This is a genomic window from Hoeflea sp. TYP-13 (assembly GCF_040932035.1).
Taxonomy (GTDB): Bacteria; Pseudomonadota; Alphaproteobacteria; order Rhizobiales; family Rhizobiaceae; genus Hoeflea_A.
In genome coordinates this window covers 1,376,199-1,433,869 of record NZ_JBFRBB010000002.1, presented here as the reverse complement: position 1 = coordinate 1,433,869, position 57,671 = coordinate 1,376,199, and the positions used below count along the sequence as shown (strand labels likewise).

The window sequence follows — 57,671 nt, the reverse complement described above, 5'->3', positions numbered from 1 at the left end:
TTGGGCGGTCAGGCGGATATTACGGTGATAAGCCGGCTCCCGAAGGATCGACATGACGCGCCAAATCAGCAATTCGGGATTCGGCATAAACCGCTATGCCGTTGGAGCGCAGCAAAGCGGTAACGACCCCAATGCCGGATCTGGTCGATCCGTCAAAATTTCCCGTGTGGATGAAATACGACCCGCATGAAGGGCTGCCGTCCGTCAGCAGCGCGAAGCGACATCCGGTCCTTTGTGCAATGTCCAGCGCCAGTCGCGCGCCTTCGATAAAGCTTGTGGTTACGTCCGTGCCGATATCTTCAAGAATCCGCGCATTTCCGTTGAGAACATCGGTTCCGTCAAGCCCGCTTTCGATTTCTGCTGGCGGTCTGGGTGTCGGCAGCCCTGCGGCTACTTCCGGGCAAAAGGGCACGAGCCGGTCCTGTGCCTGCCATTTTTCGATCAACGCGCTTTCCAGCAACTTGCCGCTGCCATTGTAACGGACCGGACGCCCCAAAAGGCAGGCGCTGATCAGAATCCTGAATGAATTTTCTGGCACTGGACCTACCCGTGCTTGAGCGCCGCAACTGCCCAGGCGGCAAAGTCCTCCATAGCGCAGCGTGCGCCGGGCAGGGCCGTTTCGTTCAGCGTTTCGTGCCGCATATCATCGTAGATGCGACCGGTCACGTCCTCAAAGCCGCAAGCGCGCATGTGGCTGGCCATCCAGGTCACCGCACGGCCCTTGTTGGTTGCAGGATCCTGCCCGCCGCCGACGAGGTGGATCGGTGTGGTTTTACGCAATCGCACCAGCTCAGTTTTACTGCTGCCGCGAAAGGCCATCGCGAAAATATCCTGCCACAGGGCAACGGAGGCGTCCCAGCCGCACAGCGGATCGGCAACGTAGGCCGCGACCTGATCGCGGTCGTGTGAAAGCCAGTCGAAACCGGTATCGGCGTTTTTGATGGACTTGCCCCAGGCTTCGAATGTGAGCTTTGGCAAAATACGGCTTGGAACGTCTGATCCGAGAATCATCCGCTCTCCGGCAAGAACACCCTGCGCCAGCCGGCCTTCAAGCCCCATGTTGAAATTCGCGTTCCAGACAGCCAGTGCCGACTGCCGGTCCGGATGAGACAGGGCAAAATTCATCGCGATGAGACCGCCCATGGAGTGACCGAAGGTGATCACGGGAACGTCCGGATAACGCTCCCGTGCATATGTGTTGACGGCCAACGTGTCTGCAATGACCTTCTCGAAGGCTTGGCCAGCGGGTGCTTTTGCAAAGATGCCCACCGGCGCGTCCGATGCCTTTGTTTCTCCGTGGCCGCGGTGGTCATGGACAAAGACGGCAAACCCGGCTTCGGAAAGGTAGTCGGCGAAGGGGCCGTAGCGGGATGCCCGTTCAGCCAACCCGTGATTGATCTGCACGATTGCCCGCGCCATGCCTTTGGGAGTCTTATGCAGAAGATTGAGTGCCGCGCCGGTTGGAGAATCCAGCGCCGTTTGTTCATCGAATCCGCTCATGAGCAGACCATGCCCGCCGCAAACGGAAAGTGCAATCCCGGTTCAGCCCTGCAGCGCTTCCTCGATGGCTTCGATCTGTAAGCCGAGATCAAAGGGGAATGATGACAGGACCTCGACGTCCTCGTTTTCGGAAAACCCTTCCGGATCCTCTTCGCGCAGTTTCTCAATCGCCTTGTCACGTTCGCGCAGGCTCCATTCGATCTGCGGGCGGAACAGTTTCAAGGCAGCGACCAGCCACTTTGTGGTCAGCGCGTAGTCTTCATTGTCGAGATCAAAGCAGTCCAGCAGCCGGATGACTTCCTCTGCCGGGTATTGCCACTCCATTGCCACCCAGCGATTGACCGTGAATATTCGCATCGGCGTGCCGGCATTGTTGAAGGAAATCGCGACGAGGTGGCATAGTCCACCATTCTCGAAATCCGGCTTGGGCGGTAGGGCAATGGGTTCGACCCCTTCCTGGACGTGCTCGCTATAGACGAAGAGATGGAAATGGCCGTGCTCGTTCCATGGCCGAGATTCGGGATCTTCCGAATGGGCATGGTAAAACCACAGCGCACCCTTTTCGCGATCATGCACATCGCCGGGGGGATAGTGCTGCCACTGGGTGAATGAGTCGGGAGCCGTAGAATTGAGCACGTCGATGAGGACATGCTTTTGTTGCGCGGCCGCTTCTTCCAGAACGCCGATCATATCGTCTGCGGCTCGCTGCATGGAAAGAAGATCCTCACGCGGCAGTGCCTTGAAGTCGATTTTCGGATCGTCACGTACCGGAATGTTCATAAGCGGTTCCCGATGGGTGTTTGCACTGTTGAGCGAACACTAGCAGATCGGCGCTCGGTCCAAAACGCATCATATGGAGGAAAATCGCCGGGAACCGACGGCTCCCGGCGATCGGAAAGCTGATCAGTTGGTTTTCTTCGCGCCGCAGGCACCACATGCGCCACAAGCACCGCAGGCACCGCATACTTTCTTCTTGGCGCCGCAGGCACCACATGCGCCGCAGGCACTACAGGCACTTACCTTAGTCGACCCACATGCGCTGCAGGACGCTACGGCAGGCGTTGTTGCTGCAACCGCTGCTGCGAGACCGCCGCTGACAACCATCATAGTAAGTGCTCTTTTGGATTTGCTGTTCATGGAATTCTCCCTTGGAAGTTCGCCGAAACCTTTTCGGTCCGCCGCAACCTAAACGAAGGATCCGTAAAGTGGGGTCACGATGGGATGGCACGAAATCACGCTTTTGCGAGCCGTGCGTGATGGCGTTATGGCCTCTCAACTTGCTGCACGGAATGCGGGTGCACCTGACCAAACGGACATAATTGGGAATATTTCACTTTGAAATCCGCGCATTTGGCGCAAGCAGGAAAAGCTCCCTGAGGCGGTACTTCGTTATGCATCAAACATTTGGATTGCTCTCAACGAGCTGTTTGCCTAAAAGCGGTGCAATCCCTTTTTGTCCCTGTCCACGAGGAAGATTGCGCGCAATGGCACGCCAGTTCATTTATCACATGGCCGGTCTCAACAAGACCTATGGATCCAAGAAGGTCCTTGAGAATATCCACCTTTCGTTCTACCCGGATGCCAAGATCGGCATACTCGGGCCGAACGGCGCCGGTAAGTCTACCGTTCTGCGCATCATGGCCGGTCTCGACAAGGATTTCACCGGCGAAGCCTGGGTCGCGGAAGGTGCTACTGTCGGCTACCTTCCACAGGAGCCGGAGCTCGACGAAACGAAGACCGTTGCCGAAAACGTCATGGAAGGCGTTGCCGAAAAGAAGGCGATCGTCGACCGTTACAACGAGTTGATGATGAATTACTCCGACGAGACGGCGGATGAAGGCGCAGCGCTCCAGGACATTATCGACTCGCAAAACCTTTGGGATCTCGACGCCCAGGTCGAAATGGCAATGGATGCACTGCGCTGCCCGCCCGGCGAAAGCGCCGTTACCAATCTGTCCGGTGGTGAAAAGCGCCGCGTGGCGCTCTGCAAGCTGCTCCTTTCGCAGCCGGACCTGCTTTTGCTTGACGAGCCGACCAACCACCTCGATGCCGAGACGATTGCGTGGCTGGAAAAACACTTGCGGGAATATCCGGGTGCCGTGTTGATGATTACCCACGACCGCTACTTCCTCGACAACGTCACCGGCTGGATCCTCGAGCTCGACCGGGGCCGCGGCATTCCCTACGAAGGCAATTATACCGCCTACCTTGAAGCAAAGGCCAAGCGAATGGCGCAGGAAGGGCGCGAGGAGGCGAACCGCCGGAAGGCGATGTCGCGCGAACACGACTGGATCGCGTCCAGTCCGAAAGCCCGTCAGGCCAAATCGAAAGCCCGTATCCGCGCCTATGACGAACTGGTGAGTGCGGCGGCTGATCGCCGCCCCGGCGATGCACAGATTGTCATTCCGGTCGGCGAGCGGCTGGGACAGGTTGTCATTGAAGCCGACAAGCTCTCCAAGGGCTATGGCGACAAGCTGCTGATCGAGGATCTCGAATTCAAGCTTCCTCCCGGCGGTATTGTCGGCGTGATCGGCGCGAACGGTGCCGGCAAGACAACGCTTTTTCGCATGATCACCGGTCAGGAACAGCCCGATGACGGCGCCATCAATATCGGCGAAACCGTCAATCTCAGCTATGTCGACCAGAGCCGCGATGCGCTTGACGGCAACAAGACTGTCTGGGAAGAAATCTCAGGCGGAAACGACATCATCAAGCTCGGAAAATTCGAAGTGAATTCGAGAGCTTACTGCTCGAACTTCAACTTCAAGGGCGGCGATCAGCAGCAGAAGGTGGGAACACTTTCGGGCGGTCAGCGCAACCGTGTTCATCTTGCCAAGATGCTGAAGTCGGGCGGCAATGTCATTCTCCTTGACGAGCCGACCAACGACCTCGATACCGAGACCCTTGCGGCGCTTGAAGACGCGTTGGAGAACTTCGCAGGCTGTGCCGTCATCATCAGCCATGACCGTATGTTCCTGGACCGGCTTGCAACCCATATCCTGGCCTTTGAAGGCGACAGCCACGTCGAGTGGTTTGAAGGCAATTTCGAGGATTATGAAAAGGACAAGGTCCGCCGCCTTGGACCGGACAGCATCAATCCGAAGCGGGTGACCTACAAGCGGCTGACCCGGTGACCGGCACGGAAACGGTGGCAAAATGACGACAATCCTCATTACCGGCGTCGGGCGCGGCCTTGGCCACGAGATTGCGCGTCAGGCGCTTGGCAAAGGCTGGAATGTCATCGGCTCGGTGCGGCAGGAGGCTGACGCCAATCTGCTGAAAGACCTTGCCGGCGACCGTTTCAAGGCTGTCATGTTCGACGTGCGCGATGGCGCGGCGATCAATGCAGCGGCTTCGTCGATCGACGAACCGATCGATATCCTGCTCAACTGCTCGGGTATTATCGGACCGAAGCGCCAATCTGCACTCGACATGGATTTCGGCGGTTTCGCCGACACGCTTGCCATCAACACGGTCGGGCCGTTGCGGGTTACACAGGCCTTTCTGCCGCATCTCAAGCGCAGCGGGCATGCGCGCATTGTTACGCTTTCCAGTTTCATGGGTTCGATGTCCTATGCCAAATCCGACCGCATTGCATACCGCGCTTCAAAGGCAGCGGTGAACAAGGTCATGCAGGGACTGGCTACCGACCTTGAGCCGCTGGGCATTGCGGTTGCGACGGCGCATCCTGGCTGGGTGCGCACCGATATGGGCGGCGAGCATGCCGATATCAGCCCGCAGGAGAGCGCCGGTGGTGTTCTTGAACTATGCGAAAAGCTCGACCTTGCCTCGACTGGCCACTTCTGGAACTGGGACGGCGAGCACCTGGCCTGGTGATGGGTGTTGAAAGCAGGCGGGGCTGGCTATACCTCTTGTCGTGACAGAATCATGACCCGGCGATGGGAGGGACGGCATTGGAAATCACGGACAAGCAAAAGGCAATCGGCAAGGTCGGCGGCGTCTTTGCAGCGACGGGTGACACGTTCTTAACCGAAACGGTGGATGCGCTAACGCTCACCTATGAGGGCATCAAGGGCGACCGCCACAGCGGTATTACCCGTCAATCCGGCGCCCGCGAACCGTGGTATACGCGCGGTACCGAAATGCGCAATGAACGGCAGCTTACACTTTTATGCCCGCAGGAACTCAGCGCCGCAGCCGGGGAGATGGGTATTGCGGAAATCAGACCTGAATGGATCGGCGCAAACCTGATAATAGAAGGCATCCCGAATCTCTCGATGCTGCCGCCAAGCACATTGCTGTTTTTCGAGGGCGGCGTGACTCTCAAGGTCGATTTTCAGAACAAACCCTGCAAAATCGCCGGCGCTGCGATTGCCGATCACTATCCGGACCGGGACCGGACGCAGCTTTCCCTCGGCTTTGTCCCGGCGGCAAAACAGCGAAGGGGCGTTCTGGCCTGGGTCGAAATACCGGGAAGCATTCGTGCCGGTGAAGCGGTGCGCGCCCAAATTCCTGAGCAATGGGTTTATAAAGTCTGAACGCAGCCCGGCAGCCGTTTGCATCCAGGGGATTGCGGATAAATGGTCGCATTTGCGACCATTCTTTTTTATGTGCGACATTTTTATTTAATATTGCGCCAGACGACAAAATCATATAAAGATATGTTTATGTGATTTCGCGTGTGGTCCTGGCTTCTGCCTGCCGACAGCGGGACAATTGAGGAAGCCATGCTGGACACTAAAAAGCTGAGCCTGGACAAAACCGTGGACGTGCTCAAGGCGGCGGGCGAGCCGACCAGGCTGCGGCTGCTGGCGCTGCTGTTCGGCGGCGACCTGACCGTTACGGATCTGACGGAAATTCTGGGTCAATCCCAGCCGCGCATTTCCCGGCACCTGAAACTCCTGACTGAAGCGGGTCTCATCGAGCGGTTCCAGGAAGGCGCCTGGGCCTATTTCCGCCTCAGCGGTGACGGACGCTCATTTGTGCTTGCCCGGCACATCGTCGATTCCGTCTCGTCTTCCGATCCTCTGCTTGCCCGTGACAGCGAGCGCCTTCGTGCTGTCAAGCAGGCACGTGCTGCCCGTGCGCAGGCCTATTTCAGCCGCAATGCCGCGGGCTGGGACGAATTGCGTTCGCTGCACATTTCCGATGAACAGGTCGAAAAGGCACTGGTCGAAATGGTGGGTGATACGCCGTTCGATTCAATGCTGGATCTTGGAACGGGGACCGGCCGGATTCTGCAGCTCTTTGCACCGCTCTATCGGCGCGGCATCGGCGTTGACGCCAGCCGTGACATGCTTGCCGTCGCGCGGACCAATATCGACGAGGCCGGCATCAGCCATGCGTCGGTGCGCCATGCCGACATATTGAACCTGCAGCTTGAGCGCGGTGCCTTCGATCTGATTTCCATCCATCAGGTGCTGCATTTCCTTCAGCATCCCGAGGAAGCCATATCCGAAGCTGCCCGCATGCTGAGCCCGGGCGGGCGGATCGTCATTGTCGATTTCGCACCCCATGATTTTGAATATCTTCGCGATGAGCACGCCCATTTGCGTCTTGGTTTTCCGGCGGACATCGTCTCCGGCTGGCTGAGCGATGCCGGGCTTGCAGTTGAAAAGGTCGTTGAGCTGACGCCCGAAGAGAAGACTGACAAAGGACTGACGGTCACGATTTGGCTGGCGCGCGACCCGCGTCTGGTCATTGCCGACAGCGCCGATAGTGAATCACCGGTAAAAGGAGTTGCCTGACCATGTCCGTATTACGCCGTTCCGGTCCATCCCCCCTGGGTGACGCAATGAATGTGTCGTTTGAGTTCTTCCCACCCAGAAGCGGCGACATGGAGAGCCAGCTGTGGGAAAGCGTCATGCGTCTTGCGCCGTTTTCCCCGGATTTCGTCTCGGTGACATATGGTGCCGGCGGCAGCACCCGCAAGCCGACGCTTGCGACCATCAAGCGACTGCTTGAGGAAACCGATCTTTCGCCGGCGGCGCATCTGACCTGCGTCAATGCCAGCAAGGATGAGGTGGACGCCGTCGCGCGGGAATTCTGGCAGGCCGGCGTTCGTCATTTCGTTGCGCTGCGTGGCGATTCGGCTGAAGGGGTGGGCTCTTCTTACAAGGCCCATCCGGACGGCTACCGCAATGCCGCCGAGCTTGTCGCCGGACTGAAGGCCTTTGCAGATTTCGAGATCACGGTTTCGGCCTATCCGGAAAAACACCCTGAAAGCCCGGACTTCATGACCGATATCGACATGCTCAAGCGCAAGGTCGACAATGGCGCCACACGCGCGATCACCCAGTTCTTCTTCGACAACGACACCTATGAGCGTTATGTCGAGCGGGTGCGGCGCGCCGGTATCTACATTCCGATTGTTCCGGGCATATTGCCGGTCCACAATTTTGCTCAGGTTGCCAAATTTGCAAGCCTGTGCGGTGCGTCCATTCCGGATTGGCTGGCAACGCGGTTCGAGGGGCTTGAAAAGGATCCGCAAACGCGGTCCCTGGTTGCGGCAGCCGTTGCGGCTGATCAGGTGATGGATCTCGTGGAGCGTGGCGTGCAGGATTTCCACTTCTATACGATGAACCGGGCCCAGCTCGTATTTGCGATCTGCCACCTGTTGGGGCTGCGCGCCCCGAAGGGCAACGGGTCGGTTACATCAATAGCTGCAGCTTAACGATATTTTGAAGTTCGTTCATTTTTATTGAACAGTCTGTCGGGTGTCCGCAGCCTTTAGAAGGCCCGTGTTGCACCTATCTTCCGGTGAACCGCCCGCTTGTCGTCGCACGGCACATGACGGCAAGGCGGGCGCTTCATTTTTTACCGGAGACAGGCAGACCATGACCAACATACTGACCATTCATTCATCGGCCCGGCGCAGCGGTTCGTACAGCAGGCAACTGACCGACGAACTCATTGAGCGGCTGAAACGGGGGAACGCGGATGTTACCGTTACGACCCGTGATGTTGCCGAAGGGCTTTCTTTCCCGACCGAAAACTGGCTGACGGACCGCGTCGTGCCGAAGGGAGAGCGGACGCATGAACAGGACGCGGCGCTTGCTCTGACGGATGAGCTTGTCGAGGAACTGCGTGCTGCCGATATTGTGGTTGTCGGAGCGCCCACATACAATTTTGGAATTCCCGCCGCGCTGAAGGCCTGGATCGATCACGTCGCGCAACCGGGGCGCACATTCAATTACACGGAAAACGGACCTGTCGGCCTGCTGGGTGACACGAAGGTCTATGTGGTCAACGCATCGGGTGGTGTTCCCGTCGGCAGCCCCGCCGATTTCGTCACCCCCTATCTCAAGCATGTTTTCGGATTTCTCGGCATCACGGATATCGAGTTCATCGCCGCCGATCAGCTGATGATGTCGGAAGACGACAGTCTGCAACGCGCGCGCAGCACCATTGAGCAGGTGGCAGCTTAATTGAATTGTCTTTTGCAAATGAAAACGGGGATGGTGAGAACCATCCCCGTTTGATTGTTTCAAGCCATTCCGATTATTCCGGCGGCTTCTCGGCTATGCCTATAGGAACAGCATAAGCGCGACAAAAAGAAACGCTGCACCGATCACCAGGACATTGAGCGAACGCACGAGTCCCATAGCTGACCTCCCACGGTTAACTGCTAAATGCTATGCCGGAGCGGATGGAATTGAAAAGAAAAATAGTTGCTGCGCTGCCGAAAATCACAATGAATTTTGCGTATTTTCCTCACTTTAGCGCATGAATTTCATTGACTTAACGTGGTACCAAAAAAATGTGAATCATGGGACAGATTTACCCCTATTGCTGCGGTTGCGAAGGGATTATTCGTGGCATCTTTGTGGCAGCATGCCTAAATTTGAGGGGATTTTCGATGTATGCGAACGCATATATTTAGTGCTCACGATTCGTGTAACCATTTAATTTTGCTTTATTTTTCAGGACATCCACCAATTTGCCCATAATTATCAAAAGACTGCGGCTGATAGTGGCAGACCGGCCTGAGATTTCCCGATCCTTTGTTCATTGCAAAATGCGGTGCGTAACCAATTAAGGGCGATTGGTACCACTAGCCTTGTCGGCTAATCGTTGGCCGCCCTGTCGCTGCTGATGATGCCGAAATACGGGATTTGTGCCAGGGACGGCGATAGCGCAGCGGGCATCAATATTGCGGGGCGATGTCGATCAGCGAAACGGACCCTTCAGGGGCAGGACCGTTACGGAATTTCCACTGCTTTGCTTGGCGCCTCTTGCGCAGACAATCTGTAGCAGTGACGGATCGCTTCGATTTGGGTTATCATGGGCCATCCTGCGCAACCGGTATGAAGTTCAAACAGCGTGATGGACATGAAACCCGAAAGATTCCCGAAACTCATACGGTTTGTGATGCTCAACAGTCTTATCGGCATGGTGATCGGCTGGATTGTCGCCTCTGCCGTGGTGTATTTCGACATCAACGGCTTCGGTAGTCTCGTTATGGAGTCGCGCCATGTCGTGACCGCGCTGTTCATCATGTTCTTTTCCTTCGGCATCACCTTTGGTTTCGGCTATCTGACAACGGCCGTTCTGCTTCTGCCAACCAACAAGGACGACTTCGACAAGGTCTGATTCCGCTCTCGTGCCGCGGCTTGTCGGTCACCCGGAGCCGTGCAAGAATCGATTGAGGAATCGAACGGGAGAAGGCTTCTGGAAGAAACGGTACACAAGGTAGTCTCGGAGGCCGTTCCCCATGGCGCAGCGCTGAGCAGCATTGCATTTGTCGCTGCTATCGCTGTCATCATGGGACTGGGCCTCATTCGATTGCGGCAGCCGCCGCTGGTCGGCTTCATTCTTGCGGGTGTTGCATTGGGACCTACGGGATTTGGCGTTATCGCCAATTCCGACAACGTCAACCTGTTGGCGGAAATGGGTGTTCTCATCCTCCTCTTCTTCATTGGCATGGAGTTGTCGCTCAAGGCCTTCGTGCTGACGCTCAGACAGGCGGTGCTTGTTGCCGGCGGGCAGATTTTCTTTGCGCTTGTGGTAGCCGTGCTGATTGGCCTTGCTCTTGGCATCGGTATTGCGGAATCGATCATTCTCGGTTTCATCATTGCCATGTCCAGCACCGTGGTAGCGATGAAGATGCTTGATGATATGGGCGTGCTTCGCGGCGAGGAGGGGCGTATTGCCGTCGGCGTGCTGATTGCGCAGGACATAGCCGTTGTGCCGATGCTGATCTTCGTCAGCAGTTTTGGCAGCCGGGAAATCGACATTTGGGAAGTGGCGTTCAAGGTCATCATCGCTGTCGGGTTTCTCGGCGGTTTGCTGTGGTGGCTGGGCAGAAGGGTCAAGCTGCGCATTCCCTTTGCCGAGCAGATTGAGAACAATGTGGAGATACTGGCCCTCGGTTCGCTGGCGCTTTGCTTCTCTGCAGCCGCTGCATCGGGCCTTGCCGGCCTGTCGCCCGTCTATGGGGCGTTCATCGCCGGCATTCTTATCGGCAATTCAACCCTGCGCAGCCGCGTCATTCCGGTTATCGAGCCGATCCAGAGCGTGTTGCTCGTCGTGTTCTTTCTCTCCATCGGCCTACTGATGGATCTGACCTTCATCTGGAACAACCTGTTGCTGGTGATCGCGGCGTCGCTTGCGGTGATTGCCGCCAAATCCATTCTCAATATAGCCCTTCTCAGGCTCACAGGTTCGGACGAACAGACGGCGTTGATTGCCGGACTGTCGATGGCGCAGATCGGGGAGTTTTCCTTTGTGCTGGCGGCCGCCGGCCTCAGTGCGGCGGCGCTCAGCGGCGATGCCTACCGCCTGGCCATAGCTGTCACGGCGATTTCGCTCCTGATCTCACCGGTCTGGGCCAATATGGCACGCCGTGTCGAGCGGGTTGCGACTGCAGGGTTGACCTCCTACCGCGAGGCGCTGATCGAAGCCTATGCAACGGAAATCGGTGAAGTGCAGCGTGGCCGGCAGGCTGTCGACCGCGCCGTGTTTCATGCCCGGCTGCGTTACCGGGCCGCCAGGCTCGCGCTTTATCAGCGCCGCACAGAAAAGGCGGCGAAACAAGGTGATGAAACCAGCGGTGAATCGGTTACATCAACGGACGATTCCGAACAGCCTGCGCAATAGGGATCATTGCAGCCTTGCGAGCAGCTTGGGTGTCGGCCACGCGTCGGCCGGCATTCCGAGGCGCATCTGTTCCTTTTGAACCGCAGCGCGCGTACCTGCACCGAGAATGCCGTCGATCTTGCCGACATCGTATCCCTTGTTCGAAAGGATCGTCTGCAATGTCTTCATTTGACCGTCCGACAGGCCGGGATCCGGATTACCCTGATTGTAGCGGCTGGCGCCAGCGAGGCGCGTGGCAAAATAGGCAGCACTGGTCGTGTAAATGAACGATTTGTTCCATTCCAGATAGATTGAGAAATTGGGGTAGGCGAGAAACGCCGGACCCTTGCGCCCCTGAGGCAGCAACAGCGCTGCTGCCGTGGAACCTGACGGCAGCGAACCCTCGCGCGCCTTTACACCCTGAGCTACCCACTGCGATACGGACTCGGCCTTGCCGAGACCCGAACCCTGCCAGGCGAGATTTGAAGGTACAGTCACCTCCTGCAGCCAGGGCTGACCGGACTGCCAGCCGAGGTGGCGAATAAAGTTGGCTCCTGTCAGTATCGCATCCGGCGCGCTTGTTTTCAGCCGCACATGGCCGTCGCCGTCTGCATCGACGCCGAAACGGATGATGTCGAGCGGCAGCATCTGCACCTGTCCGATCTCGCCGGCCCAGGCACCGGTGGTGCGGGCGGGATCGAGATCACCGTTTTGGACCATCTGTATGGCGGCGATCAGTTGCGGACGAAACAGCTCCGGCCTTCTGCAGTCGTGAGACAGCGTAACCAGCGCGTTGATTGTATTGAAATCGCCCTGGACCGCGCCGAAATCGGTTTCCAGCCCCCAAAAGGCGGCAATGACCGGGGCGGGCACGCCGTATTCGCTCTCGGCGCGGGCAAAGACATTGGCGTATTTGGCCATGTTCTTTTTGCCGTGCTGCATGCGGTGGCCACTTACCATCCGCTTCGAGAATTCAAGAAATGTCTGTTTGAAAACGCCTTGCGCACGGTCGCGGCGCAGAACTTTCTTGTTGATCGCGGCATTTGCCAGAGCCCTGTCCGCGGCGCGTTTGGAAATACCCTTCGAAACCGCCTCCTGCTTAACGCCTGCAAGAAACTGGCTGAGGCTGCCTCCACACTGGGCTGCAAGAGTAGGAGAAGCAAAGGCGATGGATGTTGCGCCAAGCAGGATCATGGCTGCGCGTGCGATCGGTCGTTTCATGGATGTTTCCCAACTGCGGCTGTCTGTTAACGTTCCACTTATCTAGTTTCAAAAGCTTAATGATGGTCTTACTGTGTCGCGCTTGCGAGCCAGATGTCCCATTGTTCCTTATTGCCGACAAAGACATTGATATCGGTATCGCCTGTAATACCCGGAACACGTCCTGTGCCGGTGTACTGCCAAAAATGCCAGGCGCGACGGTCGTAGACATTGTCGGGATGATCGGCGACGGAGCGGACCCAGAATTGATACTCCGTAAAATATCCTTCGAGATTTTGACTGTGAAAATCGACCGTCGTGTAAATCATTGGCCGCTTGCCGTAATGCGCTTCGACACGCTTTAGAAAATCGCGCATTTCCCCGCGCACGATTTCCGGGTCGGGCCGCTTTTTACAGGTCTTCGACTGGTGGTTCCATTCAATGTCGAGGACCGGCGGCAATGCGGAACGGTCGTTCGGCGTGTTGGCGATGAACCACTCCGCCTGTTCCTTTGCCGTGCGGCAGAAATAGAAGAAATGATAGGCGCCGCGCGGGACACCGGCGCGTTTTGCCCCATACCAGTATTCTTCAAATCTCTCGTCGCGGTGATCGCCACCCTCGGTGGATTTGATGTAGGCAAAGGCAATGTCGGCCCGCTCCAGCCTTCGCCAGTCGATATCGCCCTGCCATTTGGAAACGTCGATGCCGTGAATCTCGTGTGTGGCCGGGTGCTGGCTTCCAAAATATTGCGGATCGCTGTCGCCATATCGGGAAGGGGACGCCTCCGGCTCCAGGCCAAGATCGGATGTCGTGCACGACATCAGGACAAATAACAGCGGGATCAGCGCAAAGCCGAAACGGGGCATATCGAACCGGTCCGAATCAATTCACGTTCATTGCCAACGACTTTTAAAGGACAAAATTGGTCGGGTCACGCCATTTGAATATCGGTATCGCAGGCGTTACCACGACCATGAAGCTCAACGGCAGCCCGGAAGAATGCCTATCGCCTTCCGAATCCGCCTGCCGTCGGTGTTGTCAAAATAACCGCTTCACCGGCTTCGAGCACGGTCTGGTCGCAGCCTTTCAGCTCATCCATCGCTCCGTCGAGGCGTCTTATGACCGTCTTGCCGACCTGGCCGTGACCGCCACCGTCAATTCCCTCAGGCGGGCGATTTCGATGCGACGACAGGATGGCGCACTCCATTTTTTCAAGGAACCGGATGGTGCGGATCGTCCCGTCACCGGCCGAATAGCGCCCTTTGCCGCCGGAACCTTCGCGGATGTGGAAATCTTCAAGCAGCACGGGGAAACGCATCTCCAATATCTCGGGATCGGTGAGGCGGGAATTGGTCATGTGAACGTGTACACCAGAGGTTCCGTCAAAGCCGTGGCCGTCATTTGTGTGACCGGCGGGCGAACCGGAACAGATCGTCTCGTAATACTGATACTGATCATTGCCGAATGTCAGGTTGTTCATCGTGCCCTGGCTGTTGGCCATGGCGCCCAGTGCTCCGAAGATCGCATTGGTGACATGCTGCGAGGTTTCGACATTGCCTGCAACAACGGCCGCGGGGTAGCTCGGACTGAGCATGCAGTCGTCCGGCAGGATAATGTTGATCGGGCGAAGACAGCCGGCATTCATCGGAATGGCGCCTTCCACCATGACCCGGAAGCAATAAAGAACAGCGGCGCGGGTGACGGGTTCGGGCGCGTTGAAATTGTTCTTCATCACCGGCGATGTGCCGGTAAAATCAACTGTCGCGGTGCGCTTATCGCGATCGACCGTGATCTTGACCTTGATGTGCTGGCCGGTGTCGGTGGCGTATTCGTAGGCGCTGTCCGACAGGGCGTCGATGACCCGGCGCACGCTTTCGGCCGCGTTGTCCTGGACGTGGCCCATATAGGCCTCGACGACCTCGAGGCCGAAATTGGCGACCATCTTGCGCAACTCGGCAACGCCCTTTTCATTGGCGGCGATCTGGGCTTTCAGGTCGGCGACATTCTGATGGACATTGCGGACCGGGTAGGGATGGTCGGTAAGCACCTTGACCAGTTCGGCTTCTCGGAATTTTCCCTTTTCGACAATCAGGAAATTGTCGATCAGCACGCCTTCCTCGTCGACGGTTGTCGCGAGCGGCGTCATCGAACCGGGTGCGGTGCCTCCGACATCGGCGTGGTGACCGCGCGATGCCGAATAAAAGAGGATCGTTGAGCCCGTGTCGTCGAAGACCGGCGTGACGACGGTGATATCCGGCAGGTGCGTTCCGCCATTATAGGGCGCGTTGAGCGCAAAGACGTCGCCCGGATGGATATTACCTTCGTTGAGCTTGATGATCGTTTCCACAGAGCGGTCCATGGAGCCCAGATGCACCGGCATGTGCGGGGCGTTGGCGACAAGCGCACCGTTGCGGTCGAAGACGGCGCAGGAAAAGTCCAGGCGTTCCTTGATATTGACCGAGTGGGCGGTGTTCTGGAGGGTTATGCCCATCTGTTCGGCGATCGACATGAACAGGTTGTTGAAGACTTCCAGCATGACCGGATCGGCATTTTTTGTGCCGATCGCATCCTGGCGTGCCATTTCCTCGTGCCGCGTCATGACGACATGACCCTTGGCGTTGATCTCGGCCTGCCAGCCTGTTTCGACGACAATCGTCTGGTTCGCTTCAATGATCAGCGCGGGACCGGCGAGTGACTGTCCCGGCGAAAGCGCTTCGCGTGTGTAGACGGGCGCCTCACGCCACTTTCCGTCGGAAAAGAGCCTGCAGGTGCCGTCCGCCGAGGGCGAGCCGCCGCTCAAGGGAATATCGTGCTCGACCGCTGCATTGCTGCGATTGTCCTTCGCCTCCACGGCGACGGCTTCCACGATGATTTTCTTGTTGTCGTAGATGAAACCGAACTGCGCCTTGTGCGCGGCTTCAAAGGCAACACGGGCCTCGCTCTGCGAGCGATCGGAAAAGACGACGGAAAGCGGCGTGTCCGTTCCGTCATAGCGAAGATGCAGGAGCGGGCGCCATTCCACCGCCTCTTCCGGAACGCCCTGCGTGTGCAGCTCGTCGCACGCATCGGCAGCCAGCCTTTCGATCAGGCGGCCGATTTCATCCAGCGTCTCATCGGCAAGCGGTTTGACCAGTGCCTGCTGGCGTGAGGCAAACAGGCCGGCAAGGCCGATGCCATAGGCCGAAAGGAGCCCCGAGAACGGATGAATAAGAATGGCCTCCATGCCGAGCGCGTCGGCAACGAGACAGGCGTGCTGACCGCCTGCGCCCCCGAAACAGTTAAGCAGGTACCGGGTAACGTCGTATCCGCGCTGGACCGAGATTTTCTTGATGGCGTTGGCCATGTTCTCGACAGCAACCTTCACAAAGCCTTCAGCCACTTCTTCGGGTGACCGGCCGTCACCGATCTCTTCGGCAAGGTCGGCGAATTTATTGCGCACGATTTCGGTGTCGAGCGGCTGATCCTGTTTCGATCCGAAGATCGCCGGGAAGAAATCCGGCTGCAATTTGCCGAGCATGACATTGGCGTCGGTGACGGCGAGCGGTCCGCCGCGGCGGTAGCAGGCGGGGCCAGGATCGGCGCCCGCGGAGTCCGGCCCGGCGCTGAAACGTCCTGCCTCGTAATGCAGGATGGAGCCGCCGCCTGCGGCAACGGTATGGATCTGCATCATCGGTGCACGAATGCGCACGCCGGCGACCTCGGTGTCGAATGCGCGCTCATATTCGCCGTTGAAGTGGGCGACATCCGTGGAGGTGCCGCCCATGTCGAAGCCGATGACATTTTCGAAGCCGGCAAGATCTGCCGTTTCCACCATGCCGACAACGCCGCCTGCAGGGCCCGAAAGGATGGCGTCCTTGCCCTGAAACAGGTTTGCCGCCGTCAAACCGCCGGAGGACATCATGAATTTGAGGGAAGGTGACTGGCCGTTCTGCGCGTCGGCGCCGACACCGAGATCCTTTGCAACCTCATCCACGTAGCGCCTAAGGATCGGCGAAAGGTAGGCGTCGACGACCGTCGTGTCACCGCGGCCGACGAGCTTGGCGAGCGGCGAAGTGCGGTGGCTGACCGAAATCTGTGAAAACCCGACCTCCCGGGCAATGTCAGCAACGACTGCTTCGTGGTCCAGATAGTTCCACGAATGCATGAAGACGATGGCGACGGCGTCGATGCCGGCAGCCTTTGCATCGCGCAGTTCATCGCGGATTGTTCCAGGTTCCGGGATCGCTTCAACTGTGCCGTCGGCGCGCACACGCTCGTCAACCTCGATCACCTTCTCGTAGAGCTGCTCGGGAAGGATGATCTCCTTGGCGAATATGTCGGGCCGGGCCTGATAAGCGATTTTCAGCGCATCGCGAAAACCGCGGGTGATCACCAGCAGGGTTCGGTCGCCCTCACGCTCCAGCAAGGCGTTTGTGGCAACAGTGGTGCCCATCTTCACTTCGCCGATAAATTCGTTGGGGATGGGAGCTCCGGGTCCAACACCCATCAGTTCGCGAATGCCCTGAATGGCGGCGTCACGATAGGCTTCCGGATTTTCGGAAAGCAGTTTTTTCTGGATCAGTTCGCCATCGGGCGAACGGCCGATGACATCGGTGAATGTGCCGCCGCGATCAATCCAGAAATCCCACTTGTCCGCCATATCGTTCATCCTTTCGTTGCCGAACAGATGCACACTCGCCTGCGCCCTGTCCATAGCGAAATTGCGTCAGTCGTTCAGGAGATGCGTGCCTTTCTGCCGAACCACACGACCGCAGCCACCGCAATGGCGAAGGCGAGCGTCATCGTCGAAATGCGTTCGGAGAGAAGCAGGGCGGAAAGCGCAAGGGTCACGAAGGTCTGCAGAAGCTGAATTTGTCCTACGCGGGCGATGCCGCCGATTGCAAGGCCGGCATTCCAGAACAGAAAGCCACCGAACATTGAAAAAAGTCCGAGATACAAAAGTGCCCACAGGGAAGGGATGTCCGGGTCCATGATGCCCGTTTGCCAGTTCCACGCCGTGCCCGCGATCGATATCGGAAGCGTCAGGATCAATGCCCAGGATATTGTTGCGCCGCCTGACATGATGCGTGAAAGCCGGGCGGAGAGCACATAGCCGAGCGAGGCGGAAAGCCCCGCCGCCAGCAGCCAGAAATCGCCAAGCGTCAGGCTGAAATGCGATCGCAGGAGTGAAAAGGCAACAACGAGAGCCGCCCCCAGAACACCAAGACCCCAAAAGACGAGCCCCGGCCGTTCACCGCCGATGAGCGCGGCAAAAACAGCGGTCATCAAAGGCAGCAACCCTAAAATGACGCCACCGTGGCTGGCCGGTACGGTTTCCATCGCCAGGGTTGCAAAGCCGGGAAATCCGAATACCAGTAACAAGCCGGCCAGAAACGCTTCGGGGATATTTTTGCGCGGCAGTTTATATCCGGTAACGGCGAGATAGGTGGCAGCGGCTGCGGATGCGATGAGTGCCCGCGAAAATGTCAAAAACCACGGTGAGAACCCGTCAAGACCGATGTGGGTCATCGGTAGCGTCGCGCCGAACAGGACGACACCGACAAATCCCAGAACCATGCCGAGGCCCTGCCGGTTCTGATCAATCGCATGTTCCACGGTCATCCCCGAAATTGTTGAACCAGCGGTGTAATCGGCAACGCGGCGCGCGTCTAATCAATTGGATTGATCGATGTATTTGTCGCAGTTGTGCAACCTTGCGGCGGCTCCAAATGCCGTGACATAGATAGTGTCATGTTCGATGTCCTATCAAACCGGACCTACGCAAGGCTTTTTTCGGCACAGGTCGTTGCTCTGCTCGGCACAGGGCTTTTGACCGTGGCGCTGGGGCTTGCCGCCTATGAGATCGCCGGGGCGGCGGCGAGTGTCGTGCTTGGTGTGGCGCTGACGATCAAGATGATCGCCTATGTGGGATTTTCGCCGATTGCCAGCGCGCTGATCAGTGGGCTTGACCGCAAGAAAGTGCTGATCTCCGCCGATCTTGTCCGGGCGGGCGCGGCGCTCTTCCTGCCATTCATAGACGCTGCCTGGCAGATCTATGTGCTCGTTTTCGTACTGCAGGCGGCATCCGCAACCTTCACACCGGCATTTCAGGCGACGATACCGGAAATCCTCCCCAAAGAGGAAGATTACACAAAGGCGCTTTCGCTTTCGCGCCTGGCCTACGATCTGGAAAATATCATCAGTCCGGTTGCCGCCGGCCTGTTGCTGATTGTCATCTCATACAATTGGCTTTTTGCCGGGACTGCGCTCGGCTTTCTGGCATCGACGCTTTTGGTGCTGATGACATCCTTTCCGGTGATTGCTGCCGCCAAGAGCCGCAGTTTTGCCGACCGGCTGACACGCGGCAGCCGCATCTTTGCCGCCACACCGCGTTTGCGCGGGCTGTTTTTCCTCAACCTTGCGGCGGCCTCAATCGGTGCCGTCGTTATCGTCAACACGGTTGTCATCGTGCGATTTCTCTATGGCGGGTCGGAGAGTGACGTTGCGGTCGCACTCGCCGCGTTCGGCTGCGGATCGATGATTTCGGCGCTGTCGCTGCCGCGGTTGCTGGACCGGGTAACGGACCGTCTGGTCATGATTGCCGGCGCTTTGTTGGGCGCGGGAACTTTCATGGCCCTCGGCACCTATGCAGCCTTCGGCCAGGTCCCGCCCTGGCAGGTGCTGCTGTCCGTATGGCTGTTTGTCGGACTGTGCTACTCGGCAATACTGACGCCGTCCGGGCGGCTGTTGCGCCGCTCGGCCCATGCCGAGGACCGGCCGGCACTGTTTGCCGCGCAGTTTGCCCTCTCGCACGCCTGCTGGCTGGTGACCTATCCGCTGTCGGGGTTCCTGTTCGAAGCCTTCGGAATGGGTGTGACAATGCTGATACTGAGTGCTCTTGCCGGATTTGCGATCGTGGCGGGACTTTTATTCTGGCCGGGGGGCGAGCCTGAAATCATCGAACACAGCCACGAAGACCTGCCCGCTGACCACCCGCATCTGCGGGAAACGGGCGTGCGCACCGGTGCGCACCGCCACCGGCATGCGTTTGTCATTGACGACGAACACCGGGTCTGGCCGACCCACGGATAATTTAGGTTGCCTTGTTTTCAGAACCGATGGCCGCCTCGTAGAGGTGCCAGGTTGCATGCCCGAGAATGGGAAGCACGATGATCAAACCAAGAAATGCCGGGATCATGCCTATGATTGCCAGCGCCACCACGATAATGCCCCAGGAAACCATGGGAACCAGACTTTTAAAAACGGTCTTGAAGCTGACGATCATGGCGGAGATGAAATCGAGCTCGCGGTCGAGAAGCAGCGGCATGGCGATGACGGTTGCCGAAAACAGGAAAAAGGACAGAATCGCACCCGAAATCGTGCCGACGCCCACGAAAAGCATGCCCTCATGCGTGGAGGTGATAACGTCAATAAAGCGCGGTATCGTCGAAATGCTCTTGAAGCCCAAAAACAGCGCCAGAAGCAATCTTACCTGGTAGATCCACATCCAGAAGATGAAAAGAACGACAAACGCCATCCAGCTGAGCTGTCTTTCGCGCTGTTTGAACATCACCAGCAGAACTTCGCTCCAGACAAGCGGTTTGCCGGCTGCAAGGCGGCGGCTGACTTCATATAGGCCGACCGCCACAAACGGGCCAATGAGCGGAAAACCGATCGCGACCGGTATGATCATCCACGGCATGTTGAGATACATCAGGGACGCGAGGATAAACCATCCGCCGGCGGCGAAGATGCCCCCGAAGAACAATCCGAACAGCGGCGCGCGCAGGAAATCCGATATTCCCGCCTTGAGGGCGCTGCGTATCGTTTCGAACGATACCGCATGGACCTCCGGCATTTTCGGCGGCTGGTAGGTTACGGTCTGGTCGTTGTTTTCCACTGTCATCCTCCCGTGCGCGACGATCATATTATATTTTTGATATATAAACATGTCGAAGCCCGCAGGCTCCAGCGGTTTTACGGCTCCAACTGTGGAACAACGCGTGATTTTTTGCAATTGCCGGTCAAGTCGTTGCAATCACCAGACATGCGGGACGAGGCGGTAGCGCACCTTTTCCATATAGGCCGCATAACCTTCGAGGTTCTGGCGCAGATGCGCCTCTTCCCGGACACAGCGCCAGGCGAAGACCAGAGTTATTGTGAACGCCAACATCACGCTGATCCATGAGCCGAGCAGCAGCGCCCCGGCAAGAAAAAATAGGCTGAGGGTCGCATAAAACGGATGGCGGACAAGCCCATATGCACCTGTGGTCACCACGGTGTGGCCGCGCTCGGACTGGACCTGAACCGTAGGCGCGAGATAGGAGTTCTGGCGCATGACGGTAAAGTTCGCCCACAGCGTTATAACCATGCCAACACCGCCGACAAGTCGGAGCCAGAACGGCATGGCTGACCATCCGTAGCGTATGGCGTCAAATCCCGGAACGACAAGCCACAGGCCGATGAGCACGATCAGCAGGGCAAGCAGCATCCTGTCCCAAATGGGCTGGTTTTCCTGGGGCAGGATTTTCATCCGCTCCTCGATCAGTTGGGGGTCGTGATTTGCCAGGCTGACGGACATGGGAGTGACAGTGACGGCAAAAAGGCCAATGAAAACCCAGCCGGCTGTCCAGGAAACAGTTCCCGCCGTCGTGAATAAAATAACCGCCATGACAATATATTCGCCCACAAGAACGGCCCAGATCCTTACCTTCATACCGCCGGGATTTTTATGCCATATGGCGTTGTCAATCATTAAGGATCTCCGGTTGTTCCCCGCATCTCAAGCCCGGCTGGCAAGCACATCGCGTACTGCAATGAGAGGTTGGGCGCGCGGGGTCGGTCCTTGAGATATGGACGCATATTAGCGACAGGTGAGGGACGCGCCAATCATGGTTTTGGCGACCGTTTCGCAGACCGGCAGGCTTACGGTGAATTGTCGAACAGTTGACACGAATATAACAGTGTTATTTACTGTACCTATGGCTCTGGCAGAAAAACAAAGACCGAAGACGTCGGAAGCGCGGCGGCGCCGAATTCTCGAGGCGGCGCGAACCGTCTTCCAGGCAAAGGGCGGGCTTGGCGCCGGCATGCGACCGATTGCGGCGGAAGCCGGCTGCACGACCGGAGCGATCTACGCCGCCTTTTCCAGCAAGGAAGACATCTATGCGGCATTGCTTGAGGAAAGCCTGCGGGAACTGGCGCTGATGGTCGCGGGCGCAGCCGGACGCGAGGCCGCACCGGACAAGGCGCTGCATGCTGCGATTATGGCGTTTTTTGAATATTATCAATCACATATATTTGAGTACAGCCTCGGTCTTTATCTTTTCGAAAAGGACGGGCGAAAGGGGCTTGGAACAGAACGCGACGCCGCGCTGAACGCCCTGCTGGCACAATCGCTGAACGTGCTCACGGTGTGTTTTGAACGTCTTGGCGCGAGGTCGGGAAATGGCCCGCGGAGTTCTGCCGCTCTGGCCAATGCATTGTTTGCGACGCTTATCGGCGTGATGGCCATGGTTGTGTCTGGCCGGGACCGATCCCTTCAGGTCAATGCCCGTGACATGCTCGAGACAACCGTTGACATCTATCTGGCTTCACTGGGTAATAACACTGTTACAGAATAGCATGCGAGCCAGGATAATGTCCTTGATGAAAGCAAACAGGAACGGAGGATAAGATGGCAGTCGAAATTGACAGGAACGGCCCCGTTTGGACGATCATTCACAATCGGCCGGAGGCACGAAATGCCGTCGATCCGGAAGCGGCCGATGCACTGGTCGCCGCCTTCGAGGAATTTGACAAAAGCGATGCCAGGGTGGGCGTGTTCTGGGGCGCGGGCGGCGCCTTTTGTGCCGGCTGGGATCTGAAATATGCCTCGACTTTGACCGAGCCGGAAAAGTTTGAAAGGGAAATCGTCAAGGGGCTCGGGTTTCCTGTTGGCTCAGCGCCCGCGCCACGCGGACCCCTGGGGCCGTCGCGCATGGAACTTTCCAAACCCGTAATCGGCGCAATTGAAGGGCCGGCCGTCGCCGGCGGCATGGAACTGGCGCTGTGGTGCGACGTTCGGGTCATGGCCGAGACGGCTTACCTCGGCGTCTACTGCCGGCGCTGGGGCATTACGCTTCTTGACGGCGGCACGGTACGCCTGCCGCGGCTTGTCGGCCAGGGAAAGGCGCTGGAAATCACCATGACCGGCCGCAAGGTACCGGCGGACGAATGCTACCGGATCGGTCTTTGTGAAAAGGTCGTTGCGCCCGGCGGTGCACGCGATGCGGCAGAGGAAATGGCGCACGAGATTGCCCGTTTTCCACAGGAGGCGGTTCTGGCAGACCGCCGCTCGATCATTGAAACAAGGGGCCTGCCCGTCCGTGAAGCGCTCAAGGTGGAATGGGCAAACGGTGTGGATGCGGTCCGCAAGGAAGGGGCTGCAGGTGCGGGAAATTTCCGCGATGGTGCCGGCCGGCACGGTGATTTTTCAAGAATTTGAAACAAACAGGCGTCCAGCAGGCGACAGACATGCAGGGAGTTAAGTCATGAACCGCGAAGAAGAGATCGGTCTGCTCGATGAGTTGCTGGGTCTGCGCAAACGCAATTCAGCCTATCTGGACGAGGCGGTCACCTATTCGCCAATGAGCCGGTATCTCGATGCGGACCGGTTTGCGCAGGAACGCGAGTATGTATTTCGGCGGCATCCCAGCCTGATTGCCCACGTCAGCGAGCTGCCGGAGGACGGCTCGTTCCTGCGTCGCGATGTGGCCGGAACATCGGTTCTGCTGACCCGTGACAGGGACGGTGAATTTCACGCTTTCCACAATATCTGCCGCCACCGCGGGGCCCAGCTTGTCGATGCCCATGGCGGCTGCAGACATCGCTTCACCTGCCCTTATCATGCCTGGACCTGGGACAATACCGGCCGGCTGATCGCGGTTCCGCATCAGGAGCAGGGATTTCCAGATCTCGACAAGGAAAGCTACGGGCTGAAGCCCATTGCCTGTGCCGTCCGGTTCGGATTCGTCTGGATCCAGCTATCGGCGCAGGACGATATCGAGATCGGCGCGCATCTGGCGCCACTGGCCGACGACCTCGAGTGGCTGAAGCTGGACGGGCATCAGGTCTTCACCACCAGGGAACAGGTTTGGCACTGCAACTGGAAGGTCGTCATCGAGGGCGGGCTTGAGGCCTACCACTTCCGGGTGGCCCATGCGAAGACCATCGCCGGCATGTTTCTTGATAATCTGTCCAGCTATCAGCTGTTCGGCCCGCATATCCGTTCCGTTCTGGCGCGCAGCACGATTGACGAACTGGTCGAGCAGCCGCGCAAGGATTGGAAGATCAGGGACTACACGAATATCGTCTACAACGTGTTTCCCGGCAGTGTTTTCCTGGTGCAGGGGGACCATGTGGTTCTCGTTCATTTCGAGCCGCAGGCGATCGACCGCACGCTGATCCGATGCGTCACGCTGATTCCCAAGCCGGACGAACCCCTGACGGACAAAGCGAAAGGATACTGGCAGGCCAATCACGACCTTACGGTCGCCACACTCGATGAAGATTTCGCGCTTGGCGAAAGCATCCAGAAGGGGCTCGATCAGGGCGTCAACGAGGCAATGACATATGGACGCTTCGAAGGGGCGCTCAACCGGATAAATGCCGAAATCGAGCGGGTCCTGTCGCAGACTTGAGGTGAAATAGCTGTTACGGGCCGCTCTAGTCATGGTCCTTCAGAAAAACAAGCAGGTGAACGCGGGCCTTACGGTCGACCTCGTTGTGCTGTGGATAGACGAAACCATCCAGTATCTTGATCCCGATGGAGCCGGGGGAGGCGGCGGGCGAGGGTGCTGAACATTTGCGCACCAGCTTTTTGAGTATTTCCGCAACTTCCGCCGCGCGAAGATTGGGAAGGTCCTCATTGCCGTAAACCGTCTGCCCGCCGGAGGGCACTCCCAACATGTGCTTGGTCGCATCTGCGCGAAATGTCAGTGCGAAATCGTCATTTTTTGCATTTGGGTCGACATTCTCGTGCAATCGGATCGCTGCACGTGAATTATCCAGATCCCGTTGCCAACGCCGCCGTTCACCGTCGGCATAGCCGCGCACAAGAACGAGCGCATCTGCAGCGAGCAGTTTGATGCGCATCTGTACATATGTCCATTCCACTAGGCTGGCGACAAGCTGGCTGTCCACCTCAAAGCCGTCGATTGCAGGCATGTTTTTGATGGCTTCTTCAAGGGGAACGCCCTGAACGATGGCGCGCGTGGCGGCCCCGCATATCGTGTCGGCAAGGCTGGTGCGCAACTCCTCGGAGATTCTGCCCTGGTAATCCCCCTTGATGACGAATTCTTCGGATTCGAAGTCAAACAAACCGGCTCCGCGCGGCATGATCTGGTCGGGCACAAAGTCCTTGCGATAAATCTCGAATGTTGCCACCGCGTCCTTTCCGGCAATGCGCGGCCAGTGGTCGGCGCGGATGGCCAGCAACACCAATTCCGAATTTAGTGCGTTTACGCCGCTCTTCACCTTATCGAAGGCGGCCCGGTCTGCTTCGCTCAAAGCGATATAGTCCGCCGATTGCCAGGCCTTGCGGGCTTGCGACAGGGCTTGCGTGAGGCGTGCCGTTTCGTTGACAAGACTTCTTTTCAGATCTTCGTTTGCAGTCGTCAGTTTGCCAGCCAGCGCGGTTTGCTCATCAAGGTCCGATTTTGTGTCGGCAAGATCCTCCACTGCCTGATCGTATTGTTCCTGAAGCAGCTCGTTAGATGCGTTTGCCTTTCCAAGATCAATTGCCAGCTTGCCGGATTTTTCCTTTTCCAGATCAAGGTCTGTTTCCAGCTGGTCCCGCTCACTTTTCAGCGTATCGCGCTCAGTCCTGATCCGGTCATTGTCGTCAGACAGCTGACTGTTTTCTCTTTCAAGACTTGGAGCATACAAACTGACCAGTATCACAAATGCCGCGAGGCCGGCCGCAACCAGAACAAACCCGACCGGACCTTCCACGCTGACGTCCTTATATTTGAGGACCGCCGGTTCATCCGTCATGCGCCGCCGCAGCAGATAAAGGCCGAACAATATGACCAGCAGGCACAGGAGCATTCCCAATGAAATAAGAATAATCACTGATTTGATCCTGCTCCTTGTTGCTTTGACGGGTTCGGCCGCAAGGGTCATTGATTTGCCATCTAATGATATCAACGTATGGCTGCATTTTCAAAAAGCCCTGCCGCGTCGCCTTTTGACGGCCCGGTGCACAAGGTGGTAATTCACAGGGGCACGGCAGCCGGATGGGCGACCGCTGCCGAAAGACCGTGGGATCAGCCAGAGCCGGTTTTTGACATGCGAAGATTGTGAATGTGTGCCATGGCCACAAAGAGGTCATGGTTACTATGCCATTTCGCTCACCGTGCTGCGCATAGTAAGTGGAGTTCACCAATTGGAAACAGAAATAGAAACGATTGTCGCAACCGCGTTGTCGCCATCGTCGATCGCCGGCCATTTGTCGTACGGACTGTTGGTCCTGTCGATGCTAATGAGTTCGATAGTCTGGCTGCGTGCCATTGCACTGGTTTCGGGAGTCGCCGGGGTCGTCTATAGCGGCATGGTTCTGCGTGACCCGATCGGGACCGGCTGGGAAGCCCTGTTTGTCATGGCGAATCTGAGTCAGTTGTGTCTGCTGATCTGGCGAAGCCGCCGGGTCCGCTTTACGGATGAGGAATTCCTGTTCTGTCAGAACGCACTGGTTCTGGTACCCCCTTTCCTGGCGCGCCAGTTCATCGATAGCGGGTCCTGGCACGACATTTCAGCGGGTACGGTTTTGACGGAGCAGGACGAAACAGTCGAGCAACTGACCTATATCGCGGAAGGGCACGTCGATGTCCAGGTGAACGGCAGGCTGGTTGCCTCGTGCGGGGCCGGCGATTTCGTCGGCGAGCTGGGCATTTTGTCCGGCCGCCCGGCTACCGCAACGACAACCGCTACGTCTGATCTGCGCGCGCTTGTGTTTAAGCGGGAAAGCCTGTTGAAGCATTTGCAGCGCAAACCGGACATCAAGATCGCTCTGCAGGCCGGTTTCAAAAACAACCTGCGTCAGAAGCTGGCGAAGGCAAACGAGCGCACGCTTGCCGAAACCTGATTCCTGACAATGCCATGAAGGACGCTTTCAGCTTAGATTGAGGCTGCGCCCTGACCATAGTGAACGGCAATTGCCTTCAGCCGTTCGCGGTCAACCAGGCATACATGCCCCCGGGCATCAAAGGGCTGCTTGAATGTAAAGGCAAAGGCCGACACGCCATGATCGTGAAGGTGTTCGTGGCGCTCAACGGCCTCAGTCCAACTCGGTGTGTGGCCGCCATCGACCCACCACAGCGCATAGGGTGGCCACCTCGGCTTTTCAAACCACAGGCGTCCCCTTGAAAGCGCCTCGGCATGCAGGCCGAAATAGGAAAAGGCCATGGGCGATTCCAGGTCCGTCCAAAGGGAAAGCGTTGCCGGCGACCAGCCGTCGCCGCGCTCTTCGTAAAACCGCGGATAAACCTGATTCCCCCAGGGTTCCGGGCCTGGTTCATCGTCATAGCCGGAGCGCGCAACGAATCCGGGAGCATCTTCAACCGCATCCAAAATGGGGTCGTTGCGTTCATGAAAGCCGTCATTGTTTGGATGTTCCGACGGTTCGATGAAAATCCCGAATGTAAAAAGTGCAACGCGGCTGCTCACGATACGAAATCCTCTTGCGTATTTTAGTCAAAATACTGCCGGCATATGAGATTAAGGTTAAAACCGGACAGATTTCGGTCTGAAGGACAAGAAAAGGCGTGCTGAAATAAGCCGATTATTGAATCTCGCAATGCGCACGCAAATCGCTTAAACACACATCATGTCCATATTTGCGAGACTGGGACAATTTGTAAGCATTGCCACGTCGGAGGCTTTCTCCGGCGTGATTGAAGCCGTGCGTACCGTGTTCGAGGGTGATCCGGAAACGCGCCGCAGGGTGGCGTTTTCTGTTGCAATGATCGCGCTCTCGGCAAAAATGGCGAAAGCCGACGGCATCGTCACGCCGGACGAGGTTGTTGCCTTTCAGGAGCTGTTCGAGATTCCGGACAAGGAGGCGCGCAATGTGGCGCGGCTTTACAATCTCGCAAAACAGGATGTGGCGGGTTACGAATCCTATGCCGCAAAGATGGCGGACCTTTGCGGGACCGGCGAAGACAATTGCCTGGTGCTGGAGGATATTCTTGACGGCCTTTTCCATATCGCAAAAGCGGATGGTGTGCTGCATGAAAAGGAGCAGAGTTTCCTCGCCCGGGTCGCCGAGATCTTCCGGGTCAGCGAAGATCACTTCGAACGCATTATCGCCCGGCATACCTATGAGACGACCCACGATCCCTATGCGGTTCTCGGGCTTTCCCGCGATGCGACGTTCGACAGCATAAAGAAACACTACCATAAGCTCGTATCCGAGGCGCACCCGGACCGGCTCATCGCGCGCGGTGTTCCGGAAGAGTTCATCGCCATTGCAAACAGCCGCATGGCGGCGCTCAACGCCGCATTTGCTGCGATCGAAAAGGAACGCAGGGCGGCATGACGCTGAAGGATCCCGAATTTGCCGGGGCGCAGGTCCGTCCGTCGCCGAATTTTGGTGAGCGCCGGGGCGGTCCGCCAGACATGCTGGTGCTCCACTATACGGGCATGGACAACGCGGACGAAGCGCTTGCCTGGCTGTGCTCCGAACGTTCCGAAGTGTCCGCGCATTACTTCATTTATGAAGACGGCCGCATCGTGCAGATGGTTGCCGAGGAAATGCGCGCCTGGCACGCCGGAAACAGCCTGTGGAAGGGCGAGCACGACAACAACTCCCGCTCCATTGGTATCGAGATCGCCAATCCCGGACATCAGGGCGACTACCACGAATTCCCGCCAGAACAGATCGCGGCGGTCATCCGATTGTGTCAAAATTGTGTCCGGAGATGGGCAATTGTGCCAGAGCGTGTGCTGGCTCACAGCGATATTGCACCGCAGCGTAAAGAGGATCCGGGCGAAAAATTCCCCTGGCGATCACTTTTCGAGGCCAGCGTCGGACACTGGGTCGAACCTTCTCTTGCGACCGGCGGCCGGTTTTTCCAGCGGGGCGATCAGGGGCAGCCCGTCGAGGCATTGCAGGCGATGCTCGCCATGTATGGATATGGTGTTGAAATTACCGCGTCTTTTGATGAAGTTCTAGAGGCCAACATCAAAGCCTTTCAACGTCATTTCCGACCCTCAAAGGTTGATGGAATTGCCGACGTCTCGACCATAGAGACACTTCATAAATTGCTGACTTCACTGCCGGGCATGTCCGGATCAGCGTGAATACTGCGCCGCAACATGGTTAATTTTTACGGGCTGTAACGCAACGTTACGGAAATGCCACCATTCACCAGAAATCGCCACTAGGAATGATGCCGGAAATTTACTGGCCGCCATGGGTATTGCGTTGGCGGTTGTTTGTTCGGAGTGACGGAATGACAAGAACTGGAACCTTTATAGGCGCAATCGTATGTGCCGGCCTGGTTTCACTCTCCTCGGCTGCTCTTGCCGAAGAAGAGAAAACGGAAAACAAGGGTATCGATCTGAGTGCGGTGACATCGGCCATTTTCAAGCCGGCCGACAAATCGGTGCAAAGCAATCCCAAATATTCGCGGCTGATCAACAGCTACGCAAAAAAACACGGTGTGCCGTCGAACCTCGCACATGCCGTCGTTCGGGTTGAGAGCAATTTCAATCCCAAGGCGCGCGGCCGGGCCGGTGAAATCGGACTGATGCAGATCAAATTGGCGACTGCGCGGCTGATGGGCTACAAAGGGTCGAAGAAGGGGCTCTACGACCCCGAGACCAATATCAAGTACGGCATGAAATATCTCGGCAAGGCGCATGAGCTGAGCGGTGGCAAAACCTGCGGCACGATTCTTCGCTACAACGCCGGCCATGCGGCAAAGCGCATGAACAAGATATCATCCAGATACTGCACCAAGGTGAAGAAGATCATCAGCTAGGCCAACTTGCCGGCGATATCTGCATAGTGCGGGCCAGGCAGTCGACGTTTCAAAGCAACTCTTGGAAGTGCCTTTCTGAATTGCTACATCACGTTGCAATTCAAGTTAGGGGGAGTTGATTTGAAAAAGCGCCATTTGTTCTGGATCGTACCGCTCGTATTAATCGTGGCGGGGGGCGTCGCCCTGCACTATGTTGCGCCGGGTCTGGTTGAAAACGGTCAAAATGCTGTCGAGCGCGACGGAACGCGAACGGCCTCACAAGAGGCCCGGGCCCTCCACAAAACCCTGAACGTAGCCGACCTTCATGCCGATTCCCTGTTGTGGAAGCGGGATCTCCTGACGCGTTCGGACCGCGGTCATGTCGACGTGCCGCGCATGGTTGAAGGCAATCTCGCGCTGCAGGTGTTTACGACAGTCACCAAATCCCCCAAGGGACAGAATTACGAGGCGAACAGCAGCGATGCGGCCGACAATATCACGCTGCTTGCCCTGGCGCAGATGTGGCCGCCGAGCACCTGGCAAAACCTGACGGAAAGGGCGCTTTATCAGGCGCAAAAGCTCTACGGGTTTGCTGAACGCGCGCCCGAGCGGCTGATCATCATCGAAAACAGTGATGACCTGAAATCGTTGATATCACGCCGCGCCAGTGGAGATGAGGTTGTCGGCGGTCTGCTAGGAACGGAAGGTTCGCACGCCCTTTCGAAAAACCTGGACAATATTTCGCGGTTGTACGATGCGGGCTTTCGTTTGATGAGCCTGCAGCATTTCTTCGACAATGCGCTCGGCGGCTCGCTTCACGGTTCCGGTAAGAAGGGTTTGACTGAATTCGGCAAGCAGGCCGTTCGGAAAATGGAAGACATGGGGATTATGATCGATGTGTCCCACTCATCCGAGAATGTCGTGCGCGATACGCTTGCGATCGTCAAACGACCGCTGATTGTCAGCCACACGGGCACGCGTGGTCACTGCAACACGCATCGCAACATATCCGATGATCTCATGGTTGAGATCGCCAATCGAGGCGGGCTGATCGGTATTGGTTACTGGGATGCGGCGATCTGCGACTATTCGCCAGAGGGTATAGCCAAGGCAATCCAGGCGGCGGTTGCCCTGGTCGGAGAGGATCACGTTGCGCTTGGGTCGGATTTTGACGGTGCGGTTACCACCAAGCTCGATGCATCGGAACTGGTACTGATTACCGAGGCGCTGCTGGATCTGGGGATGGATGAAGAAATCATCCGCAAGGTCATGGGTCAGAACCAGATCGACTTCTTTATGAAGAACCTTCCGACCGGGTCGTAGCGCCTGCCAATCACATCGCACACACGGCTGGATTTGCTGGCCTTTTCTCCTGAGCTCGGTTATTGAGGGCTGCCAGCCGGCCGGACAGCCGCGCTCAGCAACGCCGAAAGGTGGCGGGGTGAGGAAAGTCCGGGCTCCACGGAAACACGGTGCCGGATAACATCCGGCGGGGGTAACCCCAGGGAAAGTGCCACAGAAAGCAAACCGCCCCGCCAGCATTCCGGTCCGTCCGACCACCGGTCGGGACCTGAATGCCGGCGGGGTAAGGGTGAAAGGGTGGGGTAAGAGCCCACCGCATTTCTGGCAACAGGAATGGCAGGGTAAACCCCACCGGGAGCAAGACCGAATTGGGATGACACGGGGCGCGAGCCCCAGCCCGTTTCCGGGTGGGTCGTCCGGGTAGGTTGCTAGAGGCGGGATGCAAATCCTGCCCCAGACGAATGGCTGTCACGTCCGTCATTGATTTGGCGGGCCATACAGAACCCGGCTTACAGGCCGGCTGGCGCTTTGATTCTCTCATTAAGTTGATCACACCACGGCGGGGTCGCAAACACCTGCCCGCCGGCGTTAACTTTTAGAATTCATTAACCAAAATCACGCTTGTATGGGGAGTCCTGAAACCGCGATAGATCAACTTGATCCCATTGACGCCCAAATTATCCCATGTTATCCCAAACACACTGTGTGAGGGATGTTCAGGCGTAACCCCATGGCGGGTCCGGAATGTGCGTCGCGACGCGACGTTGATCCACCTGCGCAGCTTGCGGTCAGTAATCTCCGGAGGCGGCATGTTATGGTTAGAAGGCCTGGAAACGGCGGTTTTGCGTAATGAACCGGTTCCTGTCGAATGCGACAAACAAGATCGATGCGAAGGGCAGGGTCTCCGTACCCGCCCAGTTTCGCAACGTATTGTCTCGCCTCGACATTCAGGAACTCTACGCCATCCAGGATTTCATATATCCGGCGGTCACCGTCGGCGGCCCGGACCTGCTCGATCGTTTCGAACGGCAGATCGACGGTGGCGATCCGTTCTCGATGGACGCCAACGACATGTCGCTGCTTATTCATGGCGGCGGGGTGTTTTTGAAACTGGACGGCGAGGGCCGTCTGATGGTGAGCGACTTCATACGCGACTATACCGGAATTACCGACCAGGTGACCTTTGTCGGCCGTTCCGATCACTTTCAGCTTTGGGACCCTGTTTGCTACGAGGAAAAACGACAGGAAGCCCTGAGCCGGCGCATGGCGGGGGGACAGCCTCGGGCCGGCCAAGGAGAAACGGGATGAGCGCGCACTCTGGCGGCATTGAAGATGACGCCGGTGGCGGACCAGTGCGCCATATCCCGGTTCTTCTTAACGAAGTCCTGTCCGCGCTGCAGCCGGAGCGCGGACAGGTCGTTCTCGACGGCACATTCGGTGCCGGCGGATATACAAAGGCCGTACTTGACCGCGGCGCCAGCGTGATTGCACTCGACCGCGATCCGAACGCCATCGCCGGAGGCGGCGCGCTTGCCGATGCATATCCCGATCAATTGCAGCTTGTACACGCGCGTTTCAGCGATCTTGCCGATCACGCGCCAAAAGGCGGGCTCGACGGTATCATGCTGGATATCGGTGTCTCGTCGATGCAGATTGATGAAGCCGAAAGGGGTTTTTCCTTTCAAAAGGACGGGCCGCTCGACATGCGCATGTCGGAAGCAGGGCCAACGGCCGCCGATGTCGTCAACACATTGAAGGCCTCTGACCTTGCCCGCATTTTCGGCTTTCTCGGCGAGGAGAAGCAGGCCGGCCGCATCGCCCGGGCGATCGAAGGCCGCCGCAAGACGGAACGGTTTGCCACGACGCGCGATCTTGCCGGGTTTATCGAAACGGTAAAACCGCGAAAGGCGCGCGACAAAATTCACCCGGCGACCCGGGTCTTCCAGGCACTGAGAATATTCATCAATGAAGAACTGACCGAACTCGCCAGCGCATTGTTTGCGGCCGAACGGGCACTGAAACCAGGCGGAAGGCTTGTGGTCGTTACCTTCCATTCGCTAGAGGACCGCATCGTCAAGCGCTTCTTCCAGGACCGTTTCGGCAGAACCGGTGGTGGCTCCCGCCATCTGCCGGTCACGGAAGAAGTGCCCGTGACCTTCAGACCCGTCGGAAAACCGCTTGTCGCGGTCAGTGACGAGGAAGCGCAGGCAAACCCGCGGGCACGGTCGGCAAAGCTGCGGGCCGGAATGCGCACAGATGTGGCTGCCCGCGATGCCGATTATGCCATATTCGGGCTACCGAACCTGCCCGTCGTTTCATCGATAGGGGGCTGAGGCTGTGCTGAAGACCATCGACTTCGTGATCATTGCCTTGATGGCTGCAGCAGCCGTGATGACCTTTCACATTAAATTCCAGGCCGAAGAACAGCTTGCAGAGATCAAAAAGCTGGAAGCCGATATCCGCCTTGAAGAAGATACGATCGATCTGCTGAATGCCGACTGGAGCCTGCTTGTCCAGCCGGGACGGTTGCAGAACCTGGTAGAGACGCACAATGAGGACCTTGGCCTCGAAATCACGGAGCCGCACCAGATGGTCCGTCCGGAAGAATTGCCGGCACGCGTCCGTGACCTGCCTGAACCCGTGCGCGAAATGATGGCGGATCTGCCGGACAATGAGACTGTTACGGGGTCGGTGGCGCAATGACTCGGATGCTCCAGCGTTTTCGGAAGAGATTAAGACGGCGAAAGCAGGTGGAAGTGCCCGAACGGCCGATCGTCGTCGACGGCGCGCGAAAATCATCCGGCAATCAGACGCGAAACCGCATTACGCTGGTCATGATTGGCGCTTGTCTCGTCTACGCGATCATTGCAGGACGGTTGATCCAATACGGATTTCGTGATCTTGCCATGGTCTCGGGTATTGCCCGCGGCAGCGAACTGCTGGCATCAAGGCCGGATCTTCTGGACCGCAACGGACAGGTGCTGGCAACCGATATCCGCACCGTTTCGCTTTACGCAAAACCGCACAAGATCACCGATCCTGACGAGGTCATCGAGCGACTCTCAACGGTGTTGCCGGAACTTGATGTGCGCACGGTTTACCGCAAGCTGACGTCGAAATCGCAATTCCAGTGGCTTCGCCGTCAACTCACCCCCAAACAGCAGAACGATATTCTTGCCCTGGGTATTCCGGGCGTCGGTTTTCGACCGGAAAAGCGCCGCTTCTATCCCGGCGGCCCGACGGCCTCGCACATTGTCGGTCACGTCAATATTGACAACAAGGGTATTGCCGGCATGGAAAAATATGTCGACGGGCAGGGGCTCGCTGACCTTGCCGCCGTCGGCATGACCATCGAACAGCAGCTTGAGCCGGTGCGCCTTTCAGTTGATCTGCGCGTGCAGCATATCGTGCGCGACGAGTTGTCGGCCGCCATGCAGCGCTACAGGGCCATTGCCGCTGGCGCGGTGGTGCTCAATGCAAAGACCGGCGAAGTGCTGGCGATGTCGTCGCTGCCGGACTACGACCCGAATATTCCCGCGCAGGCGCTGGAAAAGGACCGGTTGAACCGCATGTCCGCCGGCACCTACGAGATGGGATCGACCTTCAAGGCCTTTACCACGGCGATGGCCCTGGATTCGGGCCTTGTCACCATGAAGGACAGTTTTGATGCCCGGCGTCCGATCAGGATCGCGGGTCACACAATCAGCGATTTTCACGGCAAACACCGGGTTCTGACGGTCCCCGAGATTTTCATCTATTCGTCCAATATCGGCACTGCCAAGATGGCCGATGTCGTCGGTATACAGGGCCAGCGCGACTTCCTGACCCGCATCGGCCTTCTGACACGCATGCCGACCGAATTGCCTGAGGTTACCCGGCCGAGCCAGCCGAAAGTGTGGAAGAAAATCAATTCGATCACCATTTCCTTCGGCCACGGTGTGGCAACAACGCCTCTGCAAACGGCCATGGCCGCCGCCGCCATGCTGAATGGCGGAAATCTGATCCCGCCGACCTTTCTTCCGCGTAGCGAAGAGGAGGCTCTGCGCATTGCAACGCGGGTGATCAAACCGGAAACCAGCGCCAATATGCGTTACCTGATGCGCCTCAACGTCAAAAAAGGCTCGGGGCGGCGTGCCGAAGTGCCGGGCTTTCGCGTTGGTGGCAAGACGGGTACCGCCGAAAAGGTGGTCAATGGCCGCTACTCCTCCAGTGTTCGCTTCAATGCCTTTCTTTCGGCCTTTCCCATAGAGGATCCACAATTTGTCGTGCTGGTGGTGATTGACGAGCCGAAACCGGCCGAGGGACAGAGATCGGCAACAGCCGGCCTCAACGCAGCTCCTACGGTCAAGGCGATCATCCGGCGTTCCGCCGCGCTTCTAGGGGTCCGGCCTTCTTTCGGTGAAGGTGAAGACGCCTTGCTTGTGTCATATTGAGTCTGACATAAGCACATTGAGTTGCATTGCTGGCCCTGGGCCGAAGCACGGCAAGACAAAGGAATGATGGCACGACACGATGAAGCTGAATGTACTGGCCGGGGAATTTGCCACTATCCCGACGGAATTAGCTGATCTGGAAATAACGGGCCTTTCGGCCAACAGCCGGGATGTGCAGCCGGGATATGCATTTGCTGCGATCGCCGGCCAGGTCAGGGATGGCGCCGAGTTTATCGGCGACGCAAAGGCCCGTGGCGCAAGGGCTATCATTACATCCGGACAAAGCGATTTTCCCGATCCCGGCCTGCCGGTCATCCGTGTTTCCGAGCCGCGACGGTTCCTTGCGAAAGCTGCAGCACGGTTCTATGGCGCGCAGCCTGAAACCATGGTTGCCGTGACCGGCACCGCCGGCAAGACCTCCGTTGCTTCCTTTACCAGGCAGATATGGGAGCGCAGCGGAAAATCGGCGGCGATGGTCGGGACCACCGGCGTTGAATCGCCTACCCGCAGGGAATATGCCCATCTGACGACGCCGGATCCGGTGGTTTTGCACAGGCTTTTGAGCGAGCTCCATGGAGAAGGTGTCACCCATTGCGCGATGGAGGCTTCCAGCCACGGTCTCGATCAGCACAGGCTCGATGGCGTTCAGCTGGCTGCCGGCGCCTTTACGAACCTGGGGCGCGATCATCTCGATTACCATCCCACTGTCGAAGACTATTTCGCAGCCAAGATGCGGCTTTTCGAGGCGCTGCTTGCGCCGGGCGCGCCGGCGGTCATATTCGCTGACGATGCCTGGTCCGAGCGGGCTGTGGAAACCGCTAAGGCAAGAGGGCTCAATGTTCTGACGGTCGGCCGCAACGGCACCTTCCTGACGCTGAAGCGTGTCGAACATCGGCGCCACCAGCAGGTCGCCGAAATCCACCATGCAGGCGCCATCTATCAGGTCAGTATTCCGCTGGCCGGTGATTTTCAGCTTTCAAATGCACTGGTTGCCGCGGGGCTTGCAATAGCCACCGGCGTTCCCGCCGGAGAAGCGATTGCTGCGCTGGAACATTTGCGCGGTGCCTCCGGCAGGCTCGAACTCGTCGGATCGACGCAAAACGGTGCTCCCGCCTATGTGGATTACGCCCACAAGCCCGACGCGCTGGAGCAGGTGCTGCAATCGGTCCGTCCCTTCACCACCGGCCGCGTAATTGTGGTATTCGGCTGTGGCGGCGACCGTGACCGCGGCAAAAGACCCATGATGGGCGAGATTGCGACCCGGCTTGCCGATGTGGTGATTGTCACGGATGACAATCCGCGCAGCGAGGAACCAGCGAGCATCAGGGCCGAAATTCTTGCCCAGGCGCCCGGTGCACTCGAGATCGGCGACCGGGGCCAGGCGATATCGGATGCGGTGACCATGCTTGCCGAGGGCGATACGCTCGTTGTGGCAGGCAAGGGGCATGAAGAGGGCCAGACCATCGGCGACAATGTGTTGCCGTTTTCGGACCACGAGCAAATCAGAAAGGCTATCGCCGAGCGGACACCGAGAGCCTGGTTGTGGACGACCGCGGACATGTTGGACGCCATGAGCGGCCGACCTGTCGGCGACCTTCCGGACGGCATCGACGGCATTTCCATCGACAGCCGGTCGATTGGAAAGGGCCACGCCTTTTTTGCCATCAAGGGTGACCGGCTCGACGGTCATGATTTTGCTAGTGCGGCCGTTGCAAATGGTGCGGCGCTACTGGTCGTTTCGGAGGCCAAGCTTCCGGCGCTGGGACGGGTAACGGCACCGATGATTGTCGTCGATGACGTGCTGGAAGCGATGAGCCGGTTGGGGGTTGCAGCGCGTGCCCGTACAAAGGCGCGGATTATTGCCGTAACCGGGTCGGTGGGCAAAACCACGACAAAGGAAATGCTGCGGCACGTGTTGTCGGCTCAGGGAAAGGTGCACGCCTCCGTCGCCTCTTTCAACAATCATTGGGGCGTGCCCCTTACGCTAGCGCGCATGCCGCAGGACACCGCATTCGGTGTATTCGAGATCGGTATGAACCATGCAGATGAAATCAGGCCGTTGGTCAAGCTGGTGCGTCCGCATATCGCGATTGTTACAGCGATTGCGGCGGCGCATCTCGGGCACTTCAAGAACCTTGCTGAAATTGCCGCGGCAAAAGCAGAGATTTTCGAGGGTGTAGAGTCGGGCGGCCATGTTCTGCTCAACCGGGACAGCGAGAAATTCGCGCAGCTCAAAAAGGCGGCAACGGCGTGTGATATCGCCAATATTCACGGGTTCGGTGAACACAAGCAGGCCGATATCAGGCTAATGAAATGGCAGGCACTGGAGAACGGCTCGGTCGCCGATGCCAATATTCTCGGTGAGGCGTGTGTCCTGAATATCAGTGTGCCCGGTCGCCATATTGCGCAAAACGCCCTGGCGGTTGCGGCCGCCGCAAAGCTTGCAGGTGCGGACCTTGCCACGGTGGCTGACGCATTTCGCGACCTTGCACCCGCAAAAGGGCGCGGCACCCGCCATACACTTCAACTTGAAGGCGGCACGGTCATCCTGATCGACGAAAGCTACAATGCCAACCCGGCTTCAATGCGCGCCGGCATCGACCTGTTGCGCGATACGCCCGTTGCGGAAGATGGTCGCCGCATCGCAGTCCTCGGCGACATGCTGGAACTCGGCTCGTTCTCGCAGAAACTGCATGCGGAGCTTCAAGTCCCGATCGAAAAGTCGGGTACCGACATCGTGCTTCTTGGCGGGGCGGAAATGAAGGCCCTCAATGAGGCGCTGCCCGATGAAATCTCCCATCAGCACAGGGAAACCGCCGAGGAGCTGGAAAGCGTGCTTCTGGACACTGTTCGCGCGGGCGATGTGGTCATGATCAAATCCTCAAACGGCATCGGGTTTTCCAGACTCGTAGCCGCCTTGCTTGACAAGTATCCGGTGGTGTCCGACAGCGGGGTGGGACACAAAATGCATGAGGGGGTATCCGCTTAATGCTCATCTGGCTTGTCGAACTTTCCGATCATTTCCAGATCTTCAATCTTTTCAGGTACATAACCTTTCGGACTGGGGCAGCTACGGTCACCTCCGCGTTAATAGTATTTCTGTTCGGACCGCGAATCATCGCATCATTGAGCCTGCGTCAGGGGCATGGGCAACCGATTCGGGCGGATGGACCGCAAACCCATTTCAAAAAGGCAGGTACGCCCACCATGGGCGGATTGATGATGCTGACCGGCATTATCATCAGCGCGCTTTTGTGGGCCGACCTGTCGAGTGTCTATGTGGTTGTTACACTTCTCGTAGCGCTTGGATTTGGTGCTATCGGCTTTTACGACGACTATCTCAAGGTCACGCAGCAGACGCATGGCGGAATGTCCGGCAAGGTGCGCCTGCTTGTTGAATTCATCATCGCGGGCATAGCGGTCTATGCCATCATGGTTGCATCCATGGCCGCCGGTGGCGGCAACGGGGCAAGCTTCGGCTCGTCGCTGGCCTTTCCCTTCTTCAAGGACCTCGTTGTCGATCTCGGACTTTTCTACATCGCCTTTGGTGCATTTGTGGTGGTGGGTGCGGGCAATGCTGTCAATCTGACAGACGGTCTCGACGGTCTCGCCATCGTTCCAATCATGATTGCCGCGGCCTCCTTTGGCGTCATCGCCTATCTCGCCGGTAACGCCGTTTTTGCGAACTATCTTCAGATCAATTTTGTGCCCGGAACCGGCGAGCTAGCGGTTGTTCTCGGCGCGGTTATCGGCGCGGGGCTCGGATTTTTGTGGTTCAACGCGCCGCCCGCCGCCATTTTCATGGGCGATACCGGATCTCTGGCGCTCGGCGGACTTGTCGGCACGGTTGCGGTCGCCACCAAGCATGAACTGGTCATGATTATCATTGGCGGATTGTTCGTGGCTGAAGCCCTTTCGGTCATCATTCAGGTGGCATCGTTCAAATTGACCGGCAGGCGCGTCTTTCTGATGGCTCCCATCCACCATCATTTCGAAAAGCTCGGCTGGACCGAGAGCCAGGTCGTGATCCGCTTCTGGATTATTGCCGTCGCACTTGCCATGCTTGGCCTGGCTACCCTGAAGTTGCGGTGATGCGATGATTGCAGCAACTGTTTTTTCGGGAAAAAAGGTTGCTCTTTTCGGTTTGGGCGGATCGGGCATTGCGACCGCCCATGCGCTGATAGCGGGCGAGGCTGATGTCGTTGCCTGGGATGACAATCCGGACCGCGTGGCAGAGGCGGAAAAAGCAGGTATTCCGGTCGCTGACCTGAGATCCCTCGACTGGTCCACGGTTGTGGCGCTGGTGCTTGCACCGGGCGTTCCGCTGACCCACCCCAAACCACATTGGAGTGTTGATCTTGCCCGCCCGGCCGGCGTTGAGATCATTGGCGATGTGGAGCTTTTTGTTCGTCAGCGCCGCATTCAGGCGCCGGACAGCCCGTTCATTGCGATCACCGGCACAAACGGGAAGTCGACGACTACGGCTCTGATTGCGCATATTCTGCAAGAGGCCGGGCGCGACACGCAGCTCGGCGGCAATATCGGCACGGCTATCATGACACTGGAGCCGCCAAAAGATGGCCGGTTCTACGTCGTTGAATGTTCCTCCTATCAGATCGACCTGTCACCCTCGATCAATCCAACAGCGGGGATCTTATTGAATCTGTCACCCGATCATCTCGACCGGCACGGCACGATGCAGCACTATGCCGAGGTGAAGGAACGGCTGGTTGCCGGCAGCGACCTTGCGATTGTCGGCACCGACGATCACTGGTGTGCGCTGATTGCAGACCGGTTGCAGCGCGCCTCGACGCGGGTGGTCCGTATTTCGAAGCGCGAAGTACTGGCCGATGGTTACTATGCCGCCGGCACGGTGATCATGCGTGCATCCGGTGGCACGGCACATGCGGTTGCCGATCTTGCGGGCATCACCACGCTGCGTGGTGCGCATAATGCACAAAATGCCGCCGCGGCAATTGCAGCCTGCATTGCCGTCGGGCTTTCCGAAAAGGAAGTGTTTGACGGTCTCCAAAGTTTTGCCGGGTTGCAGCACAGGATGCAGCCGGTCGCGCGCCGTGGCCGGGTTCTTTTCGTCAACGATTCAAAAGCAACGAATGCGGAAGCCTCGGCGCCGGCGCTTTCAAGCTTCAAGCGCATCTACTGGATTGCCGGCGGCCTGCCGAAGGAAGGCGGAATACAGCCGTTGTCGAGCTGGTATTCTCACATTGTGAAAGCCTATCTGATTGGTGAGGCTGCGCCGTCATTTGCCGCAACGCTGGGGCGGAATGTTGCCTATGAGATTGCCGAAACGCTTGACCGGGCGGTTGCTCGCGCCGCAGCGGATGCGGCGGAGGACGGGAGTGAGGAACCGGTGGTGCTGCTGTCGCCGGCCTGTGCAAGCTTCGACCAATACAAGAATTTCGAAATACGCGGCGATGCATTTGTAAAGCATGTCTCGCAATTGCCGGATATCACCATGCTGGTTGAGACGGGGGGCACCTGACGATGGTAAGCCGCGCGGAACGGGGACCGATTTCCGATTGGTTCTGGACCATAGACAGAACCCTGCTGGCGATCTTCGTCATACTGACCGGTCTTGGCTTCATGCTGTCATTTGCCGCCAGTCCAGGCGTTGCGGAACGTCTCGACATCGACAATTTCCATTTTGTCAAAAGGCACGCGCTTTTCATCTTCCCGGCGCTCGGGCTGATGATCGGCCTTTCGTTTCTGTCGCCCAAACAGGTGCGGCGCGGCGCGCTCTTGCTGCTTGCACTGTCGATTGCCATGATGGTGTTTACGCAGTTCTACGGCTTTGAAGCCAAGGGATCGCGGCGCTGGTTTGCCATTGCCGGCTTTTCCATACAGCCTTCGGAATTCCTCAAGCCCGCCTTCATCATTATCTGCGCGTGGCTGTTTTCCGAGCATTCGCGCCAGCCGGATATTCCGGGCAACCTCTTTGCCATCATTCTTTTCGGCATTGTGGTGGCGCTGCTTGTGGCACAGCCCGACCTGGGACAGACGATACTCGTCACCATTTCGTGGGGAACGCTGTTTTTCATGGCGGGCATGCCCTGGTTCTGGATTATCCTGCTGGCGGGCGTGGCCATCGCTCTTTTCGTTTCGGCATATTTTGTCTTTCCGCATGTTGCCGGGCGCATCGATCGGTTCTGGACCGGTGAGGGGGATACGCACCAGGTCGATACCGCGCGTGAGGCGATTGTGCGTGGTGACTGGTTCGGACAGGGCCCCGGCGAAGGAACGATCAAACGGATCCTGCCCGACAGCCATACGGATTTCATTTTCTCGGTTGCCGCTGAGGAATTCGGGATCCTTTTCTGCCTGGCGCTTGTCCTGATATTCGGTTTTATCGTGTTGCGCGGCCTTGGGCACGCAAACCGTGAAGGAGACGAATTTACGCGGCTTGCGATTGCCGGGCTTACGCTTCTTGTCGGCCTGCAGTCGATGATCCATATCGGGGTCAATCTCGAGCTGTTGCCTGCCAAGGGCATGACCTTGCCGCTGATCTCCTATGGCGGCTCATCCATGCTTGCGATTTCAATTACAGCCGGCTTTCTGCTTGCGCTTACCAGGCGCAATCCGGAAAAGCGCGCCACGGGCCGCCGAAAATCCTATCAGGACGCGTCGATGCCGGCGGAACAGGTGTAGGCCATGAATCCTGTTTTGCTTTGCGCCGGTGGCACCGGCGGCCACCTGTTTCCGGCTGAAGCCCTGGCGCATGAGCTGCGCGGCCGCGGTGTATCCGTACATCTTGCAACGGACGAGCGGGCCGAACGGTTTTCCGGCTCGTTTCCGGCTGACGAAATTCACATCATTCCGTCCGCAACCATCACTTCCAAAAACCCGATTGCGCTGGCGCGGACGGGTTTGAAGCTATTTAAGGGACTGCGCCAGTCGGGTCGCCTACTCGCACGATTGCGGCCTTCTGTTGTGGTCGGATTTGGAGGCTATCCGACATTGCCGCCAGTGATGGCAGCGAGCCGCGGCGGAATTCCGTCGGTCATTCATGAGCAAAATGCGGTGATGGGCAGGGCAAACAAGTTCCTGGCGGGGCGTGTGACGGTTATTGCCGGCGGTTTTCTTGCGGCAGGAGAGGGGCCCTTTGGGGACAAGGTCATCACGACCGGCAATCCGGTACGGCCGGATGTCCTGAAAGCAGCGGAAACGCCATATCAGGCGCCAGGGGTCCATCAGCCGTTTCATCTGCTGGTGTTCGGTGGCAGCCAGGGTGCGCGGTTCTTTTCCGAAATCATGCCCGAAACGCTGGTCCTATTGCCGGAAAACCTGCGCAAGAGGCTGCGTATCACCCAGCAGGCCCGTCCGGAAGACCAGGATGCGCTCAAACGGTTTTATGAGGATAACATTATCGATGCGGAAATTTCGCCATTCTTCGGCGATATGGCTGAGCGCATTGCAAACGCCCATCTTGTGATCAGCCGTTCCGGTGCTTCGACTGTTTCGGAAGTTTCGGTTATCGGCCGCCCGTCCATTCTGGTGCCATTTCCCTATGCGCTGGACCATGATCAGGCGGCAAATGCAGCAGCTCTTGAGGAAAAAGGCGGAGCGCAGCTGGTCCGCCAATCGGAGCTTGATGCCGAGAAGCTTGCGACAACGCTTGCGTTGTTCATGGAGGAGCCTGATAAACTGGCTGAGATGGCAAAAAGCGCAAAAGCTGCGGGAAAGCCGGATGCAACAAGCTTGCTTGGCGATCTGGTTACGGATATTGCGGGCGGGAAATCGCCATTTGAAAAACGAGGTGCGCAGCAATGAAAATGCCGCAGAATATCGGTCTGGTGCATTTTGTCGGTATTGGCGGCATTGGCATGAGCGGTATTGCCGAAATGCTCCACAATCTCGGTCACAACGTCCAGGGGTCCGATATATCCGACAATGCCAATGTGCAGCGACTGCGCGAAAAGGGTATTCCGGTCGCAATCGGACACAAGGGCGAAAATCTTGGTGAAGCGGAAGTGCTGGTCGTCTCGACCGCCATCCGCAAGGACAACCCTGAACTTATATCCGCGCGCGAACGTAATATTCCAATCGTGCGCCGGGCCGAAATGCTTGCTGAACTGATGCGGTTCCGCAATGCCGTCGCGATAGGTGGCACGCACGGCAAAACCACGACGACATCAATGGTGGCGACGCTGCTCGACGCCGGCGGGCTCGATCCGACGGTTATCAACGGCGGCATCATCAACGCTTACGGGACAAACGCCCATATGGGCGGCGGCGAGTGGATGGTCGTCGAGGCCGATGAATCCGACGGCACATTCCTGAAGCTGCCTGCCGATGTTGCAGTTGTCACCAACATCGATCCGGAACACCTCGATCACTACGGCACGTTCGACAATGTGCGCGAGGCGTTTTCGCAGTTTGTGGAAAATGTCCCGTTCTACGGCTTTGGCGTGATGTGTGTTGACCATCCGGAAGTCCAGGCGCTGGTCAGCCGTATCGACGATCGCCGTGTTGTCACCTACGGTGAAAATCCGCAGGCCGATGTGCGCTATTCAAACCACCGCCAGGACGGCGCCACATCGATATTTGATATTACCATACGCCACCGCAAAACCGGCGAGACCACCGAGATCAACGATCTGAAACTGCCGATGCCGGGTCAGTACAACGTGGCAAATGCCACCGCGGCCATTGCGGTCGCGCACGAACTTGGACTTGATGCGGAGGCAATTGCACGCGGGCTGGCAGCCTTTGGCGGAGTGAAGCGGCGTTTTACCAATGTCGGCAATTGGCACGGTGTGAATGTGTATGACGACTACGCCCATCATCCCGTCGAGATCAAGGCCGTCTTGTCCGCTGCACGCAATGCCTGTTCTGGACGGGTTATCGCCATTGCGCAGCCGCATCGCTACACCAGGCTTGAAAGCCTGTTCGATGAATTCGCAGCCTGTTTCAACGATGCCGACATAGTTGCCATTGCTCCGGTATTTGCCGCTGGCGAGGAGCCTATCGAAGGCGTGTCCGCTGAGGAGTTGGTAATGCGAATTCGAGCGGGCGGACACCGGGACGCCCGTGTCCTTGATGGACCCGATGACCTTGCGCCGATGGTTGCCTCTGTTGCGCAGAAGGATGATTTTGTCGTGTGCCTCGGTGCCGGCAGCATTACCGGCTGGGCAGCGGCGCTGCCAAATGACCTGCAGGCGCTGAACGGGGCGGGCGAATGAGCGACGATGCAAGCCGGACCATTCTCGAAACAATGCCCGATGTCTTTGACGGATTGCGCGGGGCCGTTACGCCCAACGCACCGATGGCCAATGTCACCTGGTTTCGCGTTGGTGGTCCGGCTGAGGTCATGTTCCAGCCGGCCGACAGCGATGACCTTGCAGAATTCCTGAAAAAACTCCCTGAGGAAGTGCCGGTCCTGGTTGTCGGCATAGGCTCGAATTTACTGATCCGCGACGGCGGCATTCCCGGTGTCGTCATCCGTCTTTCGGCCAAGGGATTCGGCAGTGTCTCGCAGGTCTCCCAGACGCGCATGGAAGCCGGTGCTGCCTGCCCGGACAAGAGACTGGCAGCTGCGGCGCACCAGGCCGGTATCGGGGGATTTCACTTCTACCATGGAATACCTGGCGGTATCGGCGGGGCATTGCGCATGAACGCCGGTGCCAACGGTACGGAAACATGCGACAGGGTTGTCGAGGTGCATGCGCTGGATCGCAGCGGCAAAAAACACGTGCTGTCCAATGCCGAGATGGGCTATGCCTACCGTCATTCGGATGCGTCGCCTGATCTGATTTTTACCCACGCCGTGTTCGAGGGCTATCGCGAAGACGGCGACACCATCCGCAAGGAGATGGACGCGGTGCAGCACCATCGCGAGACCGTCCAGCCGATCCGCGAGAAAACCGGCGGTTCGACCTTCAAGAATCCGCCCGGCACATCCGCCTGGAAGGAAATAGATGCTGCAGGCTGCCGCGGTCTTTTGGTCGGGGCTGCACAGATGTCGCCAATGCACTGCAATTTCATGATCAATACGGGCAACGCCACCGCCTATGATCTGGAAACGCTCGGCGAAACCGTACGGGCGCGCGTTCTTGAGAATTCCGGTATTCGCCTGGAATGGGAAATCAAGCGGCTTGGCAATTTCCGTGACGGCCAGATGGTGCAGGAGTTTCTGGGCAGGCTGCTTTAGAGCAGGGCACTCAGACCCGCTAGTGCGCCGCGGAATTTGAAAGTGTGTTGATGACCAGTACCCCGGCGAGGATCAGTCCGATACCGAAAAGAGCCGGAAGATCGAGCGTCTGTTTGTAGTAGAAATAACCAACAAGTGAAATGACGACGATACCCGCGCCCGACCAGATGGCGTAGGCGATGCCCATGGGTATCGTCCGCAGTGCCAGTGCCAGGAAATAGAAGGCGACGGCAAACCCGATTGCGGTAATGGTCGAGGGGCCGACACGGGTAAAGCCTTCAGATGCTTTGAGGGCTGACGTACCGATAACCTCACCGGTGATTGCAACGGCCAAAAATATCCAGTTCACGCGCGCCTCCGATTGGTCACTGAATTCCACGCAACACAACCACCCACTTGGCGCTGCAATGTCAATCCATGTTTTGAAGGCCGGGCGATTTTTCTCAACTGTTTCGGTTCGCGCAATTGGTATGCGGATTTTCTTCATAAATGGTCATTTTTCCGGGTCCGTTTGCTTTGTATCCTCGTCTTTTCGCCAAATGATGAGCTCCAAGCCGAGATCAGGACCATGAATGAACTAGCCAGGACTGTTACCAAGCCGAGTGTTTGTCCGCTCGACTGTCCCGATACGTGTTCCCTTTCCGTTACCGTCGTCGACGGCAAGCTTTCAGCCATTCACGGATCAAATGCCAATCCGTTCACCGACGGGGTCATCTGCAACAAGGTCGCCCGGTCCTATCCGCAATTCGTACATGGCCCCGGTCGCCTGACCCAACCCTTGAAGCGCACGGGCAAGCGCGGGGAGGGCAAGTTCGAGCCGGTATCCTGGAAAGAAGCCATCGATCTTGTTCACGACGGCTTCAGTCGGGCGATCGACAAATATGGCCCACAGTCCGTCATGCCGTTCAACTATGCGGGCCCGCATGGCGAGCTTTCGGGCGGTTCCATGGATCGGCGCTTTTTTCACAGGCTTGGCGCGACGCTGCTCAACCGCGGGCCGTTGTGCGGGATCGTACGCGGCACGGCCTATACGAGCCTTTATGGCCCGGCTCCCGGAATGCCGCCTGAGCAGGCCCGCGACGCCGATCTCGTCGTTGTCTGGGGAAACAACGTCACCGTTTCCAACCTGCATCTGATGCGCGTTCTCAAAGATATACGAAAAAGCGGCACACGGCTGGTGGTCATCGATCCGAAGCGCACCAAGATCGCCGAGCGCAGCGATCTGTTTCTGCAGATAACGCCGGGCACCGACGTCATACTGGCAATGGCCGTGGCGGCGGAACTGGAACGGCGCGGCGCGCTGGATATGGAGTTCATTTCGAAGTGGACCGTCGGCTTCGATCGCTACATGGGGCAGGCGCGGCAATATTCGCCAGCCGATGTCGAAGCGCAGTGCGGGCTCTCAGCAGAAGCGTTTCACACATTCGTCGGGCTCTATGCGGGCGCCGAAACGGTTGCGGCCTCCCTCGGCAACGGTATCGAGCGTGGACGCAGCGGCGGTTCCGGCCTTCGTGCGGGCATGGCGCTGCAGGCCCTGACCGGCAATCACGGCCGGCGCGGAGCCGGCGTTATCGCCAAGCCGGGCCTTGCAGCTCCCAAAACCACTGACCGGTTGCAGCGACCCGACCTCATCCCGGAGGGAACCCGCACCTTCAACATCGTGGACGTTGCGCAAAAACTGCTGGATGACAATCTCGACCCGCCGGTGATGGCGACCATGATCTATAACCACAACCCGGTCTGTACGCACCCGGACCAGAAGACCTTGATGCGGGCGCTGCAGCGGGACGATCTGTTCATTGCCGGCTGCGACGTCGTGATGACGGACAGCATGGCCTTTGCCGATGTCATTTTACCCGCGGCCAGTCATTTCGAATTTGACGATGTCTATGGAGCCTATGGTCAGAATTACGTGCAGCGTGCCGAACCCCTAATTCCATGTGTCGGCGAGAGCCTGCCCAATACGGAAATCTTCCGCAGGTTGGCCGAGCGCTTCGGATTTGACGAACCGATATTTGCGGAAAGCGACGAAACGCTGATGGATCTTGCTTTCGATGGAAGCGATCCGCGCATGCAGGGTTTCAAGCCCAGCAAATTGCCGCTGGACAGGGCGCTGGAGATGACGGTGTCGGAAGGGGCAGAACCCATCATGTGCGCGACAGTCTCTCCGGCGACGCCATCGGGAAAAATCGAACTCTATTCCGAGGATCTCGAGAGCAGGTTCGGTTACGGCGTGCCGCGCTTCGAGCCGGTGGCGCGCGATTATCCGCTCGTGCTCATTTCCCCGTCTTCCGACAAGCGAACAAACGCCACCTTCGGCGGCTGTGAAGATTCGGAAGGTGCGGAAGTGGTCGAGGTCAACCCTGCCGATGCAACGGCGCGGGGATTGAAAACCGGCGATATGGCTATGGTTCGAAACGATCTGGCGGAGGTTGCGCTAAGGGTTCAGGTGAGCGACGCGGTGCGCCCGGGTGTCCTCTATAGTCCAAAGGGGACCTGGTTGCGCACGAGTGCGACCGGCAATACGGTCAACGCGCTGATTTCAGCGCAGATCCGGACCGATATCGAAGACGGCGCCTGCTACAACGAAACTTTTGTCGATATCGCGCCCGTGTCGTGACGTCCGGAGATTAACGAGATGCTCACTGCGCCGATGAAGACCCTGATCCGCAATCACACCGCAGGTATGGTTGCAACGGTCAATGAGGATGGGACCCCGTCGGTTTCACCGAAGGCGACGTTTGTCATATTTGATGAACAGACGATTGCCTTCGGCAATATCCGCTCGCCGAGAACACTGGCCAATCTGCGCAGAAATGCATCGATCGAGGTGTGCTTCATCGACGTTGTCACCCGCCAAGCGGTCAGGGTGATCGGAACGGGTTCGATTATTTCCAAGTCCAAGGCGAGCACCGGGATGCTTGCCGCTTTCGAGGAACTTTGGGGAGATTATGTTCCGCGCATGTCGGCGTTCGTTTCAATAGCCGTGAGCGATGCGGAAATGATCCTGTCTCCCGCTTACGATGCCGGCCAAACCGAGGAGGATCTTCGGGTGGCCAATCTTGCGCGGCTGAACGCACTCTAGCCGACGCGGCGCTCTCTGTCGGGCCGGTTTTTCATTGCTTCGCTGAGGGATGTCCGCGCCTTGCCGGCCGCATCGAAGTTTGACGGATCGAGCCACTCGCTGATAAGCGCACGGACATCCGGCCACTCGTCGTCGAGGATGGAATACCAGGCCGTGTCCCGGTTCATGCCCTTGAAGATCAGGTTGTTGTAAAAGATCCCCTCGAACCGGAAACCGAGCCGCCGGGCGGCGTTGCGTGACTTGCTGTTCAGCGCATTGCACCGCCATTGCATGCGCCGGTAGCCAAGACCGTCCATTGCGTGACACAGCATCAGGTAAAGCGCTTCGGTGGCGGCGCGGCTGCGCTGGAGTTTTGGTGAAAACCAGATATGACCGATCTCGATGACACCGTCTTCTGGATGAATATCAAGAAACGACGCCTGGCCGCAGGCCGTGCCGCCGGCGTGCTCGCGGATGGCATAGAAGATGGTGTCGAAGCTGGCCGATTGCTGTCTAAGCGTTGCCGCGTAGGACGCCACGTCGGGCCAGGGGCCGTATCTCATGTAATCCCAGATTTGAAGAGCTGCTTCAGTTTCGTGGCCTGCGTCGTAAAGCTCCTGCGCATGACGAGCCGCATTCTGGGGCTCAAGTTTCACCAATTCGCCGGAAAGCGGTGTGCGCGGCGGCACCAGCGCCGGCGGCGGAGAATTTACAACCGCCCCTGAAAGCGGGCGCGGAAAGATTTCTTCATATTCCGGGAAATGCGGCATTTCGTATCTCCATCGCGAGCCGGTTGTCTTCCTATTGCTTCCTATGTCAGAATTGAGCTGTCAAAAATGTCCAATAGTCGGAATTATGAGCAGGCCAATTCAAGTGGGCGAAAGTGCGTCGGTAGTCTTTTCCATTGACCGGACGGCAGCTATGCCGGTTTTCCAGCAGGTCTATGAGGGACTGCGCGAACGCATTGCGTCCGGGGTATTCGAAAACGGCGGTCGGCTGCCGCCGACACGGGCATTGGCGGTGGAGCTTGGCGTGTCCCGGTCGACCATCGTCACCGCCTATGAACAGCTCGTTGCCGAGGGGTATGTGGAGGGAAGGCAGGGCTCGGGCTATTCGGTCTGCCACATGGGAGAGGTGGAGTTTGCCGCGAAACAGGAAGTGCCCGCAAAGCAGATATCCGCGCCCAGGCGTTCGAGACCGAAACCCTTCAGCCCGGGCGTTCCTGATATGCGGCATTTCCCTTACAGGCAATGGGCGCGCTGTGTCGCGCGTGTCGCCAGGAACGAGCCGGAGGCGCTTGTCATACCGGACGATCTTTTCGGTGACCTGCGCCTGCGTCAGGCGATCTGTGAGCACATTTTTCAGTGGCGCGGGGTGCGTGCGACCGCCGAGCAGGTACTGATTACAGCGGGTTCGGGCGATGCGCTGGAAATCTGCATTCGCGCGCTGGCCGAGCCCGGTGACAGGATCGGGCTTGAAGATCCGGGTTATCCGCAGATCCGGCATTTTGTTTCAAGTCTTGGCATGAAGCCCCTGTGGCTGGAAGTCGGCGCGGACGGTGCCGAACTGCCGCCGGCGAGCGGCGGAAAAAAGCCCTGTCTCGTTGTCCTCACGCCAACCCAGCAATATCCGTTGGGCGGAGCGATGACACCAGGAAGACGGCTTGAATTTCTAAGCTGGGCCGAGCGGGCAAATGGCTGGCTGATCGAGGATGACTATGACAGCGAGTTTCGCTATGCGGGTCGCCCAATTCCGGCGCTTGCCAGTTTCGACCGAAACGAGCGAACCATCTATACGGGCAGTTTTTCGAAAATCTTCTCCAATAATCTGCGGCTTGGTTATCTGGTAATCCCCGATGCGCTCACGCAGCGATTTGCCGAGACGCTGAGGCGCTTTGGCGGCAAGGCGTCGGTTCTGCCCCAGCGCGCGCTGGCAACGTTTTTCGAGGATGGCGAATTTTATCGGCATTTGCGGCGGGTGCGACGTGTCTACGCGGAACGGCGGCGCGCATTGATTGATCTGCTGAAATCGGAGCTTGGCGCCGGCGCAAAGATTGAGGACCCGCAGGCCGGGATGCAGTTCGTTTTGTGCCTGCCCGATCGCTGCGACGATGCGGCCCTTTCCAGGGCGGCCGGTGCAATCGGGCTTTCAGTATCGGCATTGTCGACCTATTACGCCGGATCAAATCCGCGCAAAGGGCTGGTATTGGGCTTCTGCGGATTTACACCAGAGGAGCTTCGGGACGGCATTTTGGCGCTTGCGCCGCTGATACGCAAAACCCTGGCCTAGCCGCCGGATTGCCCTATCCGGTTGCAAATATGCTATAAAATGGCCCTTTCTGTTTGGGGGGCTTCCATGCGACGGCTCATCATTACGGGTGCCATTGTGGCGGCGTTTGCGCTCCTCTCGGCGTGCGTCAATCCCGTTTTGGACCAGCCGGTTGCCAGTGACCCGACGCAAAGGCCTGACTGCAGCGCCCCGGCAATCGAAACAACGAGCGGCAGGATCTGCGGATTGACTGTCGCCGGCAGCAGGACCGTCCATAGCTACCTTGGAATTCCCTATGCCGGTCCGACCTCGGGTGCCAATCGGTGGAGGCCGCCAAATCCGGCAATAAAGCAGCCGGGTGTGACCCGGGCTACAGCTTTTGGACCAATTTGCCCGCAGTCTGCCAGGCAATCTCCGTTCGAGCAGAGCGAGGACTGTCTCAGCGTTAATGTGTGGACGCCTGCCGCCGGTGGAAATGGCAAGCGGCCGGTCATGGTCTTTATTCATGGCGGCGCCTTCTTCTTCGGATCGAGCGCCAATCCGCTCTATAACGGGCATGTTCTGGCATCGCGCGGCAACGTTGTCGTTGTCACTATGAACTACCGTCTCGGAGCGCTCGGCTTTCTTGCTGGAATAGAAGGGCTGGTAGGCAATTACGGCTTTCTCGACCAGCAAATGGCGCTGCGTTGGGTGCACGAGAACATTGCTGCCTTTGGCGGCGATCCCGCAAGAGTGACCCTCTTTGGCGAAAGCGCCGGTGCAGCGTCCGTCAGTCTGCATCTAATGTCGCCGGCAAGCCGGAACTATTTCCGTGCCGCGATCATGGAAAGCAATCCCTTTGGTTTGCCGTACAAATCCATGGATGAGGCGGCGCGTTTCGGTGAGCGGTTCCGTGCAGCGCTTGGCTGCGGCGAAGGCGACCTTGCCTGTATGCGGGGACGGGCGTTCAAATCTGTCGTCAAGCACGAAACCTCGCTGCGGCTAAAACTGACCTCACTCCTTTCCGGTTTCAGCGGGCAGCTTGTCTGGTCGCCCGTCATCGACGGGACCGTGATCAGGGGGCAACCGAATCAGGGTGTGATTTCAAAACCGGCCATCATCGGCAGCAATCGCAATGAAGGTGTGATTTTCGCCCAGACCGGCAGGCTTGATCAATTTGGCCGGCGGCAGATACCGAGGATCGAATACGGGCTTGTGCTTGAACTGCTGTTTTCAAAGCCGACCGCGGAAAAGATCAAGGCGATATCACGTTACGCGCCGATCGATGGCGACAACACGGGGCAATTCTCAAAGGTTCTGACCGACTATGTTTTCACCTGCGCTAATCGTCATGTGATGAACCGGTCGAGAGGGCGGATTTACGGATACATGTTTTCCCATATTCCGTCCTACAATGTGTGGCCGCAGGAAAAACTCTGCGCTCCGGATCAGCAAAAGGTCTGCCATACTTTTGAGCTGCCTTTCGTCTTTGGCAATCCGACGACCGTCACTGCGCAGTCTCCGCCAGCACCGGCGCAATTCACGCTCGCCGAAAAGCGGCTGTCGGACCGAATGGTGGGCGAATGGACCCGGTTTGCCAAAACGCTGCAGCCGGGCTGGCCACGCTACGGACGCTCCAGTCAACGGGTGCTGAACCTGGGTGATGCGATCGGGCCAAGCGACGTGCCCGATGCCAATTGCAGCTTCTGGGATACGCTGGGCTACGACCTGCCGGGATTGTATGACCGCATGCACGAAAGAAGCCAAAAATGAGACTTCGCCGATGTGCTAACCGCGAATTTCATGCAGGTGTGATTGCCATATCGCCGGATTGTGTGGAGGAGTATATCGCTGCGGCAGCCTGCTGCCGTCAAATCGACGCATATTAATTCCAATGGACTGCAATAAGTGTGCTATCGTCGCCGCAATCGGCGCGTGGTGGGGCGCTTGCAACGCTAATCGGAAAGTTGAATTCAATAAATGGTCAATTCGGAACTGCCGGACACCGGCAGCGTCCAACGCGATGCGCGCGCTTGGGCAAAGGTTCTGACGCAATATCGTCAGCCCAGCAACCTGCGCGGCAGCGCTGAAATTCTCATCACCGTCGTTCCCCTGGTCGCACTTTGGATCGTCATGTGGGTAACCCTTGGCTGGGGCTATTGGCTGACCCTGCTTCTGGCCGTCCCGGCGGCCGGCTTTCTGGTGCGGCTGTTCATGATCCAGCATGATTGCGGCCACGGCTCCTTCATGCGTTCGCGCCTGGCGAATGACATGATCGGGCGCGTGAGCGGCGTGTTTACGCTGACTCCCTATGGCCACTGGCAGCGCATGCATGCACTTCACCATGCCGGTTCGGGAAATCTCGACCGGCGCGGCTTTGGCGACGTTCATACTCTCACTGTGGACGAATACAGGGCCGAGACCTTCTGGGGCAGGTTGCGATACCGGCTATACCGCAACCCGCTTGTGATGTTCGGATTTGGGCCGGCCTATCTGTTCGTTCTTCAGCACCGGCTGCCGGTAGGCATGATGCGCAGCGGTCTGAAGCCGTGGATCAGCACGCTGGGAACCAATCTTGCAATCGCACTGTTTGTGATTGCGATGATGTGGATCATCGGGGTGAAGCCGTTTTTGCTGATACATCTGCCGATCGTTCTGTTGGCCGCGTCCATCGGTATCTGGCTGTTCTTCGTGCAGCATCAGTTCGAGCAAACCAGTTGGGAATACGAAAAGAGCTGGAACTGGCACGAGGCGGCGCTGCATGGAAGCTCACACTACGATCTTCCCATGCCGATGCGATGGTTCACCGCAAATATAGGCCTGCACCATATTCATCATCTGTGCAGCCGAATTCCCTATTACAGGCTCCCGGCGGTGCTGCGCGATCACCCCATGCTTCGCGATGTCAGCCGGTTGACGCTGTTTCAGAGTCTGGGCTGTGTGCGCCTGGTTCTGTGGGACGATGCACAGCGCCGTCTGGTAACGTTCCGTGACGCTCGACGCTCAGTGCTCGCGCAAGCGGCGCAATAAGGCCGAACCTGGTCAACTGATCTCAAATTTCATTACCGGCTGCGCCTTTCTTTGATCCTGCCGGCCCCAGTGTCTCCCCAATTGGCGATTGCATTGCTGTGATCGCGGAAGGCGCTGTTTGTTTTCCGGACGATATGGGAAACCGAACTGGAGAACGGCAAGATCATGAAAATCAGCTACGCAACGCACACGGCCTGGTCAAATCCGGGATCATTCCGCAGCAGACTGTACGGGCTTCCCGATGCGCCGCGAAAGCTTGCCGATGTTCTGGAAAATTTCATGATCCATCACGGCACCGCACATCTTCTCGATGTCAGTGTTCCTGAGTTTGCCGAAATCGACCGCAGCCTTCGTACGGTCGAACGCCTGCTGAGCGCCGCCATCGTGCGCGACCGGCGCCCGTTGAGCGTACAAAGAGACCTTTCCGCCTATCTTTATGTCGGCAGCCGCGATTTTGCGCTCATGGCGGCAAGCGTCCTGAGATCCAATGGCATCGAAGCCCGGCTGCGGGCCGGTTTTGCGGACTACTTCAAGACCGGCTGGTGGGAAGAACACTGGCTGTGCGAATACCGGTGGGAAGGAGAATGGAAGCTTCTGGACGCGCAACTCGGCTGGCGCGCGCGCGGCGCCTACGGGATCGATTTTGAAGTCGACGATGTTCCTCGAAACCGCTTCCTGTCGGCCGGCCAGTTATGGCTGGCAATCCGCGAGGGAAAGATCAGGGCGGCGTGCTGCGGGCAATTTCGCACCGGAATAAGCGGCATTTGGCTTCCGGCCGCATCGATATTAAAGGATACGGCTACGCTGTGCGGCATTGAACCGCTGCCGACCGATCACTGGGGACCCGCCATCGATTTCAGCCGCAACCGGGCCGTTTCGGTCAAGGCCTATGAAGAACTGGATGCATTGGCCCAGACTTTCATGGACCCACCGCAATCGCCTTTTGAAGCCCGTTCGCTCGTTGCAAAATTCCCCTGGGCGAAGCCCGGAAGCGCGATTACGAATATCGTCGATGATGTGCCGCACGACGTTTTCGTGCATTCGCAACCCACGGTCCGTCCGGTCCATGTCTACGCACGTATTCAAGAGGCTAGGGCAAATAGTTGAACCGTTGCATCTGGGTGCCGTGGGCTGTGACGATGCGGTTAACCTGCCCCGGCGTAAGGTCATGCCGCCACTGGTCCGCTTTGCCCGAACGAAAAAACTTCTGGGCGGCCTTCGGTTTTTCCCTAAAGCCCTTTTCGCTTTCCTGTTTTTGCAAAGACGCAAACGAGGAGAGCGCGATGGCCCTTTGCAGTTCACTCGCATCAGGTTTCAAAAGAAGGTGTTCGGCCAGCGCGCCGAACGTCGTTTCCGGATCGTCGAGCATGTCTTCGTACCGCATTACGTAGATCGTTCGGTGCGGCTTCCTGGTCCAGCTCTCAACGTGCTGGCTCCAGGAGCTGTAAACCTCGTAGACGGATTTTTCACCGATCGGCGTTTCCAGACCATCCACCGCCATCTGGTCGATGGCCGCGTCGATCGATGTGCCCATGTGATGGCTGAACGATATGGCGACATCGAGAGGATTGCGCACAATGTAGATGGCTCCGGACGTCACATCGAAATTGATGGTCGGTAATTCGCGGTCCATGACCAGGGCGTGGTGGGTCTTGACGAAAGCGAGACCGTCAGCGTTGTCGGCTATCTGCTTTTGAACAATGTGACGGACGGACGCAATTTCTTCGCGACTACATTGATCGACACTCTTGCCGAGGAGCTTCTCGTAGGGCGCGGCGGCTATTTCCCAGGTCGACATTGAATTCATCCGGTTGATGTCCTGGGAGCCGGACGCATCTCCTGACATGACGTTGATCAGATTGTGCAGAAAATTGCGTGTCCAGGTGTTGCCGGATTTGGGGTAGGACGCGAGCCAGATGATTCCCTTCGGGGTGTCCTTCGCCATCCAGTTGCTCCGTTGACCAGTGTTCTTTCTCCGGCCTTATGTAACCCAAAAGTCACCATCCGCAACACGGTGTGGCAAATTCACGATTGACGTTTGCTATGGCGTTTACTTTTTGTTAGTTGGCTATTGGGGACGTCGTAAAATTTTACTGGTTTTGAGGTGGTCATGCCTGGAGGGGATCGGCGTCTTTTTGGCGTACGCAGATTTAATTCACGCTATTTTCGAACTGCATCGGCATTGGCAATCGGAGTGTTCCTTGCACAGATGCCTGCCGACGCCAATGCCGGAGACGGACAGACCAAGCTCATTCTCGAGCTCAACGGCGGTGCGATTTGGGGCGACAGCCAGCCATGGGCTGTGGTGGCGCCTTCCTATACGCCATATGGTGATCTGCAGAAAATCAGACCGGACTACTATCTTGGTGGATTGATCGGCGTTATTGCGCCGATGAACAAAATAACACCGGAGTTCGGCTCCGAGTGGGATGTTGGTTTTTTTGCACGGCTCGGCATTTCAGATGAACAGTCCGAGGGAGGGCTGGCGAGCTACTTCTACAACATTCTCGGCGGCAATTACCCGACCTACTACACAGCTGGCAGCGCTACGCATCGGGAAACACATGCCATTGTCGATTTCGAGGCACGACGCGATGTTGGGCTTGGGTCTCAGAACGGAGGAAAGACGACACTTAAGGCCGGTCTGCGATTTGGCTATTTTAATGCCGAAACGGACACGCAGTTTGTCTACCTGCCGTCACCCTCCTTTACCCTTACCGACACACGACGATCCCGCTTTATAGGTGCCGGACCGCGAATAGGCCTTGAAAGTGTTATTCCCGTTGCACCAAACGTAACTTTCGATTTGGCTGGCGCGGGGGCACTGTTGTTCGGCATCAAGGACACGAGTGTAACCACGGCAGGAGCGCTAGGCGGTATAAGCGGCAGTTCCAGCAGTAACGTTTTCGATGTCGTGCCAATGCTGGAAGCCAGTGCCGCGTTGAGTTTCCGCTCGGATTCCATGCCAGGGATCTTAAGTGTCGGTGTGCGTACGGAGGCCTGGTTCGGCGCCTACAATCAAACCACAGCTATTACCGGGGATGACGACGCTAACAGATATATCATCAGTCCTTTCGCAAGACTGACGATGCCGATCGGATCCGCCGAAGATGTTGTCCCGTCAACCAGCAACTTCGTGCGGGGCAGAGCACCCGCTTCCGACAGCGGCCCGGTCTTCGAAATGGAAGGTTGGGGAGGTTATCTGTGGCGCAACGGTAACGCGATTAATCAGTCCGGCAGCCCTTTTACCGAGATCGATGACTATCCCATGGCCGGCGGCGGCACGCTGCTGGCCCTCCCGGTCGGTTCGAATTGGCTGGTTCAGCTTGAAGCCGACGGCGAGTCGACTTTCAACAATGCCGGTTTCGGGTTTGGCCTGGCCCCAGCCGACGACACCTATTCAGGTGGCTACACCGGCGGTGGACATCTGTCCTATACCCACGGCAATTTCCTCATAGGCGGCTTTGCTGGCGCTGGGCAGGTTTTCTTCAATGATGCCAGTATCTTGAGCCAGGATGCTGACTTTTGGCTTGCGGGTGGTGAGGCCAGGTATCTGACCGAATACGGCTCGCTTGCACTCCAGGTTGGCTATCTTGACATCAGCGCCGATAATTCCGAGACGTTGAGCAATGCCGCATTTGTCCGTGTTGCCGGACAGAAATTCTTCAACCGTGGTCAGACTATGCTGCAGGCCGGGTTTGGATATG

Annotated in this window: 49 protein-coding genes, 1 other RNA gene and 1 pseudogene (1 of these 51 only partly in view); 37 read left to right on the top strand and 14 right to left on the bottom strand. The window is 57.8% G+C overall.

The window, feature by feature from the left end:
• Positions 1–19 precede the first annotated feature (19 nt).
• Genes ABVT35_RS16790 through ABVT35_RS16780 form a run of 3 tightly spaced genes read right to left on the bottom strand, consistent with a single transcriptional unit; the run spans position 20 to position 2,280 of the window.
• Positions 20–538 (bottom strand): DUF523 domain-containing protein, encoded by a 519-nt coding sequence (locus ABVT35_RS16790; RefSeq protein ID WP_368467745.1) that lies wholly within the window; start codon positions 536–538, stop codon positions 20–22.
• Positions 539–543: 5 nt separating this feature from the next.
• Positions 544–1,500: an alpha/beta fold hydrolase gene (locus tag ABVT35_RS16785; protein ID WP_368467744.1), complete on the bottom strand. Its 957-nt coding sequence runs from the start codon at positions 1,498–1,500 to the stop codon at positions 544–546.
• 42 nt (positions 1,501–1,542) lie between these two features.
• Positions 1,543–2,280 (bottom strand): hypothetical protein, encoded by a 738-nt coding sequence (locus ABVT35_RS16780; protein WP_368467743.1) that lies wholly within the window; start codon positions 2,278–2,280, stop codon positions 1,543–1,545.
• Positions 2,281–2,984: 704 nt separating this feature from the next.
• Here ABVT35_RS16780 and ettA point away from each other — a divergent pair.
• From ettA to ABVT35_RS16740, 8 genes are all read left to right on the top strand, one after another.
• Complete coding sequence (gene ettA / locus ABVT35_RS16775; RefSeq protein ID WP_368467742.1) at positions 2,985–4,634, top strand: energy-dependent translational throttle protein EttA; 1,650 nt, start codon at positions 2,985–2,987, stop codon at positions 4,632–4,634.
• A gap of 22 nt (positions 4,635–4,656) precedes the next feature.
• The gene (locus ABVT35_RS16770; protein WP_368467740.1) at positions 4,657–5,337 is read left to right on the top strand and encodes an SDR family oxidoreductase; all 681 of its coding nucleotides are present in this window, start codon (positions 4,657–4,659) and stop codon (positions 5,335–5,337) included.
• 77 nt (positions 5,338–5,414) lie between these two features.
• Positions 5,415–5,999, top strand: a complete 585-nt coding sequence (locus tag ABVT35_RS16765; RefSeq protein ID WP_368467738.1) for an MOSC domain-containing protein — start codon at positions 5,415–5,417, stop codon at positions 5,997–5,999.
• A gap of 189 nt (positions 6,000–6,188) precedes the next feature.
• Positions 6,189–7,208 (top strand): ArsR/SmtB family transcription factor, encoded by a 1,020-nt coding sequence (locus tag ABVT35_RS16760; protein ID WP_368467737.1) that lies wholly within the window; start codon positions 6,189–6,191, stop codon positions 7,206–7,208.
• Between the two features lie 2 nt (positions 7,209–7,210).
• Positions 7,211–8,134: a methylenetetrahydrofolate reductase [NAD(P)H] gene (gene metF / locus ABVT35_RS16755; protein WP_368467735.1), complete on the top strand. Its 924-nt coding sequence runs from the start codon at positions 7,211–7,213 to the stop codon at positions 8,132–8,134.
• A gap of 163 nt (positions 8,135–8,297) precedes the next feature.
• Positions 8,298–8,888: an FMN-dependent NADH-azoreductase gene (locus ABVT35_RS16750; protein WP_368467734.1), complete on the top strand. Its 591-nt coding sequence runs from the start codon at positions 8,298–8,300 to the stop codon at positions 8,886–8,888.
• Positions 8,889–9,792: 904 nt separating this feature from the next.
• Positions 9,793–10,053 (top strand): hypothetical protein, encoded by a 261-nt coding sequence (locus ABVT35_RS16745; protein ID WP_368467733.1) that lies wholly within the window; start codon positions 9,793–9,795, stop codon positions 10,051–10,053.
• 39 nt (positions 10,054–10,092) lie between these two features.
• Positions 10,093–11,559 carry a cation:proton antiporter gene (locus ABVT35_RS16740; RefSeq protein ID WP_368467732.1) on the top strand — a complete coding sequence of 489 codons (1,467 nt, stop codon included), beginning with the start codon at positions 10,093–10,095 and terminating at the stop codon, positions 11,557–11,559.
• 3 nt (positions 11,560–11,562) lie between these two features.
• Here ABVT35_RS16740 and ABVT35_RS16735 read toward each other — a convergent pair whose 3' ends face one another.
• The 4 genes from ABVT35_RS16735 to ABVT35_RS16720 form a co-directional block, all read right to left on the bottom strand.
• Positions 11,563–12,732: a lytic murein transglycosylase gene (locus ABVT35_RS16735; RefSeq protein ID WP_368467912.1), complete on the bottom strand. Its 1,170-nt coding sequence runs from the start codon at positions 12,730–12,732 to the stop codon at positions 11,563–11,565.
• 95 nt (positions 12,733–12,827) lie between these two features.
• Positions 12,828–13,604 carry a GH25 family lysozyme gene (locus ABVT35_RS16730; protein ID WP_368467731.1) on the bottom strand — a complete coding sequence of 259 codons (777 nt, stop codon included), beginning with the start codon at positions 13,602–13,604 and terminating at the stop codon, positions 12,828–12,830.
• Positions 13,605–13,741: 137 nt separating this feature from the next.
• Positions 13,742–17,377, bottom strand: coding sequence for a hydantoinase B/oxoprolinase family protein (locus ABVT35_RS16725; RefSeq protein WP_368467730.1), 3,636 nt, complete (start codon positions 17,375–17,377; stop codon positions 13,742–13,744).
• A gap of 74 nt (positions 17,378–17,451) precedes the next feature.
• Positions 17,452–18,333, bottom strand: coding sequence for a DMT family transporter (locus tag ABVT35_RS16720; RefSeq protein ID WP_368467728.1), 882 nt, complete (start codon positions 18,331–18,333; stop codon positions 17,452–17,454).
• Between the two features lie 135 nt (positions 18,334–18,468).
• Between ABVT35_RS16720 and ABVT35_RS16715 the strand changes: the two genes are divergently transcribed.
• Complete coding sequence (locus ABVT35_RS16715) at positions 18,469–19,809, top strand: MFS transporter (RefSeq protein WP_368467727.1); 1,341 nt, start codon at positions 18,469–18,471, stop codon at positions 19,807–19,809.
• Between the two features lies 1 nt (position 19,810).
• Here ABVT35_RS16715 and ABVT35_RS16710 read toward each other — a convergent pair whose 3' ends face one another.
• The gene (locus tag ABVT35_RS16710; protein WP_368467725.1) at positions 19,811–20,617 is read right to left on the bottom strand and encodes a DUF2189 domain-containing protein; all 807 of its coding nucleotides are present in this window, start codon (positions 20,615–20,617) and stop codon (positions 19,811–19,813) included.
• Between the two features lie 138 nt (positions 20,618–20,755).
• The gene (locus tag ABVT35_RS16705; protein WP_368467724.1) at positions 20,756–21,472 is read right to left on the bottom strand and encodes an isoprenylcysteine carboxylmethyltransferase family protein; all 717 of its coding nucleotides are present in this window, start codon (positions 21,470–21,472) and stop codon (positions 20,756–20,758) included.
• Positions 21,473–21,680: 208 nt separating this feature from the next.
• Between ABVT35_RS16705 and ABVT35_RS16700 the strand changes: the two genes are divergently transcribed.
• Genes ABVT35_RS16700 through ABVT35_RS16690 form a run of 3 tightly spaced genes read left to right on the top strand, consistent with a single transcriptional unit; the run spans position 21,681 to position 24,398 of the window.
• A complete protein-coding gene (locus tag ABVT35_RS16700; RefSeq protein WP_368467723.1) occupies positions 21,681–22,340 on the top strand; it encodes a TetR/AcrR family transcriptional regulator in 660 nt (219 codons plus the stop codon).
• A gap of 53 nt (positions 22,341–22,393) precedes the next feature.
• Positions 22,394–23,203 carry a crotonase/enoyl-CoA hydratase family protein gene (locus tag ABVT35_RS16695; protein ID WP_368467722.1) on the top strand — a complete coding sequence of 270 codons (810 nt, stop codon included), beginning with the start codon at positions 22,394–22,396 and terminating at the stop codon, positions 23,201–23,203.
• Positions 23,204–23,249: 46 nt separating this feature from the next.
• A complete protein-coding gene (locus ABVT35_RS16690) occupies positions 23,250–24,398 on the top strand; it encodes an aromatic ring-hydroxylating dioxygenase subunit alpha (RefSeq protein WP_368467721.1) in 1,149 nt (382 codons plus the stop codon).
• Between the two features lie 25 nt (positions 24,399–24,423).
• Here ABVT35_RS16690 and ABVT35_RS16685 read toward each other — a convergent pair whose 3' ends face one another.
• Entirely contained in the window at positions 24,424–25,830 is a 1,407-nt protein-coding gene (locus ABVT35_RS16685) for a hypothetical protein (RefSeq protein ID WP_368467719.1), read from the bottom strand.
• A 313-nt stretch (positions 25,831–26,143) separates the two neighbouring features.
• Here ABVT35_RS16685 and ABVT35_RS16680 point away from each other — a divergent pair, with 313 nt between their 5' ends.
• Positions 26,144–26,842, top strand: coding sequence for a cyclic nucleotide-binding domain-containing protein (locus ABVT35_RS16680; RefSeq protein ID WP_368467717.1), 699 nt, complete (start codon positions 26,144–26,146; stop codon positions 26,840–26,842).
• A 32-nt stretch (positions 26,843–26,874) separates the two neighbouring features.
• Here ABVT35_RS16680 and ABVT35_RS16675 read toward each other — a convergent pair whose 3' ends face one another.
• Positions 26,875–27,423, bottom strand: a complete 549-nt coding sequence (locus ABVT35_RS16675; protein WP_368467716.1) for a DUF3291 domain-containing protein — start codon at positions 27,421–27,423, stop codon at positions 26,875–26,877.
• 160 nt (positions 27,424–27,583) lie between these two features.
• Here ABVT35_RS16675 and ABVT35_RS16670 point away from each other — a divergent pair, with 160 nt between their 5' ends.
• The 17 genes and pseudogenes from ABVT35_RS16670 to murB all read left to right on the top strand — a co-directional run bounded on the left by ABVT35_RS16670 (position 27,584) and on the right by murB (position 45,623).
• A complete protein-coding gene (locus ABVT35_RS16670) occupies positions 27,584–28,294 on the top strand; it encodes a TerB family tellurite resistance protein (RefSeq protein WP_368467715.1) in 711 nt (236 codons plus the stop codon).
• Positions 28,291–29,058 (top strand): N-acetylmuramoyl-L-alanine amidase, encoded by a 768-nt coding sequence (locus ABVT35_RS16665; RefSeq protein WP_368467714.1) that lies wholly within the window; start codon positions 28,291–28,293, stop codon positions 29,056–29,058. Before ABVT35_RS16670 ends, ABVT35_RS16665 begins: the two co-directional genes overlap by 4 nt.
• Positions 29,059–29,210: 152 nt before the next feature.
• Positions 29,211–29,741 (top strand): lytic transglycosylase domain-containing protein, encoded by a 531-nt coding sequence (locus tag ABVT35_RS16660; protein ID WP_368467713.1) that lies wholly within the window; start codon positions 29,211–29,213, stop codon positions 29,739–29,741.
• Between the two features lie 120 nt (positions 29,742–29,861).
• Positions 29,862–31,043, top strand: a complete 1,182-nt coding sequence (locus tag ABVT35_RS16655; RefSeq protein ID WP_368467711.1) for a dipeptidase — start codon at positions 29,862–29,864, stop codon at positions 31,041–31,043.
• 72 nt (positions 31,044–31,115) lie between these two features.
• Positions 31,116–31,550, top strand: an RNA gene (rnpB, locus tag ABVT35_RS16650) — RNase P RNA component class A.
• A 321-nt stretch (positions 31,551–31,871) separates the two neighbouring features.
• Positions 31,872–32,330, top strand: coding sequence for a division/cell wall cluster transcriptional repressor MraZ (gene mraZ / locus ABVT35_RS16645; RefSeq protein ID WP_368467709.1), 459 nt, complete (start codon positions 31,872–31,874; stop codon positions 32,328–32,330).
• Positions 32,327–33,355: a 16S rRNA (cytosine(1402)-N(4))-methyltransferase RsmH gene (rsmH, locus tag ABVT35_RS16640; RefSeq protein ID WP_368467708.1), complete on the top strand. Its 1,029-nt coding sequence runs from the start codon at positions 32,327–32,329 to the stop codon at positions 33,353–33,355. The genes mraZ and rsmH overlap by 4 nt, the downstream gene beginning before the upstream one ends.
• 4 nt (positions 33,356–33,359) lie before the next feature.
• Positions 33,360–33,725 (top strand): hypothetical protein, encoded by a 366-nt coding sequence (locus ABVT35_RS16635; RefSeq protein WP_368467706.1) that lies wholly within the window; start codon positions 33,360–33,362, stop codon positions 33,723–33,725.
• Positions 33,726–33,730: 5 nt separating this feature from the next.
• Positions 33,731–35,455 carry a peptidoglycan D,D-transpeptidase FtsI family protein gene (locus ABVT35_RS16630; RefSeq protein WP_368467911.1) on the top strand — a complete coding sequence of 575 codons (1,725 nt, stop codon included), beginning with the start codon at positions 33,731–33,733 and terminating at the stop codon, positions 35,453–35,455.
• 79 nt (positions 35,456–35,534) lie between these two features.
• Positions 35,535–36,980: pseudogene (locus ABVT35_RS16625) on the top strand (UDP-N-acetylmuramoyl-L-alanyl-D-glutamate--2,6-diaminopimelate ligase); the annotation flags it as partial.
• Positions 36,981–36,995: 15 nt separating this feature from the next.
• The gene (locus ABVT35_RS16620) at positions 36,996–38,444 is read left to right on the top strand and encodes a UDP-N-acetylmuramoylalanyl-D-glutamyl-2,6-diaminopimelate--D-alanyl-D-alanine ligase (protein ID WP_368467910.1); all 1,449 of its coding nucleotides are present in this window, start codon (positions 36,996–36,998) and stop codon (positions 38,442–38,444) included.
• Entirely contained in the window at positions 38,444–39,547 is a 1,104-nt protein-coding gene (gene mraY, locus ABVT35_RS16615) for a phospho-N-acetylmuramoyl-pentapeptide-transferase (RefSeq protein ID WP_368467705.1), read from the top strand. The genes ABVT35_RS16620 and mraY overlap by 1 nt, the downstream gene beginning before the upstream one ends.
• 4 nt (positions 39,548–39,551) lie before the next feature.
• The gene (gene murD, locus ABVT35_RS16610) at positions 39,552–40,958 is read left to right on the top strand and encodes a UDP-N-acetylmuramoyl-L-alanine--D-glutamate ligase (protein WP_368467703.1); all 1,407 of its coding nucleotides are present in this window, start codon (positions 39,552–39,554) and stop codon (positions 40,956–40,958) included.
• A 2-nt stretch (positions 40,959–40,960) separates the two neighbouring features.
• Positions 40,961–42,121 carry an FtsW/RodA/SpoVE family cell cycle protein gene (locus ABVT35_RS16605; RefSeq protein ID WP_368467701.1) on the top strand — a complete coding sequence of 387 codons (1,161 nt, stop codon included), beginning with the start codon at positions 40,961–40,963 and terminating at the stop codon, positions 42,119–42,121.
• A 3-nt stretch (positions 42,122–42,124) separates the two neighbouring features.
• Entirely contained in the window at positions 42,125–43,243 is a 1,119-nt protein-coding gene (gene murG / locus ABVT35_RS16600) for an undecaprenyldiphospho-muramoylpentapeptide beta-N-acetylglucosaminyltransferase (protein ID WP_368467699.1), read from the top strand.
• Positions 43,240–44,655, top strand: a complete 1,416-nt coding sequence (gene murC, locus ABVT35_RS16595; protein WP_368467698.1) for a UDP-N-acetylmuramate--L-alanine ligase — start codon at positions 43,240–43,242, stop codon at positions 44,653–44,655. The genes murG and murC overlap by 4 nt, the downstream gene beginning before the upstream one ends.
• A gap of 32 nt (positions 44,656–44,687) precedes the next feature.
• Complete coding sequence (gene murB / locus ABVT35_RS16590; protein ID WP_368467909.1) at positions 44,688–45,623, top strand: UDP-N-acetylmuramate dehydrogenase; 936 nt, start codon at positions 44,688–44,690, stop codon at positions 45,621–45,623.
• Between the two features lie 19 nt (positions 45,624–45,642).
• Here murB and ABVT35_RS16585 read toward each other — a convergent pair whose 3' ends face one another.
• Complete coding sequence (locus tag ABVT35_RS16585; RefSeq protein ID WP_368467696.1) at positions 45,643–45,972, bottom strand: multidrug efflux SMR transporter; 330 nt, start codon at positions 45,970–45,972, stop codon at positions 45,643–45,645.
• 219 nt (positions 45,973–46,191) lie between these two features.
• On the opposite strand from ABVT35_RS16585, the gene ABVT35_RS16580 reads away from it, so the two are divergent.
• Together ABVT35_RS16580 and ABVT35_RS16575 are read left to right on the top strand one after the other, a co-directional pair.
• Positions 46,192–48,243 carry a molybdopterin-dependent oxidoreductase gene (locus ABVT35_RS16580; RefSeq protein ID WP_368467695.1) on the top strand — a complete coding sequence of 684 codons (2,052 nt, stop codon included), beginning with the start codon at positions 46,192–46,194 and terminating at the stop codon, positions 48,241–48,243.
• Between the two features lie 18 nt (positions 48,244–48,261).
• Positions 48,262–48,708, top strand: coding sequence for a pyridoxamine 5'-phosphate oxidase family protein (locus ABVT35_RS16575; RefSeq protein ID WP_368467693.1), 447 nt, complete (start codon positions 48,262–48,264; stop codon positions 48,706–48,708).
• Here the strand turns inward: ABVT35_RS16575 and ABVT35_RS16570 are convergent.
• The gene (locus ABVT35_RS16570; protein WP_368467692.1) at positions 48,705–49,457 is read right to left on the bottom strand and encodes a GNAT family N-acetyltransferase; all 753 of its coding nucleotides are present in this window, start codon (positions 49,455–49,457) and stop codon (positions 48,705–48,707) included. The genes ABVT35_RS16575 and ABVT35_RS16570 overlap by 4 nt on opposite strands.
• Positions 49,458–49,608: 151 nt before the next feature.
• On the opposite strand from ABVT35_RS16570, the gene ABVT35_RS16565 reads away from it, so the two are divergent.
• From ABVT35_RS16565 to ABVT35_RS16550, 4 genes are all read left to right on the top strand, one after another.
• Complete coding sequence (locus ABVT35_RS16565; protein WP_368467691.1) at positions 49,609–50,976, top strand: PLP-dependent aminotransferase family protein; 1,368 nt, start codon at positions 49,609–49,611, stop codon at positions 50,974–50,976.
• 66 nt (positions 50,977–51,042) lie between these two features.
• A complete protein-coding gene (locus ABVT35_RS16560) occupies positions 51,043–52,707 on the top strand; it encodes a carboxylesterase/lipase family protein (RefSeq protein WP_368467690.1) in 1,665 nt (554 codons plus the stop codon).
• Positions 52,708–52,914: 207 nt separating this feature from the next.
• Complete coding sequence (locus ABVT35_RS16555) at positions 52,915–53,964, top strand: fatty acid desaturase (protein ID WP_368467688.1); 1,050 nt, start codon at positions 52,915–52,917, stop codon at positions 53,962–53,964.
• Between the two features lie 165 nt (positions 53,965–54,129).
• Positions 54,130–55,071 (top strand): hypothetical protein, encoded by a 942-nt coding sequence (locus tag ABVT35_RS16550; RefSeq protein ID WP_368467687.1) that lies wholly within the window; start codon positions 54,130–54,132, stop codon positions 55,069–55,071.
• Here the strand turns inward: ABVT35_RS16550 and ABVT35_RS16545 are convergent.
• Complete coding sequence (locus tag ABVT35_RS16545; protein ID WP_368467686.1) at positions 55,055–55,909, bottom strand: sulfotransferase domain-containing protein; 855 nt, start codon at positions 55,907–55,909, stop codon at positions 55,055–55,057. The genes ABVT35_RS16550 and ABVT35_RS16545 overlap by 17 nt on opposite strands.
• A gap of 249 nt (positions 55,910–56,158) precedes the next feature.
• Here ABVT35_RS16545 and ABVT35_RS16540 point away from each other — a divergent pair, with 249 nt between their 5' ends.
• Positions 56,159–57,671, top strand: the 5' portion of a protein-coding gene (locus ABVT35_RS16540) for an Lpg1974 family pore-forming outer membrane protein (protein WP_368467685.1). The gene runs 317 nt beyond the window's last position; the window shows 1,513 of its 1,830 coding nt (coding positions 1–1,513); it begins with the start codon at positions 56,159–56,161; the stop codon falls past the right edge of the window.

Coding starts and splice junctions, on each gene's coding strand:
- ABVT35_RS16770 (WP_368467740.1), top strand. CDS start 4,657: ATGACGACAATCCTCATTACCGGCGTCGGGCGCGGCCTTGGCCACGAG.
- ABVT35_RS16605 (WP_368467701.1), top strand. CDS start 40,961: ATGGTAAGCCGCGCGGAACGGGGACCGATTTCCGATTGGTTCTGGACC.
- ABVT35_RS16735 (WP_368467912.1), bottom strand. CDS start 12,732: ATGATCCTGCTTGGCGCAACATCCATCGCCTTTGCTTCTCCTACTCTT.
- ABVT35_RS16690 (WP_368467721.1), top strand. CDS start 23,250: ATGAACCGCGAAGAAGAGATCGGTCTGCTCGATGAGTTGCTGGGTCTG.
- ABVT35_RS16550 (WP_368467687.1), top strand. CDS start 54,130: ATGAAAATCAGCTACGCAACGCACACGGCCTGGTCAAATCCGGGATCA.
- mraY (WP_368467705.1), top strand. CDS start 38,444: ATGCTCATCTGGCTTGTCGAACTTTCCGATCATTTCCAGATCTTCAAT.
- murB (WP_368467909.1), top strand. CDS start 44,688: ATGCCCGATGTCTTTGACGGATTGCGCGGGGCCGTTACGCCCAACGCA.
- ABVT35_RS16580 (WP_368467695.1), top strand. CDS start 46,192: ATGAATGAACTAGCCAGGACTGTTACCAAGCCGAGTGTTTGTCCGCTC.
- ABVT35_RS16725 (WP_368467730.1), bottom strand. CDS start 17,377: ATGGCGGACAAGTGGGATTTCTGGATTGATCGCGGCGGCACATTCACC.
- murC (WP_368467698.1), top strand. CDS start 43,240: ATGAAAATGCCGCAGAATATCGGTCTGGTGCATTTTGTCGGTATTGGC.
- ABVT35_RS16780 (WP_368467743.1), bottom strand. CDS start 2,280: ATGAACATTCCGGTACGTGACGATCCGAAAATCGACTTCAAGGCACTG.
- metF (WP_368467735.1), top strand. CDS start 7,211: ATGTCCGTATTACGCCGTTCCGGTCCATCCCCCCTGGGTGACGCAATG.
- ABVT35_RS16560 (WP_368467690.1), top strand. CDS start 51,043: ATGCGACGGCTCATCATTACGGGTGCCATTGTGGCGGCGTTTGCGCTC.
- ABVT35_RS16575 (WP_368467693.1), top strand. CDS start 48,262: ATGCTCACTGCGCCGATGAAGACCCTGATCCGCAATCACACCGCAGGT.
- ABVT35_RS16715 (WP_368467727.1), top strand. CDS start 18,469: ATGTTCGATGTCCTATCAAACCGGACCTACGCAAGGCTTTTTTCGGCA.
- ABVT35_RS16750 (WP_368467734.1), top strand. CDS start 8,298: ATGACCAACATACTGACCATTCATTCATCGGCCCGGCGCAGCGGTTCG.
- ABVT35_RS16670 (WP_368467715.1), top strand. CDS start 27,584: ATGTCCATATTTGCGAGACTGGGACAATTTGTAAGCATTGCCACGTCG.
- ABVT35_RS16665 (WP_368467714.1), top strand. CDS start 28,291: ATGACGCTGAAGGATCCCGAATTTGCCGGGGCGCAGGTCCGTCCGTCG.
- ettA (WP_368467742.1), top strand. CDS start 2,985: ATGGCACGCCAGTTCATTTATCACATGGCCGGTCTCAACAAGACCTAT.
- ABVT35_RS16745 (WP_368467733.1), top strand. CDS start 9,793: ATGAAACCCGAAAGATTCCCGAAACTCATACGGTTTGTGATGCTCAAC.
- ABVT35_RS16760 (WP_368467737.1), top strand. CDS start 6,189: ATGCTGGACACTAAAAAGCTGAGCCTGGACAAAACCGTGGACGTGCTC.
- ABVT35_RS16705 (WP_368467724.1), bottom strand. CDS start 21,472: ATGATTGACAACGCCATATGGCATAAAAATCCCGGCGGTATGAAGGTA.
- ABVT35_RS16785 (WP_368467744.1), bottom strand. CDS start 1,500: ATGAGCGGATTCGATGAACAAACGGCGCTGGATTCTCCAACCGGCGCG.
- ABVT35_RS16570 (WP_368467692.1), bottom strand. CDS start 49,457: ATGCCGCATTTCCCGGAATATGAAGAAATCTTTCCGCGCCCGCTTTCA.
- rsmH (WP_368467708.1), top strand. CDS start 32,327: ATGAGCGCGCACTCTGGCGGCATTGAAGATGACGCCGGTGGCGGACCA.
- ABVT35_RS16565 (WP_368467691.1), top strand. CDS start 49,609: ATGCCGGTTTTCCAGCAGGTCTATGAGGGACTGCGCGAACGCATTGCG.
- ABVT35_RS16660 (WP_368467713.1), top strand. CDS start 29,211: ATGACAAGAACTGGAACCTTTATAGGCGCAATCGTATGTGCCGGCCTG.
- ABVT35_RS16695 (WP_368467722.1), top strand. CDS start 22,394: ATGGCAGTCGAAATTGACAGGAACGGCCCCGTTTGGACGATCATTCAC.
- ABVT35_RS16555 (WP_368467688.1), top strand. CDS start 52,915: ATGGTCAATTCGGAACTGCCGGACACCGGCAGCGTCCAACGCGATGCG.
- ABVT35_RS16730 (WP_368467731.1), bottom strand. CDS start 13,604: ATGCCCCGTTTCGGCTTTGCGCTGATCCCGCTGTTATTTGTCCTGATG.
- murD (WP_368467703.1), top strand. CDS start 39,552: ATGATTGCAGCAACTGTTTTTTCGGGAAAAAAGGTTGCTCTTTTCGGT.
- mraZ (WP_368467709.1), top strand. CDS start 31,872: ATGAACCGGTTCCTGTCGAATGCGACAAACAAGATCGATGCGAAGGGC.
- murG (WP_368467699.1), top strand. CDS start 42,125: ATGAATCCTGTTTTGCTTTGCGCCGGTGGCACCGGCGGCCACCTGTTT.
- ABVT35_RS16545 (WP_368467686.1), bottom strand. CDS start 55,909: ATGGCGAAGGACACCCCGAAGGGAATCATCTGGCTCGCGTCCTACCCC.
- ABVT35_RS16630 (WP_368467911.1), top strand. CDS start 33,731: ATGCTCCAGCGTTTTCGGAAGAGATTAAGACGGCGAAAGCAGGTGGAA.